Raw genomic sequence first — 57,671 nt, 5'->3', positions numbered from 1 at the left:
GGAAGCTTCGCTTCAAGCCCAGTGGAGAACGGAAACCCGGAAGCGGGAGCAGATTAGTGCGTTGGCTCACGACATCAAGATCCCCGTCACGATTATCAAAGGAAATGCCGAACTGCTGAGCCTTGATGAGCAAAGCGAGGAGCATGCAGGATATACCGAATATATCTTAAATGCGAGCAGCAGGATCGAAGAGTATGTCAGCCTGCTCATCCATATCTCAAAGACGGAACAGGACATGAACATAACGCTCAAGCCCACCTGTCTGAGGGATTTTGCAGTTGGGCTGATACAAGACTTCTCGGGTTATATCGGGCAGCGCAGGATCGAGATTGCACTCGACCTGGAAGAGACAGTGACGCTGGAGCCGGCATTTGATCATGAACTGATCCATCGTGCTGTTATGAATATTTTGACGAATGCAGCGGATCATACGCCGGACGGTGGAGAAGTTCGAATGGCGGTCTCCTCATCGGGCCAGCACGTGCAATTTCGAGTGACGGACAGCGGGCGCGGTTTTACGACTGAAGGTTTGGAGCAGGCTACCCAGCTGTTTTATATGGGAGACAAGAGCCGTTCAGCGAAAGGTCACTACGGCATCGGATTAACATTTGCCAATAATGTAGCACGGCTCCATCATGGCTCTTTACAGCTTTCCAATCGGCCTCAAGGCGGGGCTGAGGTAACGCTTGAAATCCCCGCCCGGCTTAAATAAAAGTCCCATTACCAACGGTAATATATTTCGAAGCACCATCGTTTCGACCGAGTATCTCAGTTCTACAAAGCCACTGATCAAGCATCAGTGGTTTTTTGTTTGACCTTGACACTAGTGTCAAGGTCTAGAATAAAGGACGAACGCGGCCAACAGGAGACGGTTCTATATGGTTCGATATTTCTTTCGACAAGGGAAAGGGGAAATCAAAGTGAGTACCGATCAAAGCAAGAACGAAGCTCTCTCTCCAGTGACCATCATCGGTCTTGGCGAGATGGGGCAGGCATTAGCAAATGTATTTTTGCAAAACGGATATCCTACGACGGTTTGGAACCGGACGGCAGCGAAGGCAGAAGCCTTGGTGAAGCAGGGAGCTGTGCTTGCTGCCACACCTCGTGAAGCCATACAGGCAAGCCCGGTCGTGATCCTGTGCGTTCTGGATTACGATGCCGTACATGAAATCCTTGATCCACTCGGTGATGCACTTAAGGGTCGTGTTCTGTTCAACCTAACGAACGGAACTCCTAAGCAGGCACGTGATACCGCACAATGGGCTAAGGATCGAGGTTACGATTATATCGATGCCGGTATCATGGCCGTTCCGCAAATCATCGGAACCGAGGATGCTTTTATCCTCTACAGTGGAGGAAACAAGAACTCCTTCGATTCCAATAAGGAATTGTTGGATGTAATGGGCGCGTCCACCTACTTAGGCGAAGATGCCGGTTTAGCATCCTTGCTGGATCTAGCGATGAATGGTGCGATGTATGGGATGCTCGCCGGTGCCATGCACGCTATCTCGGTAGTTGCCACAGAAGGGATCAAGGCACAGGCTTTCTCGTCAGAACTCTTGATTCCCTACCTCACTGCAATTACCGGCATCATACCTAATCTAGCCCGCCAGTTCGACACGAAAGAATTTACGGTTGGCGTCTCGGCCAAACTTGCCATGCAGCAGGTGGGTTTCAGAAATATTCGGCAAGCCAGCAAGGACCAAGGGATTAGTACAGAGCTGCTCGACCCGATCCAATCTCTTATGGACCGGCGTGTCGCTGCCGGGTTCCCCGATGACGACTTCTCCGCTGTTACCGAGCTTTTTAAACAAGCAAAGCACCAAAACACGTGAACTTGATTATTTCTGTGCATCTTTATAGGCGTTTAAGACTAAACCGTCGTAATTAGTGACAATCCCATGAAAGGAGTTATTCCAATGAAAAGTGATCATATTGAAAACATAAACAAGTCTGCCAGTCATGGAACTGAAAAAGTTGGGAGTCGTTTATCGGTTACGGTTATCGGTCTAGGCCCCATGGGGAAGGCGATCGTCGGCGCTTTCTTGGATAAGGGCTATGAGGTGACTGTGTGGAATCGCACGTTAAGTAAAGCCGATGATTTGATGGCTAAAGGTGCGATGAAGGCATCCACGGTCAGCGAAGCGATTACGTCCAATGATTTGATCGTTCTCAGCTTAACGGATTACCGTGCGATGTATGCTATTTTCGAACCGATCTCGGAGCAATTAACCGGAAAAGTTATCGTAAACCTGAGCTCGGATACCCCTGAAAAAGTACGAGAAGCGTCAGAATGGTTAGCCGAACGCAACGCCGTACAGCTCACCGGCGGAGTGTTGGCCTCGCCTCCGGGTATCGGTAATAAAGAATCCGTCACTCTATATAGCGGCCCTAGGAAAACCTTCGACGATCACCAAAATATCCTGGAGGTGCTGACCAGTACTAGCTATAAGGGCGAGGACCCGGGACTTGCCATGTTGTACTACCAGTTGCAAATCGATGTCTTCTGGACCGCTATGCTCAGCAACCTGCATGCAGTTGCGGTGGCGAGAGCAAACGGAATCACGGCTGAACAGCTCCTGGCTTATGTTTCGGACATTCTATCCACTATGCCGAAGTTACTGGAATTCTACGCTCCCAGGATTGACGCTGGGACACACAGCGGTGATGTGGAGAAACTTGCGATGGGGCTGGCGAGCGTCGAACACGTCGTTCAAACATCAAATGAAGCAGGAATCGATGCTTCGCTGCCGGCCGCTGTCCTGGATGTCTTCAAACGCGGTGTTGCTAGAGGACACGCTGGTGATAGCTTCACGAGCCTAATTGACATGTTCCAAAAACACTAGGTTAACCGTTACATGTTCGGTCCATAGGAATGAAGGCAGCTTGTCATAATCCATCTGTTGCACTTAACTTAATTAGCTCGACATCGCAGATTTGAACGATTGACAAGGCCAATGAGAACTTGGAGCAAACTCAATTGAATAAGAATTCACACAAAAACGCATTGTATGGGACAATGCGTTTTTGTGTGCTTTTGATCAGGAAGACAATGTTGAAATATCTCATGACATTGAAGAGAGGGTTCTTCATTGGTTTTGTGCACTCCTACAAAATTGTTCATTGAAGCTATCTATTTTCTAGGAAGGCACCATCTTTTCCAACACCCTAATTTTAGAGATCATAACAAAACTGTTTCTCTAGACCCACCAGTTTTTTACATTGTATGATGGGAACTGTTATGGGGAGGCGAAAGCGCAACAATCGGTAAAGGGGGATAGCTGCGCATTTTATACTGGATTGGATCCCAATCCTGATAGAGCTCAACGTTTAGTAAAAATCACACAGAAAGGAAGTTGTCCTGCTTGTTAGAACAATTCATGGACTATTCATTGCGAATTATGCCGGGGATCCTGTTGTTAATCATGGCGTATTTGTTGTTGCCAAAGCAGACAGTAGAGGCAAGGCTTTTCATTCTCGTATTGGGATTCATTTTAATCCGGGATGCCATGACCCCTCTCGGCTTTTGGAAACTGGGGGCGACAGGGCAAACCGTATGGCTTCGATTTCTTGATGATGGGTGGTTACTCGTCACGCTTGGCATGATGTCGCTCATTCTTACTTTCAGTATCGTTGTTACGAATAAACCTTTATTAAATCTCCTGTTCTGGTGCGGCAAAGGCAAGGCGGCTTCTGTTTTCGCCGGAATGCTGGGTGCTCTGATTGTCGTCCTACCGTTTGCTCTAATCTATTCCTTCATCGATCTGGAAGAGCGAGGAGGAGCGGTTCCTCCTTATGTTTTGCTTCCGTTACTTTTTATGGCATTGGCCGGCAACTTCATGGAAGAGGTGCTGTTTCGGGGGTATTTACAGGGGTACTTTGAACGAATTAGCGGACCTATGAAGGCAGCTGTAATTTCGGCAATTCTCTTTGCAACCGGGCACATCTTTTTGGCACTAACGGTAACGGATATTGGGGGACCGATTTTACTATTTACCTTGTACGAGGGAATCGTATGTGCTTATGTCCGCATGAAATATGGCATCCTTCCATCGACCTTGACGCATGGGCTCGCGATATTCACATTAGCCTCCGGGTTAATATAGCGTGGTGTTTAGGGGAATTGACAAGATGCCGGTTATAACAAGGGGAACAGCACTCACAATATATCCATAGCGTAGAAGCTACGGGCACTTTATTAGTTTTTTTATTTGTTGCCGGATAGAAAAATGTGGTACGATGTAAGTAGCGATATTGAAAATGGTAACCAAAATCAAAACAAAGGACTGGTATACTTTGAACGATGATCAAATAAAAATTGGTCTTTCAAAAAAGAACGGTCAACTAGGTTTCATGTTTACTCGCGGGGGAGCGCGCGAGGGAGCTGGAAGAAAAGGGATCGGAATGACGAGGAAGATATCTTTGACTCTAACTGAAGAAATCTGGGAAGAAATTGATCGTGAATGTGGGGAGCTGGAGATCTCTCGATCTGCATATTTAAGGAACATGATTGAATCATACTACGCTGCAAATAAGAAAGACGGGTGAATTCGTTGTTAATACACATTTCAAGGGAATTACTCGTCAAGGCCATTCAACATGTATATAAAGCGGTATCAAATAACGGTCGCGGGTCTATGATATCTGTAATAAACATATTGGTTCAGAATGAATGGATTTTTATTAGCGGTACTGGTACAAGTCTGGCAGTTCAATACAAGGTTTGCACTTCAGATAGTAAGGTCCGAATATTTAATCAAGGGAGTATTACCTGTCAAGCGAATTATTTATATGAAATTAGCCGTAAATTAGTGGATGATATTGTAATTATTGAGGTAATTGAACAGCGAATATTATATATAACATCCGGAAGTACACAGGTTCGGTTGAACGGGATGTTACATACTGACATCCCATTTTTTTCTCAAAATAAATATCAGCAAACAACCAATCAATTTATTGTACCGTGCAACTTGTTAGTACCTATGATTAAACAGGTAGCGGGGGTCGCTTCAACTACTGACGCTAAACCGGTTTTTATGGGGGTGTGCTTGGAGATTCAAGGAAGTCAACTCACGATGATTGCTACAGATGGAGTCGTGCGAATGGCTAGATGCTCAATCCCGATTGAGAACGATGCTGGGTGGACGGGAATCTCCATTATCCCTGCTACGAGTTTGATAGATATAGCTAAAATGCTGACCAATGACGGCTTTACCGATGTAGTGATAGAATTAAATCATTATGAAATAAGATTTATGACTCCTAATTTGCTTATTAAATCGGCAGTGATTGAGGGATTATATCCCTCAACCCGAAATCTAGTCCCACATATTCATGTATCCGAGGTTGTCCTAGACAATATATCATTTAGACAATTGCTAGATCGCGTGTCTGTGCTGGCTGGTTATCATCTCGTAACAATGCAAATATCAGAAGGAAGATTGACCCTCTTGTCAAATACGGCAGAGATTGGTGGTATAAGTGATGAGTTGGATTTAAAAGAGCAATCCGGAGAGAATTTTAGCATAACGATTAATGGGAAGTTTCTTATTAGTACGTTACGGTGCGTCAATGAAGATTACATCCGGATACGTTTTACCGGTTCGAGGAGTCCTATTTTATTACTTCCAGTCCGCGAAGAAAGAGATTGGCTGTTCTTGTTAACTCCCGTCTTGACCAAATCTTCTTAAAGAGAATCTTCCAGTTTTAATGTATTAATGGAAAATGCAAGAATTTAGTCAGCCATAAAATTTCCGCCGAGAACTTCAAGGCGCAAATACCACACATCAGCTAAAGCTTCAATGGCTCGATGGAGTGGTTTTTTTGTTTTTCACCGAGTTGTCGAAAAGATTCGATGCTTTCATGAACGAGACGCTTTCGTGATTCATTTGAGAGATTGCTTCGTTATAATATCGTTTAAATATCGGGTATGTATTGGTTAGGGCTTATCCCGATCAACGAGTGTGCAGGGTTTTGAAAGGAGGCAGTTTATTTTGGTTATAGATACCGTGCTTTGGAGCAAATGGCTAACCGGGCTGACGCTTGCGTTTCATGCGATCTTTGCGACGGTTGGCGTCGGGGTGCCGCTGATGATCGCCATTGCCGAATTCGTCGGAATTCGCAAGAAGGATCCGCATTACCTGCTCATGGCCAAAAGGTGGACGCGGGGCTTTGTCATTTCCGTGGCAGTGGGCGTGGTGACCGGAACGGCGATTGCATTGCAGCTTGCGCTCGTGTGGCCGAACTTTATGCGTCTGGCAGGGAATGTTATCGCGCTTCCTTTGTTTATGGAGGTTTTTGCATTCTTTTTTGAGGCCATCTTCCTCGGGATCTATATGTACACGTGGGACCGGTTTCGCAATCCGTATATCCATTGGCTGCTGACAATTCCGATTGTAGCGGGGGCCGGCATGTCCGCATTTTTCATCACGTCGGTGAATGGATTCATGAATCAGCCCGAAGGCTTTGTCATGGAGGCTGGCCACTTTACGGCCGTGGATCCCGTGCAAGCGATGCTGAATACGGCAACTCCCTCAAAAGTGTTCCACGTCCTAACCTCGGCCTATTTGACGGGAGCCGCCTTGCTGGCGGGAATTGCAGCCTACGTTATTCTGAGAAAAGGAGCATCGGCTTATTACAAAAAAGCGCTGAAGCTCATGATGGCTATTGTTCTGGTGTTCAGCGTGCTGACCACCTTAGCCGGGGACCTGTCCGCCAAATTCCTGGCGGAGCATCAACCGGAGAAGCTGGCCGCCGCGGAATGGCATTTTGAGACGGAGCGCGGTGCGGATCTGATTTTATTGGGCTGGCTGAATGCGGAGCAGAAGATCGTGGGTGCGCTCCACCTTCCGAAAGCGCTCAGCTTTCTGGCCTTTGGAGACTTTGATGCCGAAGTGAAGGGGCTGGAGGAGTTTCCGCCAGGTGAATGGCCGCCGCTGCTCGTACACTATTTGTTTGATTTCATGGCCATGATCGGTTTTGTGATGTTGGCCGTCGCATTTCTGTATTTCTTGTTCTTGTTCTGGAAGAAACGAAATTCGCTCAATAAGTGGCTGCTTCGGGCCATCGTCGCGTGCATCCCACTGGCGTTTCTGGGTGTTGAGCTGGGCTGGTTCTATGCGGAGCTCGGACGGCAGCCGTGGATTATTCGCGGATATATGCGCGTAGAGGAGGCGGCTACGACATCACCGAATGTGAGGATTCTCTTCTTCCTGTTCCTGCTGCTGTATATTGTGCTCGGCACGATGTGTGTCTTTGTCCTGAGACGCTTGTTCCGTAACAAACCGGCAGAGGCCGAGCTCGAATCGTTAAGGCAAGAGAAGTTTATTCAATCCATGGAAAAGGGTGAGCCGGTATGATCAGTTACGAGTTGATAGGCATCTCGGTGCTTTGGCTGTTTTTATACGGCTATTTAATTGTAGCCTCCATTGATTACGGCGCTGGCTTTTTTGCCTTCTATGCCCGGCTGACCAAACAGGATCATCTGATCAATCGATTGATCTCCCGCTATTTATCGCCGGTTTGGGAGATTACCAATGTGTTTTTTGTCTTTTTCTTTGTCGGCATCGTCGGTTTCTTCCCTGATACGGCCTATTATTATGGCTCTTCGCTGCTTGTTCCGGGGAGCATTGCCGTGATTTTGCTGGCCATTCGCGGTTCCTTCTACGCATTCGAGAATTACGGCTCCAAAGAAAACATCGTCTATCTGTTTCTGTACGGGGCTACAGGTTTGTTAATACCGGCATCCTTGTCGGTCGCACTGACGCTTTCCGAAGGCGGTTTTATCTCAGAGGCAAGAGGCGCGGTTACGCTGGATTATTGGGCGCTGATGACAAGCCCGCTGTCGTGGAGCATCGTGGCGCTGGCTATCGTATCGGTGCTGTTTATTAGCGGTACGTTCCTGGCCTTCTACGCTTCCCGGGCAGGCGATCAGCCAGCCCTAAAGCTGATGCGGACCTATGCCATGTTCTGGAGCACGCCGACGATTATTGCCGCGCTCACGGCATTTATTTATCTCAGTCAACATAATGAGCGGCATTTTCAGAACATGATGGACTTATGGTGGCTGCTGGCGCTGTCGGTTGGTTTCTTCATGATCGCGCTGTGGCTGCTGTACAGCGGACGCCGATACGGACTGGCCTTCATTTGCGTCATGCTGCAATTTTTCTGCGCGTTCTTCGCGTACGGCATCGGGCAGTATCCATATATATTGGATCCGTACATTACCATTCAGAGCGGCGCTACGCATGAGTCGATGGGAGCTGCGCTTGTTGCGGCCTTTATCGGCGGGCTCTGTCTGCTGATCCCGTCCCTGATTCTGGTCTTCCGGCTCTTTCTGTTTGATGCGGATTATGTCAAAGGCAAAAAATAAGGTGGGCGCTTGTCCCGCTACAATTAGGATTACCTTGGAGGGAGTGCGTAAACAGGAGGTGGAGATTACTTGAAAAAGAAAAGCAGCCTGCTGTCAGAACAAATGTCTGCACAGAGGAAACGTCTTATCCTCTTAGGGTTCACGTCGCTTGCGCTCGGTGCAGCCATCACAGTCCAGGCGGTGCTGCTCGCCGAAGCAGTCGAGAGGATTTTTGTTCAGAGATCGTCCTTGGCGTCGGTTGCTGGTATTCTTGGTGCATTGATTGGCGTGATGGCAGCGCGGACGCTGCTGTCGTATGGAAACGGGAGAATCGGCTTGCAAATGGCTTCCAGTGCCAAAACGAGCATGCGAGCAGCGGTGCTTCGTAAACTGTCCAATGCTTCGATGCCGATGTCGCTTCGCGGGCAAACGGGCGGCAAGGTGAGTGTGGCGCTGGATGCCGTGGATGAGGCGGACAGTTACTTCAGCCAGTATATGCCGCGAATGATGGAAGCAGCGGTTATTCCTGTCCTGATCTTGATTATGGTTTTTGCTCAGCATTTGAATTCCGGCTTGATAATGCTAGCGACAGCTCCTTTTATCCCGATATTTATGATTCTCGTTGGGCTGCAAACAAAGAACAAATCGGAGGAGAAATTTGCGCAGCTGGCCGAATTCTCCGGCACGTTTCTAGACTCCCTTCAAGGGCTGGTTTCGCTCAAGCTGTTCGGGCGGGCTCACCTCCAGCAGCAGGCAATTGAACGCAGCAGCTTAGGCTATCGCGATGCCACGATGGGGATTCTGCGGATTGCGTTTACCAACACCTTCATGCTGGAGTCCATCGTCATGCTGAGCATAGGCATTGTTGCGCTTGAGCTGGCCCTGCAGCTTCTCGTTTTCAAATCGCTGTCTTTTCAGACCGCGTTCTTGATCCTGCTGCTGGTGCCTGAGTTTTACAGCCTGTTAAAAAACACGGGAACGGCTTTTCACAGCGGGCGTACAAGCATGGGGGCAATTCGTAAAGTTGAGGAGCTGCTCGCGGAAAGAAGTGAAACCGAGGCTTCATTAACGAATTGGCAGGATGGCGGCGAAAATATGGACAAAACGCAACAGACCGAGCAGATGGATCCAGCGGATACTCCTGGGTTTGCCGATCGGAGCTCGATTCGGATGCCGCCAATCATCGAGCTGAGAGATGTCCGATTTCGGTATGCACCGGATTCGTTCGAGCTTGCAGTCGGCTCCATATCGTTTGGAGCGGGGGAGCAGATCGCCATCGTCGGAAAAAGCGGGTCCGGCAAAACCACCTTGCTGCATCTTCTTGCCGGGCTGCTGAAGCCGACGTCGGGGGAAGTGCTGGTGAACGGACGCCCGCGTTGGCAAATGGACGAGGCTCTATGGTTTGACCAAGTTAGTTATATTACGCAGCATCCCTATATTTTTGCCGGTACGTTAGCCGAGAACATTGCAATTGGCGCAAGCCGGGAAGTCTCCCGGGGCGAAATGGTGGAGGCGGCGAAGGCCGCCGGGCTTGCAGTTGTTGCAGACGAACTGGAGTTAGGCTATGACACCCCAGTCGGCGAAGGAGGCCGGGGGTTATCAGGGGGCGAGAAGCAAAGGCTGGCGCTGGCGCGCGCTTTTTTAAAGCGGCCCGCGGTTATTTTGTTCGACGAGCCTACGGTGGGACTGGATTTGCACACCGAACGCGTTCTGCAGCGGTCCATTGCCGAGCTGGCAGGCAGCGCAACCATGATTACCGTAGCCCACCGATTGTACACGATCCGGCATGCCGACCGGATATTGTATATGGACGACGGAGTGCTTCTGGACAGCGGGAGCCATGAGGAGCTGCTTGCACGGCTGCCCCAGTATGCCGAAATGGTCAATGCGCAGCGGAAAGGGGGATTTGCATGAGTGAGCTGGCGATTCTAACCAAAGCCATGATTCAGGAGCGGAAGGATATTGCCATCGCAATCGTTGGCGGATTCATTGCAGGCATCGCGGGGGTGAGCCTGTTTTCCGCTAGCGGATATTTGATCTCCCAGACCGTATTTGCCCCGCCGCTCTATACCTTGATCGTCCTAACCTCCCTCGTGAAGATTCTTGGATTGCTGCGGGCGGCAAGCCGCTACGCCGAGCGCTTGTATTCCCATCGGGCGACATTCTCGATGCTCAGCCGGCTGCGCACCTCATTCTTTGCCAAGCTGATTCCTTTGACCCCCGGCATTTTGGGCAGAAACCGCAGCGGAGGCCTGCTTGCACGAATCGTTGGGGATGTGGAAAGCCTGCAGCATTATTTTTTACGCGTCGCCTATCCTCCGGTCATTGTTGTCATGGTGTTTCTGGCTACGGTAATATTCACCTCCGTCTTTTCGATCTGGATTGCCTGTTTGTTCGTGCTGGGGATGTTGATTACGGCTTTTGTGGTTCCTGGAATCGTGCTGCTGGGGCAGCGTAGAAGACAGGGGCGCGTACGCGAGAAAAGGGCCGAGCTGTCCACGGAAGTGGCCGAAATGCTGTATGGTTACCGCGATCTAAAAGTATACGGGCAAATGAAAAAGCGCGAGCAGCTTCTGCAGGATGCCTCCGCCGCATTGGCGGCCGAGCAGGAGGCGGCAGCGCGCCACTTGCTGCGCGGTCAATCGCTGCATGCTTTCGTGGCCTATCTTATTTCCTGGGGAGTGCTGGTCCTTGGCGCGGTATTCATCATGAACGGTTCGCTAGCCGGCGTATTTCTCGCCATGCTGGTCATGGCTTCGCTGACTGTATTTGAAGAGGCGGCCCCAATGGCCACACTTCCTGCTTATAAGCAGGATAGCGAGCATGCGGCCAATAGGCTGGCGGAAACGGTTCTTGACGCTGATCGGCGGCAGCCCCAGCCAAGCGGTGCTTTATCCACCGATAAAGCCGTATCAGTCGAGCTGTGCGGTGTTTCGTTTCAGTATGAAGATGAATGCCGTCCTGCGCTGAAAGGCATTACCCTGTCTATTCCGCCGGGATCCAAGACCGCGATTGTCGGTCCGAGCGGCTCAGGAAAATCAACCCTCATCGATTTGCTGCTCAAGCTGCGCGTGCCAACAAGCGGCCTGATCCGATTGAACGATATATCGGTTCAAGAACTGAATGAAGCGAGCATTTGGCAGGCGTCGAATGTGGTGCTGCAGCACAGCCATTTTTTCCGGGGGACGATCCGGGACAACCTGCTGCTGGACGAGGAATCCTATACAGACGAGGAGCTGGCGGCAGTATTGGAGAAAGCGCTGCTTCCGAACAAATCGCTTGATGATCCCGTATATGAAAAAGGAGAGAATTTGTCAGATGGGGAGAAACAGCGCTTGGCCTTGGCCAGAGTGATGCTGCGCAAGGGACGTTTATGGCTTCTGGACGAACCGACGTCTTCCCTGGATTACGTGACGGAACAGCGTGTTCTCTCGCATTTGTTGACGGAAGCTGCCGATGATACCCTCCTGCTGATTTGCCATCGGCTGACCGGTTTGGAGAAAATGGACCGGATTGTTGTTTTGGACCAAGGGAGGGTTGTTGAAGCGGGAACTTATACGGAGCTGATGGAACAAAAGGGATATTTTTATGAGATGAAGCTCATTGAGCGGCAAATGATTGACGAGGCGTAAAGATAGAATACGAATCACCAATCGTACAACACTGATAGTTCAGACCTTGGCTGTCGAGAAAGTCTCGACAGCTTTTTTGTCTGGCACGCCATCTTTCCTTCAATCGAAAAATTCACAAAGGTGCCTCCATTGAAGGCTAACGTCCTTAAAACCATAGCCCGAAGGAGCCATTTAAAACGATGACCAATCGAGAGACAATGAGAAGGTTAATGCAACGGATTTAAGATGAGTTTGAAGGAGGGGCGTCATGTCAAGAAGCGGTATTAGACTCTTATTGACATTGGTGATCGTAGGATTGTTGACAGCCTGCGGCGGCCAGAAGAGCGGCGAAGGGGCGGCAAACACGGAAAGTCCGATCCCGGCTGTGTATAAACAGCGCTGCTTGTCCTGCCACGGGGATCAGCTCGAGGGAAGAGTCGGTCCGAATTTGCAAGCTGTGGGAAGCCGTCTTACCGAGGAAGAGATCGCCGCGATTATTTCGGATGGAATAGGCGGCATGCCGGCTTTCGGAAAAAGGCTGAGTGAGAAGGAGCTTGCATCCATTTCCGCATGGCTGGCCGAACATCAATAGAAGGGAGTTGACACGATAATCAATGAATAAGTCGGGAGCATGGTTATTATTCGCATGGCTGGTTGCGGCCGTCGCCACAAGCGGCAGTTTGTTTCTTAGCGAAGTATGGCATTTCACGCCATGCGTCTTATGCTGGTATCAAAGGATTTTCATGTATCCATTAGTCATTCTCTTGGGTATCGCGGCTTACAGGCAGCAGACATTTATTATTCCTTACATCCTGCCCCTGATTGTCATTGGCGGAGGCATATCAACTTATCATATCATCATTCAAAAGCTTCCGCGTTCGTCAGATGCCGCCGCATGCGGGCCGGTGTCTTGCCTGGACGACTACTTGAATTGGTTCGGGTGGCTGACCATTCCGATGCTGGCACTCGCGGCATTTCTGCTGATCGCTGCAGCACTTGGGCTGGCCGTGCGCGCGCAGAAACAAGAACAAGGCAATGAAGAAGCGGATGCGCATGTCTAGGATCCCTTGAGGAAATATCAATCCTTGGAGGAAGCTTCTCCTCATGGCGCGTGGACATGAACAGCGCGATATTGCCTGAAATGAACAAGAACAGCAGCCGGATTAGGATTTCCGCTGCTGTTCTTTTAATAAGGTCTGGATATCGGCCAAAATCTGATCATTCTCCATATCTTCACCCATTCGGTAAATACGGCGTACACGCTGCTGGCCGTCAATCAATAGCAGTGATGTGACGGAGTGCGCAAACAAGCCGTCATCCAGGCGTACGATCGAAAAATTGTACTGGGAAGCAAGCTCCTTCACCTCATGTTCTTCTCCACGAAGCAAGGTCCAGCCGCTCTGATCGATTCCCATTCGATCCGCATATTGCCGCAGCACCTCAGGCGTATCGTTATTCGGGTCGAACGTGATCGACACAAACTCAACGCCGTTCCCAAAACGTCCCTGTTCTTGAAGCTCTGCCTGAAGCGCGACCATATTCGCGGTTGTCGCAGGACAAATGTCCGGGCATCGTGTGAAGATAAATGAGGTTAGGCGGATCTTCCCGTCGAAATCCTTGTCCGTTACGGTTTCACCTTCAAGATCAGTTAATGCGAATCCAGGGGATTCCATTTTGACCGGAAGCGAATCCGAACGGAACGAGGATTGCAGCACCAAGTAACCCACAGCAGCGATACAGAGAATGATGATTGCCATAACATATCGGCGCATTGAAGATTTGCGAGCTCGTGACATTCCGTTTATCCTCCATATTCTTTGGTAAATAACGGTTTCAATTGTACTGAAAATGGTGCTGCCTTACCATGACTCCTTAGAGCCATGGAATCCCCTCTGGAATAAAGCCCTTTCCTTTCCCGACACAAATGTGTCGATGTTCAACTATGGAAATAGCTCTTATGAGTTATAGGAGCGAACGATTGAACTTGCTACAATCTGGGATATTACATCGGTACAGGAGAGGGAGGGAAGTAAGCATATGAAGCAAAGGATCGTTTCGCTCGTGTTGGTTCTATCGCTTATCGGAACGATGATAGCTTGTTCGAGCGAAGAACCTGTTGATTTGGAAGCTGTTCAAGCGGAGCTGACGACAAATCCGGAGACCGTCATCGCAGGAAGCCAGGCGGATATGAAAGTAACGGTTACCGGAATGAAGGTATCGGACACGGCACGGGCAACTTTCGATGTGCGGATTGGAGATGAGCCGGTGCTTATGGATGCGATTCATGAAGGGGATGGCGTATTCAGCGGAGCATTCACCTTCCCGGGCAAGGGCGTTTATACCGTCTATATTCACTTGTACGAGGACGATATCCATATCACGAAGAAGAAGCAGGTCGAGGTCAAATGACAAGGTCAATCAACAAATGGGCTCTTCTCGCACTATTGGTTGTATTGGCGATGATGCACGGAAGTCCGGCCCGGGCGGAGGACGAGCTGATGGGCCTTCAAGAGATCGTGGACCAGGCCAATCCGGGGGCCACGCTAGTGCTGAAGCCTGGCACATACCAGGGACCGGTTGTCGTTAACAAGCCGTTAACGATACGGACGGAGGGGGAAGGGAACGTCGAATTAATTAATAGAAGTCAGCTTCCTGCCCTATCGATCGATGCTGACGGCACAACGGTTGCCGGACTCCATATTACCGACGGAATGGTTAAGGAAACGCCAACGGTGCTCGTCAGAGGTCATCGAGCTGTCTTGAACGGCCTCTACATTCGGACTGGCGGGGATGGAATTGCGGTCCGTGACGCGGATGAAGGCTTGGTGACGAATACTACGATCGATTGGGCGGCTGAAGGCGTGCGACTGGCGGACAAAGGGAATGGCGTGGATGTGTTCAATGGGCATCGCTGGAGGTTCATGGACAATACGATTCGAGATGTTCATGACGGCATCTATATGGAAAACAGCGATGATACGCGTGTAACCGGAAACCGGATTGAACGTTCCCGGTATGGAATCCATTGCATGTACACGAATCGAACGGTCATCGAACGAAACGAAGGCAGCTTGAATGTGACCGGTGCCATGGTGATGACGGCCAGGCAAGTATCCGTTATCGGGAACTCGTTCTCCAAGCAAAGCGAAAACGTGAATTCGCAAGGGATCTTGCTGTATGACACGCATGATTCGGTTCTGGCAGACAATACGGTTGATGGTAATCGGGTCGGCCTGTATGTTGAGCTGTCGACGGGCAACCGATTGGAGAATAACGAGGTTCGTTACAATTTTGTGGGGATCCAGCTTCTGGACTCCAGCTCCAATTCCATCGCCCACAACCGGTTTACCGGCAATGTTGCGGACGCCCAGGCACGGAGCAGCGAGGACAATAGGATCATCGAAAACTATTGGGACAATTTCCGAGGCATCGATGCAAATGGAGACGGGAACAGCGATATTTCATACGCGATTAACCCGTTGTTTCAGGAACTGACGAAAAAACGCCCGGCGTTCCAATTGTTCTTCCAATCCCCGGGGATGGTGTTCCTCGAAGGGCTCTATCAAAGTGACCGGGATCGCTGGACTACGGATGCTGCTCCGTTAATGACGCCTCCTATGAGTGAAAACCAGATCGGGGATGCGGAAGGGAGAACCCTTACAGGGATAGCCGGACTCGTGTTATTAGGATGTACCGGGACACTATTTTTTTGGATGAGGAGACGAATGTCATGAGTAAAGGAATGAAATTGAATGCGATCCTCGCAGCATTGCTGCTGCTTCTATCCGCTTGCGGGGGAGAAGCTTATAAACCGCAAGCCATTAACGAGGAAACGGATGTATGCGTGATCTGCAAGATGGCGGTTAAAGATGATCAATATGCGACTCAAATCGTAACCAAAGACGGTCAATCGCTTAAATTCGATGATATCGGTTGTTTGAACACATGGAAGATCGAGAATGGGACCGATACGATCGGAGCCGCCTTCGTCCGGGATTACAACAGCAAGCAATGGCTTCGTTACGAGAAGGCTTACTATGCTTATGATCCTTCCTACAAAACGCCGATGGCTTACGGGATTTTGTCATTTGAGAAGGAAGAAGACGCCAAAGCTTATATTGAAGAACAAGGTACGGGGAAGCTGATGACGGCCGATGAGCTCCGTGATCATTCGTGGGAGGTCAATCGCGACATGATGGATATGGAAGGGATACATGATCATGGTCACCCGCCTGTTGAGGAACAAGATGAAGCTGCGGATCATGATCCTCCAGCGCATCAAGAAGGGCATTCGACACCTCCTGAACCTCCCGCATCCGGAGGCCATGGCTCATGAAAGACATGAAATACGTCGCTATACGCGAGATGAACATCGGGTTTCGCAACCCTTGGGCATATTCATTCATGGCTCTTTTCGCAGTATTCATGCTCAGTTTGCTAATCATACATACCCAAGGGGGTGTGAGCGGATTTTCCGGCACCAGCGGAACCATGTTAAACCTGGCGTTGTACTTGCTCCCCTTGATGGCCCTGATGCTGGGCTCATTCTCCTTAACCGGCGAGAAGGAAGAGGGCAACTGGGAGCTGCTATCGACGTATCCGCTTGGCACTTGGCCGTTTCTGGCAGGAAAATATATCGGGCTGTCTGCAGTGCTGCTCTCCATCGTCGCCTTCGGATTCGGGCTGTCCGGGTCGGCAGGCTGGCTTCTCGGCAGCGGTTTTGATTTTTTAACGTACAAGCAGCTGCTGGGCTTCTCAATCGGGTTATCTCTGTTTTATCTCGGCATTGCCATGTTGATCGGTACGCTCGCCCGCAACCGCTGGCAGGCTTTAACGATAGCGGTAGGCGTCTGGTTCTTCACCGTCATCGCATGGCCTTCGCTCCTCATTGCTATGCTGGGCATGATGCCATATCTCTGGATTAAGCCGGCGATAACAACACTTACTTTTCTGAATCCGGCTGAATTGACGCGTTTGTTTACCGTCGTCAAGTTAGGAGGAGGCTCGACGCTGGGACCTGAATATTACAAATGGATGATATGGATCCGTTCACCCTGGGGCACGCCCGTTTTTGCGGGTGTGATGCTCGTATGGATAGGTGCTGCTCTTGCCGCTGCTTATGGTTTATGGGAAAGGGGAAGAGGTCGTGGGTGATCAGCTCGTACGATTCGATGCGGTTCATAAGGCATTTAAGGGAAAGGTTGTCATTGAAGAATTGAATTTGAAGGTCGCTCACGGCGAAGCGGTCGCTTTGTGCGGAGGCAACGGAGCTGGAAAAAGCACCTTGCTGCGGATGCTGGCGGGAATCTTGCACCCGACGAAGGGTGTTATCACCGTCAACGGGCAGACATGCCGGGACAATCGGCGGGAATATGCCCGGCACATCGGTTATATGCCGGATGATTATCGCTTTAGTCCAGGATTAACGGCACTGGAGACCATGCTGTTCTGGGCCCGGCTTCGCGGACTCGGGCAAGCCCGTGCACGGGAAGCGTTATCGATGGTTGGTCTCTCGGATACCGGCAGCAAATCCGTGGCCTCCTTCTCTAAGGGCATGAGACAGCGGGTATTGTTCGCGCAAGCGATAATGGCACGGCCGCTGCTCGTCATTATGGATGAACCGACGAATGGCCTTGATCCTTACTGGATGGATACGTTCGTCATGCTCGTTCGCCAGGCAGTCGCCGAAGGCCAGACTATCCTCTTCTCCACGCACCAATTGGAAATTGCCGAAGCTTTGGCGGATCGGATCGTTTTTTTAAGGGATGGGAATGTGGTGCTGGACGGGAATACGGGAGAGCTTCGACAAACATATGGAGCTGAGGGGATGCGCAGAGCATTCCGGGAGTTGTTTGGGATAAACGGAGGAAGCCCGAAATAGCGAAGCAGGCAGCGAGTCCGCAGGCGGGCCGCTGTCTTGTTTCACTTTAGGTGAGGCGGTGGCCGGCGTTCAAGCCGCCCGTCAGGCTATTATTTAAGAGCTTAACGGCCAACATGTATGCCTAATTTGTGAGCAAGGAGATGAACAGGGTGATCCGCAGAATGATTCAGTATATGCTATTGATGGTTGTCCTAATCGGAGGCGTGTATGCCGTGTCACGTTTTTTGGGTGATCCGCAGGTTCTTGCTATTCCAGGAGAAGCAGCGCCGGAGTTCTCAGCCGTGGATCTGGAGGGGACAGAAATCCGTCTTGCCGATTACAAAGGGAAGGGCGTTGTCCTGAATTTCTGGGCCTCCTGGTGCAATCCGTGCGTCAACGAACTGCCGCTTCTTAACGAGGCTCATAAGTTAACAGGCGTGGACATGCTGGCGATCAACGTGGGGGAGGGCAAAGAAACGGTGCAGCATTTTGCTGACCGGTATGACCTCGAATTTCCGATCGTATTGGACTCCGAGATGAACATTAAACAAAAGTATCAATTGGTCGGAATGCCACTTACGATCATCATTGATGAAGACGGGACTTTGGTGGAACGACACGAAGGGGAGCTGACAGAGATGGAAGACATCATATTCCTGATGAATCGGATCAGGCAAGACGATTAACATTCGCTAAAGGTTCCCAATGCAATATAATGGATCCATGCATCAATCAGCTAGAGGGGAGAATGATTGTGACCTATAAACAAAACAAATGGCTGATTCTTACGATTCCTACCCTGACGATCGGGGTCTGGGAGTATGTCCGGCATGAGTTTCTGCTGCCGTATATTTCGATGGAGCTTGGAAACTGGCTTGCCCCGGTCATTGTGCTGCTCGTATCCTTGCTGTTCTTGACTAAATTATTTGCCATGATCGAACATAATCAAGAGGAGCTTAATCGTGCAAAAGCGATCCGCGCCGTGCTGGAGGAACGAGAGAAAATCGCAAGGGAGCTTCATGACGGCATCGCGCAATCCCTGTTCTTTTTGAACGCGCAGATCTCGCAAATGGACCGCATGAATCAAGCAGACGGACTTCCGCTTCATAAATTGAAGGAGAGTGTTCATCGCACCAATGATTATGTCAGACAAGCCATCGCCAATTTGAGGCATGATGCCGATGCGGATAAAAATCCGTGGCTGCAAGGCATTGAGAGCTTGATCGATGAGCTGCAGCAGGAAACCGCTCTGGAAATTGAGACGAATTGGCGCATTCCGGAAACGATGCTGTCTTCCAAAGAGCGAGTGGAGTTATTCGCAATCATCCGCGAAGCGCTGCTTAACATTCATAAGCATGCGGAGGCGAAGCAAGTCCGAATCGAAGCGCGACCAACAGAATCGGGGTGGATGTGCCAGGTCGCGGATGACGGCAAAGGCTTTAACCCAGATAATATGATGATCCGTAATCGATACGGGATCCAAATGATGCGCGACCGTGCCAAGACGATGTCCTGGCATTTCAGCCTGGAACGTAAAGATGGGGACACGCTGGTAATCGTTCGAAAGGGGGCATATTGAAATGTCAAAATTCCGGGTGTTAATTATCGATGATAACGGGATGGCCAGAGAAGGGATCCGAATGATCCTGGAAAGCGATCCTGTCTTTGAAGTCGTGGCGGAAGGAAGCAGCGGAGAAGAAGCCATTACCTTAAGTGAATATTGGATGCCGGACCTGGTGCTGATGGATATTCAAATGCCGGGAATGGGCGGCTTGGAAGCAACGAAGAAGCTTAAAGAAGCCTTCCCCTATATCAAGGTCGTTATGGTTACGGTATCCGACGATATTGCGCATTTATTCGATGCGCTTAAGAAGGGCGCCCAGGGCTATTTGTTGAAAAATATGGAGCCTGAAGCGTGGCACGAATATTTAAGAGCAGTCGCCATCGATGAAGCGCCGGTAACGCGCGAGCTGGCGTTTCGAATCCTCAAGGAAATGTCCCCGAAGCGTGCGGACGAGGTTCAAGATCATCCTTTAACTGAGCGGGAGCATGAAATTCTAGTGCTCGTTGCCGAGGGAATGAGCAATAAGGAAATTTCAGGCGATCTAAGCATTTCAGAGCATACGGTGAAAAATCACCTGAAGAACATCCTTCAAAAGCTGCACTTGGCCAATCGGGTTCAGATTGCGCGTTATGCTTATGAACAAGGCTTGGTAGGCAAGAAGCAGCAATGAAGCAGCAACGAACCAGCAATGAAGTGCAAGTTAACAATGAAGTAGCAAAGATGTAGCAGGCTTTGATGGAATAACGATTGGCGATAGGCTGCTATACTTGCGCCGCAGCTTTCTAACCTGAGACATTCTTATCCTTCAATCGGCTTCATATAATGAACAGGTATCTCCCAATTCATGCCGGCTTATCCGATCAGCGTTTAAGTCGCAATGGAGGTACCAGCAGCAATGTGAAGCATGAGGCAGTTTTCAGAAGGGAGTAATCGTCTTGGATACAGCAGGAAACAGCTTGGCGCTCGTTGCCCTTACCGGATTGATGGGTGCACCGCATTGTTTCGCGATGTGCGGAGGCATCGTGTCGTCGGTTGCACTTCGCGCACAAGGCTCGCCAATGGCTTTGATCCTCGCATATAACGCAGGGAGAGTAGCAACTTACGCGGCAATCGGCGGTTTTATGGGCTTGGTCGGCTCTTTTCTGGATACTGCAGCCGGATTCGTCGGGCTCCAATCTGCGGCCAGCATCATTGGCGGCTTGCTGATCTTGTTATGGACCTTTCGTCGGTATACGCTCCCGATGTTTCGCACGCATCCATATAAAAATTCTCGCGTTCAGTCGAAGCTGCAGCAGCTCGGACAACGTTATGAAATTGTTGCAACCTTTTTGACTGGGATTCTGCTGGGCTTTTTGCCATGCGGCTTGACTTATGCAATGCACATGAATGCTGCCGCCTCGGGAACCGCAGCAGAAGGTTCGCTGATTATGCTGGTGTTCGGCATATCGACGTTTCCGGTCTTGCTTCTGACGGCGATGTCTGCGGGAAGCCTTACGAAAAGATGGCGCAGGGCGATGCGCAGGATCGGCGGATATCTGGCCGTCTTGATGGGGTTGCTGTGCATTCTGAAAGGTCTAAGTGCGAATGGCTGGATACCTTCCGTGCACCCTTGGCTATGGTGATGGGGGGCTTTTTCTCTTTAATGAACCTTAAAAACGGTGCTGACTTTGACATACCGCTCCTTCCACTGTAATTCGGCTTCGGCTTGCCATTTCCCGCGCATGACGGGCACCACTGTCGCATGATATACCCCGGGTTGAATCTCCTCAATGGAAGCAGGAAAAACCCCGCAAAACATATCCGGCATGGTAATGTTCAAATCGAAATCCGCGCCTGTTACGGGTATTCCGGATAACTCGTCAATTTGCAGCTCAAAGGTGGTCTCCTGCATCGATACCGCTGATGAATCAACCGGTGTTATTTGCATGCGGATTTGATCATCGATATAAAGAGCCTCTGTTGATGGATGGTCTTCCACTAGACGAAACAAAATGAACAAGAGCATAAAACCAAACAACAACAGGATGATCCATCTCGCTTTCATGCTTCGCCTTCTTCCTATAATTCATAACGTTAATTACTGATGTTATATGTATCTGACATGCAGAAAATGCCGGAATTTGTGCTGGAGTGCAGATAAAGCATACATAAGATAACAGAAGCAAAAGGGACTATCTCCATTATCTATGCTCTTGTCCCTAGGCGCATGAATGAACAAGGCTTAATATTGAAAACCTATGTAAGTGGTATACATTCTCGATTTCCGAAGGAGGAAGACTGACATGGCTCACCAGAAGAGAAGGAAAGAAGCTGCCTGGAAGTCGCGTAAGCAAGCACAGCACCCCCATGGAAAAATCAGATCGCTCAAGGAATTGTCCGGCGAATAGGATGAGGAGTATACTGCTTGGAAGTAAAGGACTGTCGGTTAGGTTTTAACTTGCCGGCAGTCTCTTTTTTATGAAAACGGGCGGTCCTGCGACTATATTCATAATCGATTCATGGCCAAAAACAAAGAAATCATGAGATTTCAAAAGAAAAAAGTGGATTTTATGCTTTGATTTCAGGCGGAATGCGAGACATTATGTCCTGATCAACTTGAAGATTCAAAGAACTATTCCATAAAATACTATATTATCAGCACTCGACATTATAGAGTGCTAACAAATCAAGGGCGAAGGAGGGAAGCCGATACAATATTAGCGTCAGTGTCCAAAGCTGGCGTAAGCTTGTTTGTCGAATCATTTTTTGGGAACAGGAGGATTTCGAAGATGAATGTACTGTTACTTGCCGGTGGATTGGGAACCCGACTTAGACCGATGACGGAGAACATGCCGAAGCCGATGGCACCGATTCTGAATCGTCCGTGGCTGGAACATCTCATTCTTCATCTGAAGGAACAAGGCGTTCACCGTTTCGTTATCGCCCTTAAGCATCATCCCGAAAAAATAAAAAACCATTTCGGCGACGGCCGCCGGCTGGGCGTGTCGATCCAGTATACGCTTGAAGATAAGCTGCTGGGGACTGCCGGGGCGATCAAGAATGCCGAGGCTTTACTCGATGAACAATTTATTGCCATGAATGCGGATATCGTCCACGATATTGAACTGAAGCCGCTGCTGGATTTCCATCGATCTCACGGAGGAAAGGTAACGATCGGTCTGACGGAGGTTGAGGACCCTAGCGCGTACGGGGTCGTTGAGCAGGACGATACGGGGCGCATCTTGCGTTTTGTGGAGAAGCCCCGCTTGGACGAGGCCCCTTCGAGACAGATCAACGCAGGTATTTACATCATGGATAAAAGCGTGCTCGCAGCGATTCCGTCCGATCGGGAGGTCTCCATTGAACGCGAAACGTTTCCACATCTCATCCGCGAAAATATGGGAGTCTTCGGTACGACGATTCAAGGCTATTGGGCGGATATGGGCACCAAAGACAGATACCGCAAAATTCACTGGGATCTCTTAACGGGACAGAGCCGGATCCAAATTCCCGGACACGTCCAGGATCAAGGCATCTGGATCGGCAAGGGCTCTAAAATCGGAGCCGGCGTCCTCCTCGTTCCGCCGGTATTGATCGGAGATCACGTACGAATCGGAGCGCGGGCCGTCATCGGGCCTCATGTGGTGCTCGGCAACAAGTGCACGATCGGCCCGAACGTCCGGCTATCGGAAACGATCCTGTGGGACGGCTGCCGGGTAAACGAGGGAGCGTACTTAAACAACTGCATATTCGGTTACAATCTCGAGCTCGGCCCAAGACATATTTTGCATGAAGCCGTAATGAACCGACTGGGAGTGATGCAAGCATGACCCGGGTGGCTTATATCAGTACTTACGTTCCGAAGAAATGCGGCCTGGCCACGTTCACTTTTCATTTGCGCCAGGCGGTCCATGCAGTGAAGGAGTGGAAAGCGAAGGATCCCGTCATCGTGCTCCACGATGGGGAAACCGATGGCCTGCAGGATCCGCTGCTGTGGCTGCTGCGTCGCGATTGCGAGAACGATTATGAGAAGATGGCGTACAGAATCAACCAGTCCGAAATCGAGGTCATCTCTCTCCAGCACGAGTTCGGGATATTTGGCGGCGAGGCCGGCCGGCACATCTTGCGTTTCATACGCAATCTGAAAAAACCGCTGGTGACTACGTTTCATACGGTGTTTGAGTTGCCCCGTGAACCGTACGCAAGCATTCAGCGGGAAATCGCCGAGCGAAGCGACCGGATCGTCGTGATGAACCGCAAAGCGATATCTTATTTAAATCGCTCGTTCGGCATTCCGGAGGAGAAAATCGTCTTTATACCGCACGGTACGCCCGAGCCCGATTCGGAGCGGCGGCAGGCATTCCGGGAGCAGCTGGATTGGGCCGATCGCAAGGTGCTGATGACGTTCGGGCTGCTGAGCCGCGGAAAAGGAATTGAATTGATCCTGAGGATTTTGCCTGAAATTGTTAAAAAGGTGCCTCAAGTGTTATATGCCATCGTCGGCCAAACGCATCCGGAGGTCAAGAAATGGGAAGGAGAGAAGTACCGCGAAGAGCTGACGGCCATGATCGCTGACAGCGGGATCGGTGACAATGTCGTCATGATCGACCGTTACATGGAGGAGAACGATCTGGTGCGCCATATTACGGCATGCGATGTTTACGTGACACCGTATCCGGGCATGGAGCAGATCACCAGCGGAACGCTTGCCTATGCGGTCGGCTTGGGACGGCCAGTGGTTTCGACTCCGTACTGCTATGCACAGGATTTGCTCGCCGATGAACCCGAGCTGCTGATTCCTGCTGATGACGAGGCGTTATGGCGGGAACGGATCGTGTCGCTGCTGACCAACGACGTGATGCATCAAGATGTCGTCCGGAAAATGAAGCGGCTGGGGCAAACGATGCATTGGCCAAGCGTCGGGCATGAGTACAACCTTCTGTTTACCGAGGTGGGGAGACATGGAAAGGCGATCCGTTCGGTTTGACCATCTGATCAAGATGACCGATGATACCGGCATACTCGAGCACGGGTTCGGGACGATCCCCCGGCGCAACGAAGGATACAGCACGGACGACCAGGCCCGTGCGTTATGGGTTTGTCTCGAATGGTTCAAGCATGGGCGTCCTGAAGACCAACAACAACTTGAGCGGTTAGCCGAGATCTATATCGCCTTTTTGCTGTGGGCGCAAAAGGAAGATGGTCATTTTCATAACAATTTTGCCTATGACCGGAGCAAGGAGCCGGAAATGCCTTCCGACGATTGCCTTGGACGCTGCCTTTGGGCTTGTGCGAAGGCAATGACAGCAGCACCCGCCCCTTCGTTTGCGATGGTTGCTGAATCGATCTTTCAAAAAGCGCTGCCGCAGGTTGACCATTTGCGGTATCCGCGGGGATGGGCTTACAGCATCGCCGCACTCGGCATGCTGCAGCGTGCCGGATATGATATCGATCTGACCTCCCATATCCAAGAGCTTGCGGAACGTCTGGCTGCCCTCTATCGTCGGAATTCGGCTCCAGGCTGGTCTTGGTTTGAATCGGAGATCACTTACAGCAATGCCGTGCTGCCATGGGGGATGCTGTGGGCTCATGAAATGTTGAACCGGACGGACTTGCTTGACATCGCTTTGAGTTCCCTTGACTTCCTAATCGGTTTGTCGCAAAACGAAGCGGGACAGATCCGGCCGGTAGGCAGTCAAGGGTGGTGCCGCCAGGGGTATCGGGCTTTGTGGGACCAGCAGCCGATCGATGTCATGAAGCTGGCGTTAGCGTCTGCCAAGGCCTATGAGCTGACGAACATGCACAAATATAAATCGGCCGTCACGAAGTGCCGCAATTGGTTTTACGGCGGCAACGATCTCGGAGCCCCAATGATTAACGAGCGGGACGGCAGCTGCTGCGACGGCTTGAGCGCCGACGGACCGAATATAAACTGCGGGGCGGAAGCCGTCATCTCTTACTTGATGACCGAAGCTATTTACGAAGAATGGATAAAACATTAAGCGCAATTCGCCATTATCCAATAGACATCATACAAAAAGAGGTGGACAACGATGCCTTTGACCAAAGAACTGCAGGAGCAGGGGATGCCAACCCTTGAAGGGGGGGCTTCCATCCCCTCCCATGTATTCCGCGAATATGATATTCGCGGCAAAGCGTATGAAGACATTGACCTCCCTTTTTGCTATTGGCTGGGGAGAGCTTTCGGCGAAACCTTGAAGACGGCCGGCTTGAATAAGGCCATTGTCGGCCACGACAACCGGAAATCATCCCCGGATTTTCACCGGGCCCTGATTGCCGGCTTGCAGCAATCCGGATGCGAGGCGATTGATATCGGCGAAGTGACAACGCCGATGTTCTACTATGCCATGCACCATTATCAAGAGCCAAGCGGCATCATGATTACGGCCAGCCATAACCCCGGCGACGAAAACGGATTTAAAATCGCCATGGACTATACGACGATTTATGGAGAAGAAATCCAGAAGCTGCGCAGCCGCATGCTTGGCTTGGCAGCCGAAGGCAAGCTGCCGTCCGGTTTCGATTATGACGAAGAAGGTCTGCGATGCGAAAGCGTCGAGGAGCCTTATTTGGACATGCTGGCAGACAAAATCCGGCTGAACGGCCGGAAGCTTAAAGTCGTGGTCGATTGCGGCAACGGTACGCCGTCGCCATTTGCCCCCAAGGCGCTTCGACGCTGGGGGTGCGATGTGGTAGAGCTGTATTGCAAATCGGATCCGGATTTCCCGAATCATCATCCGGATCCGGTAGAGCCGAAAAATTTGCGGGACCTGATCGACGTCGTGAAGAAAGAAAGAGCCGACATCGGCATCGCCTTCGACGGGGACGGCGACCGCCTTGGGGTGGTGGACGAACAGGGCGGCATTTTATGGGGCGATCAGCTGATGATCCAGTTCTGGCGTGAAGTCCTGCCGAAATATCCGGGCTGCAAAGCGCTGGTGGAAGTCAAATGCTCGAAAGCGCTGGTCGAGGAGATCGAGAAGCTGGGCGGCGAGCCGGTCTTCCATCGCACAGGCCACTCCCACATTAAAGCGAGCATGCGCAAATTGGATGTGCCGTTTACCGGCGAAATGTCCGGGCATTTATTCTTCCGCGATGAATACTACGGATTTGACGACGCGCTGTATGCCGCTGGACGACTGTTGCGGATATTGAGCCGGGATTCGCGCCCGCTGTCCGAATTATTCTCCGACGTGCCAAGATATTGCGCGACCCCTGAAACGAGGGTTCCATGTGACGACGATGCGAAACAACAGATCATTCATAAAGTGAAGAACCATTTTGACGGGAAGCACGAGCTGATCGACGTAGACGGCGTACGCGTGCTGTTTCCGAACGGCTGGGGGCTGGTTCGCAGCTCGAACACCCAGCCGATCCTGGTGCTTCGGGCAGAGGCCGATACCGAGGCAGACTTACATGAAGTCAAAGCCCGCCTGGAACAAGCGCTCCGCGAGGCTGCGCCGGGATTGCAAATTCATTGGTAAGCACGAGGAAGCTTCTGCGGCGATCATGCCGCGGAGCTTCTTTTTTTGATAAGGAAGGGTTTCTATTGGGGACTAGATGGAGTATTGCAGCGCCATTTAAAGGAAGCGACATGAATTTTTTTAGTGCAGGATATCGTGTTCTTGTTGGACGTTCTTCAAAGATATGGCCGTATTTGATGATTCAATGTAAGTTTCTGCTAGTTACATCGCAAGATTCGGGAGGTACTATAGTAAGTAACCCTTTGTCAGACATCAGACAAACATAATCATTGTGTAAATATTAAAGGAGGCTACCTGCGTATGAAGTCTCATACCTCCGACCGCATTAAAATGCCGCCAGGCTTTTGGTCCGGCATTCGTCAATTAGGGCTCGCTGATCAAGACATCGTACGAAAAGCGCGGCTTCCGCTGACGATCATCAATGAATCCGAGGTAACTGCCACCCAATATTATTCAATTTGGAAGGCGTATACCGATCTTATAGGTGATCCTGCACAAGGAATCATCAAGCTAGCGACGGCTTTTGAAACGGCGAAGTACCCGCCCTCCGTCTTAGCGACTTACCATGCCCGTGACTATAGGGATGCCCTTAACCGAATGGTCCGGTACAAGCGGCTGTGCCCTCCTGGAAGATTACGCATGAGCGAGGAGGGCGGGTACTGCACGATGGACTTGGATTGGCTGGAGACGGAAGAGCCTGGTCCGCCGATTCTGCTTGGCATCACGCTTGCATGTCTACTGGAGTTTGGCCGCCGGGGAACCGGTCAGCATGTGTCGGCACATTCGCTTGAGTTATCGGAGTCCGTTGGCAATGCAGAGGCCCTCGAGGCATACTTTGGCTGCCGCATCCGGTTTGGAGGCAAGCGCAACCGCTTGACGCTGCATCAGAAGGACTTGGATCTTCCTTTTATGTCGTTCAACGAAGATTTGCTTGAGATCCTGACTCCCGCTCTGGACCAATCGCTCCATGATCGGCAGTTAGACCCGTCGATAGCCGATAAAGTCAAATGGATCATGAAAAGAAGCCTGGCAGGAGGACGACCAGATATTTTGCCTATTGCCAGGGAGCTCGGAATGAGCGGCCGTACCCTGCAGCGCAGGCTCACTGACGAGAATACAAGCTTCAAGCGGCTGCTGACAGAGGCTAGACATGAGCAAGCATGCGAATACTTGACGGATCCCTCGCTGGATACGAAAGAAATCGCTTTTCTGCTTGGATACGAAGACTTGAATTCGTTCTACCGGGCTTTCCGTCAATGGGAAGGGGATACCCCAACCAATTGGCGTTCTGTCCATTCGGCTTCCTGAGCAAAAGATTTTGGCGTGTACTGCAAGAACTTTGGCGCCTTAAACTAGTTACCAAATGCGCAAAACAAGGTATCCTAATTCTATCCTCAGTACGACCATAGTCTAGCAAACATAAGGAGAAATGTAGGATGGAAATGGGATTAACCAATAAAACGGCTTTAGTCACGGGATCCACCAAAGGGATCGGCAAAGCCATTGCCTTTGAGCTTGCCAAGGAAGGGGCTCACGTATTCATTAACGGCAGAAACGCCGAAGAAGTAGAACGGACGGTCCATGAACTCAAGTCGGCATTCCCGGAGACCTCGCCTCAAAATGCGGCAGCCGATCTGGTAGACCGGGCACAGCGCGAAGCATTATTCGAAAAGTTCCCGAACGTCGATATTTTAGTAAACAGCATGGGAATTTATGAAATCATGCAGTATGAAGATATAGATGACGCTATATGGGAAAAGTACATTTCTACGAATGTCCTTGCAGCAAATGCCCTGACGAAATTCTATATGCCCAGCATGCTGGAGAATCAGTATGGACGCATTATCTTTATTGCGAGTGAAGAGGCCGTTATGCCTTCTGGCCAAATGCCGCAGTATGGCGTGACAAAATCCATGCTGTTGTCTTTAGCCAAAAGCTTGTCGAAATTGACGAAAGGAACAGAGGTTACCGTTAACACGATCATGCCCGGACCGACGCTATCCGAAAATGTACAGCAGATCATTGAGGGCATATACAACGATGAAGATATGCCTTTCTCGGAAAAAGAGAAAGCCTTTATGGCATCAAACCTGCCCCAATCTGAAATTCAGCGGTTTATCAGACCGTTTGAAATAGGCCGGTTAACGGCTTTTATATGCAGCCCCTATGCATCCGCGTTTAAGGGTTCGCCCATACGCATGGATGGGGGAATGGTGCCGACGATCTTTTAACGTAACCTGCACTTCGATATACAAACATGACATGCAGCTGTCCCCAACTGGCGAAAATGATGTTATACTATAGGATGCATGCCCGAAAACCCTCCATCTTTTGAATGGAGGGTTTTTCATTTGGCGTATATACCTAACCAAGACAAACGCATATGCGATGCGGCGTATTCGCGGTTTTTTTTATTGTATCATGTGAATCCCGATTCAAGGTTAAATCTCGAAATCACCATATTTTACAAAAAGCTGCACTTTTATTAACATTCGACTGGTATACTACTTTAAATATCGCCCGAAAGGTGAAGATGCATGCAATTTGTTGTCAGTTTCATTATAGCCGTATTACTTACGTCCATATCCTATTTCTTCGGCAGCCGCTTGGTTACGAAGGGCATACATCTCTGGCAAGCTCTAGCCATAGGCGCATCCGTAGTTTCTTTGGGTGCTCTTGCTGAGGCAATCGGGCTGCCAATCTGGTTGATTGTGCTTATTCCATTCCCGGTCGGAATGCTGTTATTGTTTCTATTTATGAAACAGCCGTTCCGGATATGGCTCATTACGTATTTGATTATTTTAGCATTATATACGCTGATTCACGTTATGGTCAGTTTCTTCTTCCAATTCCATTCGCTGATTCCTGCCTGGAAGCTATCGTAGTAGGAGAAGTGCCGACTGAGAAGCCTAAATTACGTGAACTCCGTATCATGCGCATTGACGGCATTGCTCTTGCCTCCGGTAATAGTAGCAAATGGTTGCTGTCCCCAGAGCAATCCCCCAAACTGGCATAAGTAGAAGCGGCGTTGTGCCTCCCCAATTTTGAAAATCACCGCTCATCGTAAACTCAAGAATGACTTGAATGCCGGTAACCGTTAAGAGGATCGCCACGAATCCGGCAGGAATGACGGCTAAGGCAGGAGGGACGCGTCGACCACCCAAGATTGGGAACCAACGGGGGAAGCTCTCCCCCCAAGGCTTGATGAGTCCATGCGTGAGAAAGGCACCTCCGATCGAGACCAAGGCAAGTCCGGCACCGGCCCAATCCGCGCCTGAAGCCTGCAGGCTGTACAGCATTTCATCGGTGATTCCAAAAGGAACTCCAAACAGCCAAGCTATGCGAGTGATATCATAATATAGTGGGGCTAGAATCGCTGCATAGGTTGCCCATCTTCCCAAACGAGTCACTGCGTTCATCCGCCGTAACGTATGACCCTTGTTTCGTCCGCAATACCTGCAAGCATCGCGGGTGTGGCGCTGGTATGTCAAAGCGGTTGCGGCCCATAACAAACCGCCGATGAGACAGATATATTGGTTTACGACCGGCCATGTGAAGAAATCGAGATAGTGTAATGACTGTCCGAATACGGCTCCGATCAAAGATACTGGGGCATAAGCCATACCTATCAGGGCGCGTGGATCCGGGATCGCAAAGCACAGGACCATGGCTGCGCTCCAAGCGTATAACAGCATGATTGCTCGGGTTATCCCGCGGGCTTTCCGATTCAATAAGAGCATGGCCATGGCTCCAAGTAAACACAGGCAAGCGATGAGCAATCCGCCGTTAGCGGCTGCAGCCTGCCGGAACAGGGAGTGAGCCGCACCCGGATCATTAACCAAGCCTAGCGGAAAGCCCTGGCCTCCTGCCCACCAATATAGTCCGAGCACGCCGTAAGCGAGCGTCCAAATGATCGTCGCGTAAGGGACCCAATCCGGCCAACGCTTCCACCAATGCAGCGTAGATGCTTCCGATTGATCCGGCAAGGCTGAGGATACGTTCTTTTCATTTGCGGGATTCATAGATCACGCCTCCTTATACATCATTACCGTAAGTATAAGAAGCCTGGGTAAACATGAGGTAAACGGGAACACAACTTCACCCTAAATGTGCTCTGCCTTCAGCCTGATCAAAATGGAAGTCCCTTCGCCAAGCGAGCTTTGGACCATGATCGTTCCGCCATGCGCCTCGATGAATTTCTTAGCGATGGATAATCCAAGCCCCGCATGTTCGCTCGTTGGTTGAATCGTAACTCGCGCCGCATGCTGGTTAAATCCGACCCCGTTATCCTTGATACGAATCTCGGCAATCTGATGATCGAGCAGCTTAATTCGAGCCTCAATCCGGGTGTCCTCCGGATTATGGACGACGGCATTGACGAGCAGATTCCGAATGGCACGTGTCATGAGTTTCGGGTCGCAGCTGATCGACAATTGTTTCGGCTCCGAATCCATGACAAATGCGTACCCGGCAGCCCAAGGAGCACTGCTGACATCCGCTACCGTTCTGCGCACGAGTTCAACGATATCCGTGTTCTCGGCATTTAGAGGAATCGGACCATTAACCGTTTCATTAAGATCCTCAACCAGTTCTTGCAGGTGAGCGGCCTTCTGCTGAATGACCGAAAGAAAATCGCTTTTCTCCGTTTCGCTCCACCGATAATCAGGGTGAACTAACATCGCGGAATAACCTGAGATATAGGTTAACGGCGTTTTCAAATCGTGAGAGATCCCTCGAATCCATTCCTGCTTCGATTGTTCTGCTTCACGGAGCGCCTTCTCGTTGTTTTGGAGCGTGCTGCCAAGCATTCGCAGGTGCTCGAACACTTCTTTATAGATCGCATACGGAAATTTCAGCCTGCCTTTCTTATGGGAGCGGAGGTTGTTCCAGCCCGGCGGGGGATCGAACCGTCCACTAACCAAGCTCCTGATCCAGACGATCATGATGTAAAGAGGCTTTCCTAGATACCAACCGATCCAAAGCAAAGTAACAACAAACAGAACGCTGCACAAGGCTACCACGAAGATTTCGTAATGATTCGAAGTGTTACCCGTCCGAATCAAATCCGGCCAGAATAACCAAGCAACCCCGAGGATGATGACTTGAATACAAATCAATAGAAAAACGAAAGCCGCGAGCAATTGAAGGGCGATGCGAAGCATAAAGTTCATGGTGTTAGCCTCCCGACGGCGGAACGAACTTGTATCCGATTCCTCTTAATGTAACGATAACCTTAGGATTAGCTGGATCGACTTCCAGTTTCTTGCGTAATCTTGAAATATGAATGACGACGGTCTTCTCATCGCCATGAACCATCGTACCCCAAATTTGCTCGTATAGCTGCTGAGCCGTAAATACCCGGTTGGGGTGTTTGCAGAAATAGAGAAGAAGTTCAAATTCCTTAGCCGGACAAGGCGTATCCTTTTGATTGATAATGAGCTGGCCCGTTGACCGGTTCACGGTAAACGTCTTGAATCGATAAAGCTCTTCGGCGTATTGATGGTTGGATTCAACCATCATACTCCGTCTCAAATGTGCCTGAATCCGCGCGATCACCTCTAGAGGGTTAAATGGTTTGGTTACATAATCATCCCCGCCCAAGAACAGGCCTCGAAGTTTATCCAGGTCACTGGAACGTGCGGTCAGAAACAAAACCGGAGTCGTGATGGTTTTGCGCATTTCCGTGCACAGCGAAAATCCATCCATGTCCGGAAGCATGACGTCAAGAACGATCATATCGAAACGTCTTGTTTGCACGGCATTGAGCGCTACAGCAGCGGAACCGGCTTTTACGATATCGATAAATCCTTCTTTTCGAAGCAGATTTTCGAGCATGACCAAAATACCTTCCTCATCATCCACTAACAATATGGCCTCTCTCCGCATTTCTTAGGTCTCCTTTTGCCGTTTGATTAACAATCCGATTAATATTTAAGTACGGCAATCCAGGCTAATCTCCTGCTGGGATTGCAAAAGTGCTATGTCTCTGCGGATAATAGACCTTAACAGTTTCAATGGATCATTGTGCACGAAAATGTGTCAATGGGCATTTTTGAGGACAGTTAAAACGGAGAGATTCCCGTAATATGCATAAGCTTTGTCCATAGCTGGTTATCGTTAGTAAGAAAAATTCGGAGAGGTGGTTGAAATTATTACGATGTCGTATTAAAATAGTCGAAAGACGCAATCATGCGAAATCGCACATAAAGGAGTGACCGGTATAAAACAACTATACGATCTTTTCCTCAAGACCGGTCTGCGTCCGTTCGCTTTTATGACCGATACGCTTCAGCTTGAACAAAAAGTGACCCGCTCCGATATGTCGACGCTGCTTATTTTGCTCCTCCGCGGAGATTTAACGATGTCGGAGCTGGCCGCCGAGATGGGGGCACCATTAAGTTCGATGACCAGCATCGCTAAGCGGCTTGAACGCAAAGGCTTGATCGCACGAGCCACGTCTGCGCAAGACCAACGCGTGAAGCTCGTCACGCTGACGCAGGAAGGTCTGCAGCTGGCGAAAGAATGGGAGCAAATCATGATGGCGCTGCTTGGCAGATTGGAGGAGGCATTTACGCCGGAAGAATTGGAGCAGCTCACGGCACTTCTGTTCAAGGCAGCTAAAGTCTTCCAAGATGGAGGACCTGTTACACCGCAAGAAGTAAAGCGCCAGCCAATAAAGATTCAGATTGAGGAATAACCGGTTATCATACCGGATTTTTCCGACCAATTACTACGAAATCGTACTAAAAAGGAGCGGGTGGATTTGAGGATCATCATCTACACGGGCAAAGGCGGAGTCGGCAAGACCAGCATCGCGGCGGCGACGGCTGTGAAAATGGCGGAGCAAGGCAAACGAACGCTGATTCTCAGCACAGATGCAGCGCATAGTTTAGCGGATTCGCTGGCGGTACCGATCGGGCCCGATCCGGTGCAAATCAGCGAAAACTTGTGGGGGCAGGAAGTGAACGCGATCCGCGAGACGGAGCGCAATTGGGGAACCGTACAGGTTTGGCTCACGAAATTACTCGACAAAGCCCAGCTTAAAGACGTCACTACGGAAGAAATGCTTGTTTTTCCCGGCATGGAAGAGCTGTTCAGTTTGCTGAAAATCAAGGAGCATGCTGAAAGCGGGCAATATGATGTCATGGTGGTGGATTGCGCCCCGACCGGAGAGACGCTGCGGCTGTTAAGCTATCCGAACGTATTGAATTGGTGGCTGGAGAAAATCTTCCCGACCGAACGCAAACTGATCAAGATTGTACGGCCGGTTGCCAAAATTGTCAAGGATATCGATCTTCCTTCGGATGACGTGCTGGACAGCATCGAGCGTTTGGCACGGGGATTGGAGGAAATGCAGCGGCTCGTCCTGGATTCGGACACCACGTCGGTCAGGATCGTGCTGAATCCCGAGAAGATGGTGCTCGCCGAAGCAAAGCGCTCCTTTACCTATTTGAACCTGTTCGGATTCAACACGGATGCCATTATCGTCAATCGGTTGCTGCCGGATGAGGCGGGAGAGTGCTTCTTCGCTCAGTGGCGGGACATTCAAAAGAAATACGAGGAAGAAATCGTCTTGAACTTCCAGCCGCTTCCGATTCTGAAGGCTCCTATGATGCAAAAGGAAATCATCGGTGTTCCCGTTCTAAAAGAATTAGCGGACATCGTTTATGCCGACCGGGATCCTTCCGCCATGTTTTACCACGGCAGAACAGAGTCGATTCGCGAGGAGGACGGGGAAATGCTCTTGGAGCTTATGATTCCATTTATCGATAAGGGCGATCTGAATTTAACGCAGACGGGCGACGAATTGACGGTGGATGCCGGTGCTTATAAACGCAAGGTTATCCTGCCAAGGACGTTGATGAACCGCCAAGTGGTAGGCGCTAGATATGCAGAGGACCGGCTTGTTATCCGGTTTGGCAAACGGGAAATGGAGAGTATGCAGGATAAATAAGAAGCGGGAGCGCTTAGGAGGGAACGAGTCATGGAAAAAATGCTACGACTGGAGCAGTTGTTGGCAAATCTGGAGCGGCATCAAACGAAGGAGCATGTGAAAAACGCCGTCAAGGAATGGCTGCTTGCTTCGCGATCCGTGATTGACAGTGTCATTGACACGATCGAGGAGGAAAAAGAGGCCCCCGTTGCCCGCAAAATCAATATTTCGGACGAATAAAGATCACTCGATTATATGAAGCCCTTACTGATAAGGCCATTCTTTTTACGAGATGGCCTTTGATTTGCCTAAATGGCGCTTTGGGTTTTTTTCGCAACCTACTAAACAGAAAAAAAGGTAGGCCGGCCTGGACATTATCCTCGTTGACTCAAGTCAATGGACCTGATATATTCATATTTGAAGGCAGCCCATTAGATGATAGAAGGAGGAGGTGAACTTCCATGGCACGAAAGACGAAGCCACCAGAAGAGCGGCGAGCCGAGATCATTCAGACCGCCAAGGAACTGTTTGAGGAGAAGGGTTATGAAGGAACACAAATCAGCGATATCACGAATAAAATGGGAGTAGCGCATGGGCTTGTGTATCACTACGTAAAATCCAAATCAGAATTGCTCGATGCTGTTGTTGAGGAGTGGGCTAAAGAAATACTGGCCGATTTAATGGTTTTGATGAAAGACAATACGATCAGCGCAGCGGATCGATTAGAACGGATGTTCCAATTTACAAGCGGCATGCTTAAGAAAGATGCTATATTAATCAAAACCATACACCAGCAGGAGAATGAGGAGATTCATAAGCGAATTGGCAGCGCAGGAATACAAATGATTCTCCCCCTATTCAAAGAATTAATTGAAACAGGAAATGCCGATGGTTCATTCAACTGCTCGTATCCTGAGGAGACAGCAAAATTTTGTTTATACGGCTGGCAGTCGATTGATTCAAGTATGTCCGATGAAGAAAGAGTGGAGAAGCTTAAATATTTTTATAAACGCATACTAGGCATTGGTTAACAGCTTCTTCGGAAGTTGTATATTTTTTAATCATTAATTGACTGAAGTCAGTCAGTTGAAGGGGGTACGGATCGTGAATTATTTTAAGGATAAAGTGGCCATTATTACTGGCGGCGGCTCTGGCATTGGACGAGAGCTTTGCTTCCAATTAGCAAAATCGGGCGCGACTGTAGTTGTTGCAGACATTCGTGAAGATTATGCTGAGAGTACTGTAGATGAGATCAAGAATCGCGGAGGAACCGCACGTTATATGAAAGTCAATGTTGCCAGCGAAGCCGAGGTCCAACAATTAATCGAGGAAACCGTATCACAATATGGCAGGATTGACTATATGTTTAATAACGCCGGCATTGCGATTGGCGGGGATGTCAGGGATCTGACGATGGCCCAGTGGAAAAAAGTAATGGATATCAATTGGAATGGGGTGCTTTATGGCTCGACAATTGCCTATCGAGTGATGGCCCAGCAAGGGTTCGGGCATATCGTAAATACAGCGTCTGCCACTGGCTTAATGCCTCAGCCGGGCAACACGCCGTATTGTGCAAGCAAACACGCAGTCGTAGGTCTTTCACAATCATTAAGGTATGAGGGAGCAGATGTGGGAGTCAAGGTTAGCACGATCTGTCCCGGCCATGTTCAAACCGACATTTATAAGAATATGACGGTTGCCAATGTACCGAATGAGAAAGTTGTGGAATCGCTGCCCTCAGGGGCAATGAAAACCAGTGAGGCCGTTGATTTGATCCTAAAGGGCATTATCCAAAACAAAGATATCATTATATTTCCTGTTGCCGTTCGGTGGGCGTGGCGTATCCATCGTCTGTTTCCCGCATTGTTAAAGCAGGCATGGCTACGAAAAATCAGAAGTATACGCAAGCTTAAAGACGGGGAGGTGACTCAATAGCTCACCTCATCCATCACCAAGCCAGTGCAACCCAATAATTGAGTCTATTGATATATCGTACAAAAACATTGACGCAACGGGAGGTTTGAATGTTTAACTTATTTCAATAACAATCTTTCCCTTCGCATGATGACTTTCGCTTATGGCATGGGCTTCCCGGATCCCTTCCACAGATAATGGATATCGGTGCCCAATCAAGACCTTAAGTTTGTTTTGTTTCAAAAGCTCAGCCATCTTTGCTAATTGCGAGCCGTTCGGATTCAACCAGACATTGCCTGATTTTATGTTTTTTTGCGCGGCCTTTTCTTGATTAGGCTCAGACACTATCGATGCCATTTTGCCGCCATTTTTTAAAATAGTAAAGCTCTTCTCTTGGTTTTCGCCCCCCAACGAATCAAGGACAAAATCATAATCGCTCAGAACTTTTTCAAAGTCTTCTTTCTTATAGTCAATAACTTCATCGGCACCAAGCGACTTTAATAAATCCACATTATGTGTTCCCGCAGTAGTTGCAACATACGCTCCCGCATGCTTGGCAAGCTGGATGGCGAATGTGCCGACGCCTCCTGCTCCGGCATGAATCAACACCTTCTCGCCTTTTTGGATATTTCCAAAGTCGAATAAGCACTGCCATGCAGTTAATCCGGCCAGCGGGACACAGGCAGCCTCTTCAAAGGTTAGATTCTCAGGGATTTTGGCGAGCAAATGAGCATCCACCGCAGTATATTGCGCATAGGTTCCCCGGTTCGTTGTTTCAGGACGAGCAAAGACCCGATCCCCAACCTTAAAGCTGGTCACTTGTTCGCCAACCTCAGAAACGACACCAGCAGCGTCCCATCCTAGAATAATCGGGAAATCGAACGGCATCATGGTCTTGAGATATCCCTCACGTAGCTTCCAATCGATCGGATTGATCGAAGTGGCATGGAGCTTTACGATGACTTGTTGCTCTCCAGGAGTAGGCTTTGGAATATCCGCTTCTTTTAATTGCTCTTTTCCGCCATATTGTTCAATAATGATAGCTTTCATATCCATTCACTCCTCATATTTTACGGCAACAGGCATAAGCAAATTTCCGCGTATTTTTTATAATTATGGGCAACTGCGATCCGGTTGATACCCCAGTACGATAAGGTGAAATCCTATATTAAGTCATCGGATAACCATTCATATCCCTGGGCAGATAAACGATTTATAATTGAAGACAGACAGAGCGCGGAAGGGAGAAAACATGTTAACGACACAACAATTAATAGACATTGAGCAATTGCAAAAAGAGTGTGAAAGTCATGATCATGTACAACTGAAGCTGAATTGGGAAATGCTCAGGGAGCGCACTTCTGACCAAATGGATTATTTGCAATACGAGCATGGCGAGCTCGTCGCGTTCTTAGGTTTATATGCTTTTGGTTCTACTGTCGAGGTTTGCGGCATGGTAAAGCCAAGCGAGCGGCGTAAGGGATATTTCCAACGATTGTTCGATCATGCCATGGAACACATCAAACGAAGCGGATACAAGAAAATTTTGCTGAACGCGCCTGCAGGATCGGATGCGGCAAAATCCTTTTTGAATAAACAAGGCGTTAAGTATGCGTTCTCGGAGCATCAAATGAAGTGGCAGGAATGTCCGCTTGAGGAAACGAGCGGTCTTGTTTTGCGGAAGGCTACGATCAATGATTATGAAATGAGCGTACGGATATCCGTTCAAGCGTTCGGCATGGATGAAGAAGACGCCAGCGTGATGGAAAGCAAAACGTTCGCGGATCATACGGACATGCGCATGATTGTTGTGAATGAAGAAACCGTCGGTAAGCTGCGAATAAGCAGGGAAGAAGAGGGGCAGGCATGGATTTATGGATTCTCGATCCTGCCGGAATATCAAGGAAAGGGAATCGGGAGACAGGTGTTGCGCCAAGTCATTAAAGAACAAAGCGCTGCCGGATATTCGGTACACTTAGAAGTTGAAACGAAAAACGAGCATGCGCTTGGATTATATGAATCCGTTGGATTCAAAGTTGTGCATACGCAGGATTACTATAGCTATCCATGCCGATAAGTGCTGATTGCAACTCACAGGGGAGGAAGACCGTTAAATTGCCTGCAGAATCGTTGTTTTTGGAAGGGGTCAATGCGTATGAAGAAGGCGCTGCATTTGCAGCGCCTCTTTGTTTGGTTGGGGGCGGGCTTCCCCGGTTCATTCGCCATCCCACGCTTGAAGGACCATAATCGCTGCTCCGGTAGCGACGGCTTCATCGGTGAGGATCCCCGGGGTGAAGACCGGATTGTATTCGGGGTAATGATATGTATTTTTCTTGGCGATTTCCACCGCGTTGTCGAACACCATCCGATGCGCGGTCATCAGCGGTCCGCCCAGTATAACGTATTCGGGATGAAGCGCATTGATCAGATTGGCGAGACCGATACCCAAGTATGCGGCGGTTTCCGTAAATTGCTCGGTTACGAGCGGATCCCCGCTTACCAGAGCGTCGACCAGCGCTGAGAAATTCACATGATCCGGGGGCATGCCGGACAACATGCTGTAGCGCCCGATTTTCAGTTGGGTACGTACGCGCTCTTCCAGCGCGGGGACCGACACGAAGGCTTCCAAAGCGCCATAGTTGCCTTTATCACGGAGGCGAGGGCCGTTCGCCTGGATGATCATTTGCCCGACCGCACCCTCGGTATCGACGGCCCCGCGCAGCACTTGACCGCCCGACATCGCGGCGGACCGGATATTAACGCCGGCGTGCACGTAAAGGGCGTGCTGTATGTTATGCGCTCTAAGTGCCCAATGCTCACCAATCAAAGCGGTATTGGCACCGTTGTCGAGTAAGGCGGGGATCCCCAGTCTTGTCTCAAGCAGCTCGCAAATCGGAACGTTTATCCACGAAGGAGCCGAGAAGAATTCCGGCTCGAGAATCAAGCCTTTGCTCTGATCCAGCGGACCGACCGCTCCGATTCCAATTCCCAGGACATCGTCTGCCGAGATTCCTTGGGCGGCCAGAAACTTCCCTGCTTCACTTGCGACCAGGTCGACCAACCGCTCCGGCGTCATTTGATCGTCCATATTCCAGCGTGTCAGAGACAAAGTATTTAGGTGCATGTCATACAGACCGAGCGCGGAATGAATGCGGGATATATCGAGACCTAGCAAATACCGGTATGTCGGATTGGTCTGAAACAGGAGCGGTTTTCTGCCGCCGGTGGAGGTGCCCAGACCGGAGACGACAATCAGCCCTTGGGAGGTCATCTCTTCAAGCAGACGCGTCATGCTGCTGCTGGTGATTGAAAAATAATGCATCAAATCGACTTTCGAGGCAGTCCCAAGGTAGGAAATACGATCGTAAACCTGCTTCTTAAGCGGAGGATTGGAATGAACTACCATAAGCATCGTTCTCCATTTCCAAGTTCATTAGTCGGGTATATCAAGTATAGCGGCATCGTCGTATTATTTCCAGACAAGACATCGGATTAATCAACTTTACATCATTTTGATATTATTCACAAGAGTTTCATATGAATTTTGAATCTTTCATGATGATTGGTCAACATATTCCTCGCCAAAAATAAAACTTAATACCAAAATGGAATTAATGTGCTATAATTCTAATATGACAAACTAGAGCATAAAGGGTGAGGCCGGATGAACGATGCGCAAAGCCGGAGATTTAAGCTGTTGAGGCAATTGTTCGGCGTTTTTTTTAGAATCGGACCTTCCACGTTCGGGGGAGGTTATGCGATGATCGCGATGATCGAACAAGAAATCGTTCATAAGAAAGGGTGGATGAACGAGGAAGAGATGGCGGAGATGATGGCCATTGCCGGCTCCGCTCCGGGTGGGGTTGCCGTTAATTCCTCTGCCTTTATCGGCTATCGGCTTGCCGGGATCTTAGGGGCGGTTACGGCAGTCTTTGCAATCACGCTGCCCACGTTCATGATCGTATTTCTTCTGAGTCTCCTCAGCACGATTTTTAAGGATAACGAGAAAGTGACAGCTGCGCTCCAAGGCATTCATGCTTCGATAGTGGCTCTGATTATCGTTGCTGCGTGCAAAATGTGGAAGTCCTCCATCCTGGATGCCGCTACGCTGATGATCGCAGCGATTGCGGTGCTTCTCTTGTTGTTCACCAGTATCCATTCGCTATATCTGATCCTTGGAGGGCCGCTTGCGGGAATAGCGGTGGTCTTATGCAAGCGCAAGCTCGGAATGGCCGTTCGTACAGAGAAGCCGCCGTATGAAGAAAAGCGGGAAATGCAATATCCGGAATATTACATCTGAAGGGGGATCCACTTATGCTATGGCAGTTATTCATTGTCTTTCTAAAGGTGGGCCTCGTTTCGTTCGGCGGCGGATTTGCCGTGCTCACGCTAATCCAGCGGGAGGCGGAGGGAAGGGGATGGACGGATCTCGGGGAATTCCAGGAAGTCGTAGCTATGGCCGGCATGGCGCCGGGTTCCATTGCGACCAATGCTGCTACTTTGATCGGATATTCGGAGGCCGGTGTTTTAGGAGCCATCGTTGCCACGGTCGGCATCATCTTGCCGTCGCTCATCCTCGTCATTCTAATTTCGGCTTTCTTTCTGAAGCTGTACAACAACGATTGGATCAAATCATCGTTTTACGGCTTGCGTCCGATCGTTACCGGCCTAATCATTTACGCCGCCATCCATTTTGGACTCGGCGGGCGCGGAGAAGCGGTGCTGAGCTGGTCGATGATCGGAATGCTGTTGATCTGCGCCGGTAGTATCGTGATGGTGACGAAGTATAGAGTACATCCCTTTGCAGTGATTTTGCTGTCCGCGGTTGCAGGTATCGTAGTGTTCTAACCTTCAAATGGATGGCAAGGATAAATTTACAGAAAAAGAGGGGCAGATCGAAGGCAAAATAGCCTTATCGAACGTCCCCCCTATTTTAGTTACAAGGTTGAATCATGAAGTTATATTTAATGAAGAAGCCGTTTAGGCGTGATGAATTCTCGGCATCGGCATCGGTTCTTTCCCGAGCTCTGCCCACACATATTTGAGAAGAAGCTCCGACTTTAACCCTTCGTACCCTGGTTCGCTCCATAAGTTGCGAAGCTCCCCCGGATCCTCCTTCAGATCGAAAATTTCCCCATACGTTTGATTGTAATAGACCGTGATTTTATAGCGATCATCCACGTACGTTTTTTGATGAATCGTCGTCGGCTCGTGCCGGAATTCGCAGATTGCATGGTCCCTCGCGCTTTCCCGGGAGCCGAGCCAGACGTCCTTCTGGTTGACGCCGGCCATGGCTGGCGGTATCGGCAATCCGCAGAATGAGAGGAAGGTGGGCGCCAGATCAACCAGGGATTGGATGGCACTCGACTTTCTTCCTGCGGGAACCCGGCCGGGATACCGCACGATAAACGGAAGCTTGATCAAATCCTCATAATGAAATCCTCCCTTGGCCTGTAGGCCATGTTGGCCGAAGAAATGACCGTGATCCGTCGTAAATACGACCAGGGTATTCTCGGCTAGACCCAGTTCGTCCAGCTTATCCAGAATGCTGCCGATATATTTGTCCATCAGGCTGATCATGCCGTAATAAACGGCGACCAGCTTCTTCTTGTCATATTCCGTCAGCCGTTCTTTGCCCCCGTATTCATAATAATGATGCGAACGATAACCGTGGATGCCGAATCCCGTCTCCATCCATTCGGAGAAGTCGGGATTTTCCTCCTGGGTCATGCCGAAATGCGGTGGATTGCGATCATGCTCACCAGGCACAAGCGCGGGGATCGTAAGCTCCTCCGGATCGTACATCGTATCCCATGGCTCCGGAGCCAAATATTCCGGGTGCGGATCGAAGAAACTCGCCCATAGGAAGAATGGGTCTCCGGTTTTGTTGTGCTCCTCGAGACGGGCTTTCGTACGCTCGGCAATCCACGCGTTGTAGTGGTATCGTTCCGGAATCGGCCACTTGTACGTTTGCTTGGGATTCATTGTGCCGGTAGGAGGAAGGAAGTACTGGCGCCAGTTAGTACATCCATTCTCTTCCAGCCACAGTGCATAATGCTGTCCGACATGTGCCTCGTTCGTATGGTTGCGTGCTAGCTCGACGTGGTCGAAGCCATAGAACGGTCCATGGAACTTCCGCCAATATTCCAAGTCCTGCAAGACCGGGTATGCTTCTTTCGATTCGTACTCCGGCGTCGATTTCAAGGGCTGAAAATGCGCTTTGCCGATCAACGTGGTTTTGTATCCTGCCGCACTGAAATCTTCCCCGACCGTATGGCTGTCCTCCAGCAATTTCGTTCCCAATGTCCATGCGCCGTGTTGGCTTGGGTACATGCCAGTAATGATAGAGGCTCGACTGGGCGTACAAGTAGGATTCGGACAATAGGCCCGCTCGAACATCGTCCCTTCCCGTACCAGCCGATCCAAATTCGGAGTCGAAATTTCCGGTTGAAAGGCACCGATCGTGTTCCAATGCTGTTGATCACTTGTGATTAGTAAAATGTTAGGTTGACTAGACAAAATTTATCCCCTCCCATTATGATAATATTGAATTATCAATGGTTTAGGAATATCGTTATGTTGTCTACATATTGTCATTTTGTTATCTAGATGATTTCATCAACACTTTCAGGAGGGTGGCAATCGACGATGCAGGAATATGATCACGAGTTTGCCGAGTTTATTTATTACACGCCCGGCTACCTCGATAAGGAGGCGCAGTTATGGCCAGTCCGGGGCGGCCGAAGCATTGCTAAGGCTAATTACAAGGTCGGGCCGAAGCGGATTGAATGTTACAGCCTTCATTTGGTTCTTGAAGGAAGGGTATGCCTTGAATTCGGCGACAAAAGGGTGGAGCTCAGCAAGAACGATCTGTTTTGTCTGTTCCCGGGCAGGACCTATGATTATTACGCGCTTGCATCCGATGCGCCTCTGCAAATGAATTGGCTTGCCGTGGACGGCACCCGGGTCAAAGGGCTGCTGGGGCTTGCCGGGATCACGCCGGATCGACCATACGGGAAACAAATGCTTACTTCACCGGTCAAGGAAGCGGCAGCAAAAACGCTTGATAAGATGGCCGGCACCGAGCGCTGGCATCCGGCCGTCTCTTTGGCGCTTCAAGGGATGGTATGCGAGCTGATGGCGCTGCTTATACCCGATACAGAACCCGTCCACTCAAGCGAGCCCTCGCGGTGGATCCGGGCGTGCATGGATTTTATGGATCTTCACGCAACCGAAGGGATAACGGTGCAGCAGGTAGCAGCTTTCGCAGGGGTGCACCGCTCGTATTTCTCCAACGTGTTTGCCGCTCAAGTCGGGGTATCCCCGCAGAAATATCTTCAAAACATCCGTATGGAAAAAGCGAAGCGCCTGCTTACCGAGACAGATGCTTCCGTCACTGAAATCGCATTGTCCCTCGGCTATCCGAACCTGTACACGTTCACACGAGCTTTTAAAATTTATTACAATATGCCTCCGCTGGCCATGCGAACCGGTGCGAAAGGTTAGCCGGAGCTTGTTATTATTGCAAACGCTTACGACCCATCTTGTTTTTATCATTCCAGCCGAAAAGGAGAGCGGACAATGACGCTGGCCACGCTGCAAAAGTGGATTTCACCCAAATTAAGCATTCAGGGAAAAATGTTTGTTGCGCTCGGTTTTCTTACGCTCCTCTCGATCGTCTCCGTTACCAGCATCGTTTATGTGAATATGCGGGATACGATCAAGCGTACCGCCATTACCTCGGTTTCGGACAGCATCCGGCAGGCGGACGAATCCCTTAACGTTATGCTCCAAGAGATCGATCGGCTGAACACGGTTGCGGTTACCAACAAAAATACGGTGATCGATACGGTCCTGAGCCCAAGCGAAGAAATCAGCTATGAATGGTTTCAAGAGCAGAAGAGGATCACCGAATATCTGTCGGGATTGATCGATTACAAGCCGTATATTTCCCGAATTGCCGTCATCGGCCTGAACGGAAAGGTATTCTTCTCGGGAGGGCCTTGGATCGACCGTACGTTCCTGGAAACAAGCACGATGGATTTCATGCTGCGCAATGGGGAGCGCCACGCATATTTCAAGCATTCGGGCACAACGGAGGCAATCTCTGTTGGCCGCGTCCTCCGCTACGATCGGGAAACGATCGGCGTGGTCATGGTGGACCTGCATTATGATTTCATTCGTAAAACATACGGAGTCAAGCCGACCGCCGATAGCATGCTGTATGTGCTCGACGGGCAGAAGCAGCTTGTTTACAAGTCCGATTCGGCTCCGGCAAGCGTAACCCCCGGTATGGAAAAAGCGATTTATGATGCAGCTGAGCTGTCCAGTATCGAAGAAACCGCGGAACAAGTCATTGACGGAAAGCCTTATATCGTCGTCAGCCGGAAATCGGAGTATACGGGGTGGACGACCCGGGCGTTGATTCCGCTCGATTCGCTGCTGAGCGAATCCATAAGAATACGCAATCTCATGGTAGAGGTGTCGGTCGTGGTTTTCATCGCCGTGCTGATCGGATCGCTTCAGATGTCGTCCCGCACCACTCTGCACATCCGTCGTTTGAAAACGATGATGATGCGTGTCAAGGACGGGAATCTCGACTTTCCGAGAACGGAGATCGAGTCGAAGGACGAAATCGGCGATTTATATCACGTGTTTATCGGTATGGTGGATGAATTGAAACGCTTGATGGAAGGAATCCGGACGAGCGAGCAAGCCAAACGGGAGGCGGAGCTCACCGTACTCCAGGCACAAATCCGCCCGCATTTTCTCTACAATTCTCTGAATACGATCAAATATTTGGCCAAGCTGAACGGGGTGCCCAACATCGAAGAGGTGTCGGGAGCACTGATTGAACTGATGCGCGGCGTGCTTGGTAATTCAGGAGAGCTTCTTACATTAAGAGAGGAATTGGATTACGTCAACAGTTATGTCGCAATCGTCAAATACAAGTTTATTGAACCGATTCCGGTGCAGATTCAGGTAGAAAATGAAGATCTGCTGGAATGCCGCGTACCCAAGCTGACATTACAGCCCATTGTCGAAAATGCGCTGATGCATGGCTTCGGTCCATCAGGCCACGGGGGATTCGTGCTGATCCGAGTCTTCGGCGAGGATGGAGACCTGAAGATCGAAGTGATCGATAATGGCAAAGGCATGAGCAATGAAAGCATGGTGCGGCTAGAGGAGAGCAGCGAAGGGACTTACTCGCGCTTCAGCGGCATGGGGGTGCGTAATGTGCATGAGCGGATCCATAGGCTGTTCGGCAAGCCCTATGGGATCAAGCTCTATAGTGAAGAGGGATTGTACACGAAAGTCGAGCTCAGCTTCCCCGGAATGGGGAGCGGTAAATAGATTGATATAAAGGGGAATAAGCGATGTATCAAGTGCTGTTGGTTGACGATGAACCTTTGGTGCACCACCATCTTAGAACGATATCGGATTGGGGCATTCACGGTTTCGAGCTGTGCGGCGAGGCCTATGAGGGAGAAACGGCGCTCCGTATGATTGAACGGAATCGGCCGCATATCGTTATTTTGGATGTAAGTATGCCGGGCATAAACGGTGTGGAACTCAACCGGACGATCCGGGAACGGTATCCCTTCGCCAAAACCATTATGCTGAGCAGCTACGACGACTACGACTATGTTCGCGAATGCTTAAAGAACGGGGCAGTCGATTATTTACTCAAGCATCGTTTGGACGCAGCTCAGCTCATGGGCGTTCTGAAGAAAGCCGTACAGGAGATGGAAAAGCGTGAAGCGGAACATCGTCTGTTACCCGCCGGTCCTTCGGATATGCGTGAGCTCATCGTTCAAGCGCTGCGGGGAAAACCCGAGTCGGCGATCGAATTGGAGAACTATTCCAGACAGAACGGCTTGTATGCGGGGGCAGTATGTTTTGCAGCTGCGGCAATGCAAATTTCTTCCTTCCTGCTGCTCACAGAGTCGCGAAGCGATGTGGAGACGAACCGGCTGATGAAGCAGGCGGTAGATCTGATGCAGCAAAGCCTGGGCGGCGACATGTCGCAGCGGACGGCAGCTTATGTGGAGAACGGACGCATCGCCGTCGTGTTCGCATTCCAGGAGCGCAGCGAGCAGGCTGCCGCAAGTGAAGCCGAAAGATTGATGAGCCATCTCCGTCACTCGCTGGAGCTGTTTATGAATTTGAAATGCACGTATGCCGTCGGACACATATGCTCCAGCCTCTCCCGGCTAGAAGCCAGCTACCGGACGGCTGAGCGGGCCTTGGATGCTGCTCCGGCCCTGCAGCCGGCGGGGCTGCACAGCGAACGTGTATCCTTGACCATCGAGGAGCAGAAGCAGCTTCTTCTCACCGTGGAAAATTTGGACGGAGAAGGCGTAAAGGAAGTGATTGCTTCCGTGTTTGACGGACTTCGCAAGCAGCCGATCCATTCGCCGTCGGTCCAGCTGATCGTACGCGAGCTGTTGTCCGCCTCAGAGAAGGCGATTCGAAAATGGCTTCCCTTAGCTGATGAAGGCGAAGAGAACGGCGTCCTTCCACCGCGCGACGATGTGGGACAAATCGGGAGCGTGGATGAATTGGAGCAATGGCTTCTTTCTTATTATGCCGAGCTGTTGAACCGTTTGAAGCTTCAGCGTGCCGCCGGCCATCATTCGCGGCATGTTTCCCAGGCGATTTTGTTGATCCTGGAGAAGTATCATAGCTACATTACGCTCGAGCTTGCGGCAGGGGCGATCGGATTGAATCCATCATATCTGAGCCGGATTTTCAAAGAGGAGACAGGCATGACATTTTCGGAATACTTGAACCGGGTGCGAATCGATGCAAGCCGTAAGCTGCTGGAAAGCCGGCGCTATTCGGTTAAGCAAGTCAGCGTCCAGGTCGGCTTCAGCACCTACAATTATTTCTTTAAAGTATTCAAGGAAAGGACAGGCATGACGCCCCAAGCCTATGTGCAAAGGGTCAGGCCAGGCAACTCCGTAAAATAAGTGGAGTATGAGGTCATATTTGTGGAATTTGCCCTCTGATGGGATCGACTATAATAAATCCACATCAACGCAAACGCTTACAAGTAGTGATATTCATCGAGAAAGAGGAGGTCATTGTATGAAGCGAAAACAATGGGGCAGGTCTGCAATCAGCTTGATGATTATATCAGGCCTGATCCTTGGGGGCTGCAGCTCCGGGACCGGCGGGAAGAAGGATACCGCCCCAGAGGGAGCAGCGTCAAACGCGGTGAGCAAGGAAGGATTCCCGATCGTGCAGGAACCGATCAAGCTGAAGATGTTCACCCGGATCGCACCCGTGAACGGGCCGTTCAAAGACATGCCGGTATTTCAGGATTACGAGAAAATGAGCAATGTTCAGGTTGAGTTTATCGAAGCACCGACCGATGGCTTCCAGGAAAAGAAGAACCTGCTGTTCGCCTCGAATGAGCTTCCGGATGTGTTATACCGCTCCGGTCTTACACCGCTCGAAGCGGTTCGTTACGGGGCAGGCGGCCAGCTGATTCCGCTGGAAGACTTGATCCGGGATTACGCCCCCAACCTCACCAGGCTGATGGAGGAATATCCAGAAATCCGCGCGGCAATTACGACGCCGGAAGGTCATATTTATGCGATTCCGGGAATTGTGACGCTCGGATCGGCACGGACGGACAAGAAATGGATCAACCGGGCTTGGCTGGAGAAGCTGAAGCTGCAGGTGCCCGAGACGACGGATGAGCTGTACGACGTCTTGGTCGCTTTCCGCGATCAGGATCCGAACGGAAACGGCCAGAAGGACGAGATTCCGATGACCGCCCGTGTAGGACTACATATCGTGACGATGATGAGCGGCTCATTCGGTCTGGATCAGCAGTTTGGCTACAACATTAACATCGTCGACGACAAGGTTGAAATTTGGATGGGCAGCGAACGCAACAAAGAAATGCTGATGTACTTGAACAAGCTGTACAAAGAGAAGCTGCTTGATCCCGAGGTGTTCTCTCATACGGAAGCGCAGTATTTGGCGAAGCAAGGGTCAGGCAAAACGGGAGTATTCTTCGACCAAACGAATAACAACTTCCTGCCGATCGCGGATCAATACGAAGGGATGGCGCCTCCGGCTGGACCGCACGGAGACCGGATGCAAAGCCAGGCGTCGCCGGTGCCGAGAGATCCGGGAGCTTATGCCATCACGTCCGAGAATAAGCATCCCGAAGCATCGATTCGCTGGATCGATTATTTCTACAGCGATGAAGGCTCCACGCTCCTGCGGTTCGGTAGAGAAGGCGAGCACTACGAGCTGAAAGACGGCATCCCGTACTACAAGGAAGAATACTCGACTTCCGAAACGCAGCCGAAAATTACCCCGTATGCCGGCGGCGGAGCGCCTCATCTGATCAGCGAGCAGGTCTCCTCCTATATTAATCCGCCGCAGGTGCAGGATGCGCAGAAGAAGCTGGATCCGTTCATGCCGGAGATACGTTACGCGGCACCGATGTTTGATGAGAAAACCGCGCAAGAGGTCAATATCCTACGCAACGACATTGACAAGTATTACGAGGAGCAGAGCACGAAATTCATTGCCGGCGCCCTCAGCTTCGATAAATGGGAAGAATTCCAGTCGACCTTAAAGAAGATGAAGATGGATCAGCTGCAGCAGTTGTATCAGGATGCTTACGACAAGATGAAAAAATAAGGCTGATTGCCGCTGGTTAAGGAGTAGATATTATGAACAACATGGAGGCCCCTCCGGGGGCCAACCTGCCCCCCAGCCGTCCGAATCGCGGCAGCCGCCTCTTGGTTCAGATGGCCAAACGATATGACCTGTATCTGATGCTGCTGCTGCCGATTGCTTGGTATCTGATTTTCCACTATGGTCCCTTGTACGGACTTCAAATCGCTTTTAAAAATTTCAACCCGGCCAAAGGGATATTCGGCAGCGAATGGGTCGGCTTCGAGCATTTTACGCGATTTTTCGATTCGTATTATTTCTGGAGACTGCTGCGCAATACGCTAACCATCAATTTGATCTCACTGCTGCTCGCGTTCCCTATTCCGATCATGCTGGCACTGCTCGTGAATGAGATTCGCAGCAAAGCCTACAGTAAATGGCTGCAAAACATCACCTATATTCCGCACTTTATTTCCGTGGTTGTCATCGTGGGCATCTTGACGGTGATGCTGTCGGTTAACGGTCCTTTAAACATGCTGATCCAGACATTTGGCGGAGATCCGGTTCGGTTCATGGAATCGGCCAGCTGGTTTAAGACGATCTTCATCGGCTCGAACATTTGGCAGAACATGGGGTGGCAGTCGATTATCTACATCGCGGCGCTCAGCGGAATCAATCCGCAGCTGTACGAAGCGGCCAAGATCGATGGAGCCTCCAGGATGCGGCGCATTTGGCATGTCTCTCTGCCGGGAATCGTGCCCGTCATCGTCATTTTGCTGATTCTCGATGTCGGACAATTCATGAATATCGGGTTCGAGAAAATATTGCTGATGCAAAACAACCTGAATCTAGAGGCAAGCGACGTGATTTCCACGTTCGTGTACACGACCGGGATTCTTAAGGGCGAATACAGCTACACCGCGGCGATCGGGCTGTTTAACTCGGTGATTAACCTTACGCTGCTGCTTCTAGTGAACCGCTTCGCGAGGAAAACGTCGGAGACGAGTCTATGGTAAAGGAGGAGGGCTCCATGTCCCAACGAACCCCGGTTAATAAAACGCGCCATACCGCGAAGGATGAACGTTGCTTTGACATCGTGATCTATTCGGTCGCCGCGGTGATCATGCTGATCGTGCTGTATCCGCTGCTGTTTGTGGTCAGCGCCTCATTCAGCGATCCGGCAAAGGTGCTGGGCGGAGAGGTGTGGCTGCTGCCGAAGGGCGTGACGCTGGATGCTTACATTAATATTCTGCAAAACGATAAAATCTGGACCGGATACGGCAATTCAATTCTGTATACGGCAGTCGGAACGACGATCAATATCTTGATGACGCTGCTCGCGGCTTATCCGCTATCAAGGCCGGATCTGCCTTTGCGCAAAGGGCTGATGCTGATCGTCACGCTCACGATGTTCTTCAGCGGAGGATTGATTCCGACCTATCTGCTCGTCAAAGACCTCGGGATGGTCGACACAATGTGGGCGCTGATCATCCCTGGGGCGGTCTCTACGTACAACCTGATCGTCATGCGAACGTATTTCCAATCCAGCATTCCTTGGGAGCTTCAAGAGGCTGCCCATATTGATGGCTGCTCCAATTGGAGGCTGCTCATCAGCATCATTCTGCCGCTGTCGAAGCCGATCTTGGCGGTCATGGTGCTGTTCTATGCGGTGGGCCACTGGAATTCCTTCTTTAATGCGCTTATCTATATCCGCCGCGAAGAAATGTATCCGCTGCAGCTGGTGCTGCGCGAAATATTGCTGATCAGCCAATCGGATGCCGTGGACGGCAGCGTAGGTCTGGAAGATAAAGTGCTTCTGGCTGAAAGTATCAAGTACGCGGTCATTATTGTGTCCAGCCTGCCGGTGCTCATCATGTATCCGTTTGTGCAGCGACATTTTGTCAAAGGAGTCATGATCGGCTCTATCAAAGGTTAAACGACTAGGAGGGATTCATTTGAAACGCAAAGCGAAGATAACAATTGACGTTGGGCGGCCCGGCGGGCATACGATAAACCCTTATCTGTTCGGTCATTTTGTCGAGGATATTCGCGATCACATGGAGGCGATGCTGGCCTATCCTCTGAAGGACATGGATTTTGAGAGCGAAGCCGAAGGCAAGACAGCCGTATCCGGAAGCTGGAGGCCATTTACGAATGGACGGAACACTTCGTATGCGCTGGAAGCACCGGCTCCGAAGCATTCGGGACGGGCGCAGCGAATCCGCGTCCAGAGCGATGATGAGGCATTTGCCGGAATTGCGCAAGAAGCTGCACTCAAAGGCCCGATGGCGTACAGCGTCCGGGTGGTGGCACGGGCGTCCATCGAGCTGCAATACTTGATCGTCGAGGCGGCGGACCGGCGTACGGAGGAGTTACTCGGCCGTGCAAGGATTGAGCTGGGCAGTCATAACTGGAAGGAGTACGAGGCAGCGCTGCCGGTGTCCCGCACGTGCGAGCATGCTGAAATCCGGGTATACGTACCGATGGAGCACCCGAGATGGACTGATCATGTATCCACGGGCATGCTTTGGCTCGACCACGTTTCCTTGCTGCCCGCAGACAATATCGGCGGCGTGAAGGGCGAAGTGATGGACATGACACGAGAGCTGAACGCGGGCATGATGCGGCTGGCCGGCAATTACATCAGCGCCTACCATTTTGAACATGGAGTGGGATCTGTATTGGAACGACCGGTCATGTTCAATGAAGCCTGGGGCGGCTGGACGAGCAAATATTTCGGCACGGACGAGTTTATCCGGTTCTGCAGGGAGCTTGGGGTAGAGCCGCTCATCTGCGTTAACGATGGTTCCGGAACCCCGGAGGAAGCCGCTCGTTGGGTGGAGTATTGCAACGGAAGCGCCGAAACCCCAATGGGGGCGGTGCGTGCCGCTAACGGTTACCCGGCGCCTTACAATGTCCGGTATTGGGAGATCGGCAATGAGGTTTGGGGAGGGTGGCAGGTAGGCACCTGTTCTGCGGACCGTTTTGCCGAGCGGTGTGTCTCCTTTGCCGAAGCGATGAAGGCGGCGGACCCGTCGGTCGTGATATTGGCCTGCGGGCATAGCGACCAAGCCTGGAACCGGGCCGTGCTGGATATTGCCGGCGCACATATTGATTATCTGACGCTGCATCTGTATCACGGCCTTAACCGGTTCGGGATGAACCGGGATACGCCTGCAGAAGAACGCTACAAAGCGATTGCCGTCTTCCCGGAATGGACCCGGGATGACATTCGCCGCACAGTAGAACAGATTCAGGCTACCGAGAATCATCGTCATATCAAGCTGGCTATCACCGAATACAATACGATGTACTATCCGAACACCGTGCGTAAAGGCTTGCCGGATGAGCATACGCTGGGGGCCGCGGTCGCCAACGCCGGCAATCTTAATGAAATGCTGCGAGCAAGCGACATGGTGCATATCGGCAGCTTCTCCGATCTTGTTAATGGATGGCTCGGTGGCTGCATCCGAGTAGGGGATTATTATGCGGACCAATACCGCGGCAAATTACCAGGTTGGAGCGGCCATCCGTTGACTGTATACGGAACTCCGACCTACGAAGTGATGAAGCTGTATGCGAACCGGGACATCCATAGGCTGCTTCCTGCCGACGTGGAGTGCGGCAGCTTCTCGGTTCGGTCAAACAAGCCGGCTCCGATCGATCTTGATGCGATGCCGGATCTTGATGTCGTCGCCTGCACGAATGAAGACGGGAGCACCATGACGGTCTTTATCGTGAACCGCAGCCTGCAGGAAGTCCAGGTTGAACTGAATCTTCCCGGATATGAATCGTCCTCAGAGATACTGCTTCACGAAATTACAGGCGACTCCGTGGAAGCGATCAACTCTGTATTTGAGCCGGAATGCATTAAATCGACGGTAAGAACTGTTCCATTCGAGGCGTTGCAAAACGGTTATCCGCTGCGTCCGGCATCGGTATACGCACTGGAGATGAATGCCGCGCCAGAAACGGGGTAGGTTGGTTTACGAAACAAGGGCGAAAAGCCCATCCGAACCATCATTGCGAACAGGAAATAGGAGGAGAGGAAATGACAACCAGAGCTTATCGGAAGGATTATCCCAGGCCTCAATTCGTCCGGGAACATTGGCTGAATCTGAACGGTCTTTGGGATTTTCGTTTTGATGACGACAATGTGGGCGAAGAAGAGGGGTGGCCTAAATCCCTAGCGGGTACGCATGCGATTACCGTCCCATTTACATACGAAACGAAGGCAAGCGGGATCGGGATCGAGGAGTTTCATCCGCATGTGTGGTATGGAAAAAAGGTGCATATCCCGAAGGAAGCGTCAGGTAAACGAGCCATCCTTCACTTTCAGGCGGTGGACTATAGCGCTAAGGTATGGATCAATGGGAACTTGGCCGGCAACCACCAAGGAGGATACGCGGCTTTTAGCTTTGACATTACCCCGTATTTGGTCTTCGGAGCGGACAACCAAATCACGGTAAAGGCAGAAGACAGCAATGATTGCACCATACCGCGCGGCAAACAGCGCTGGACCAAGGACAGCTTCGAGTGCTTCTATGTTCAGACGACGGGCATTTGGCAGACTGTATGGATGGAATTCGTGGAGCAGCAGCGGCTGGACACGGTCAAAATCACTCCGGATATCGACCGGTCAACCGTTCGCTTCGATTACCGGTTAAGCGGAATCGACGCGACCTTGGATTTACGGTTGGAGGCGATCGTGACGCTGAAAGGCAAACCGGTTAAACGAGTCTCCTTGCTTGCGGATCGACCGAATCTATCGGTGGAAGTTGATTTGGTGCACGAGGCGAACGGACCGTGGAAGAAATGCCTCTGGTCGCCGCAGCATCCGAATTTGTTCGATGTGGAATTTGTCCTGTATGCGGGAGACCGGGTGGTCGATCGGGTTTTTTCCTATTTCGGAATGAGAAAGGTTTCGATCGAGAACGGTCAAATACTGCTGAACAATGCGCCGATATATCAACGGTTGATTCTGGATCAGGGCTACTGGACGGACAGCCATTTAACGCCGCCAAGCGAGGAGGCAATCATTGCCGACATCGACCTCATGCTGGAGATGGGCTACAACGGCGTACGCAAGCATATGAAAATCGAGGATGCCCGCTTTTTATATTGGTGCGACGTCAAAGGGCTGCTGGTCTGGTCCGAAATGGCGGCTACCTTCGAGTTCAATGAACGAGCGGTCGAAGCGTTCACGAAGCAATGGCTGGAAATCGTCGATCAGCAGTACAATCACCCGTCCATCATTACCTGGGTGCCGTTCAATGAGTCTTGGGGCATTCCGTCCATTCTCCGTGACGTCCTGCAGCAGAAATTTACCGAAGGCATCTATCACCTTACCAAAGCGGTTGATCCTTTCCGTCCTGTCATCACGAACGACGGGTGGGAGCACACCGTATCCGATATCTTAACGCTGCATGATTACGTCGAAACCGGCAGCGGCTTTTTGCGGCGGTACCGAGGCAACAAGGATGCCATCGTCAACAAGGACATGACCTGCAACCACTGGAAATACGCATTTGCCGAAGGGTATGAATATCGCGGCCAGCCGATCATCATCAGCGAATTTGGCGGCATCGCCTTCGAATCGGATAAAGGGTGGGGGTATGGCCGGCAGGTAGCTACGGAAGAGGATTTCATGAAGCGGTTTGAGGGCTTGGTTCAGGCGATCAAGAGCGTGGATTATATATGCGGGTATTGCTACACGCAGCTTACCGATGTGCAGCAGGAGATCAACGGCTTGTTGACGGAGGACCGCAAACCGAAAATCCCGTTGTCCACAATTAAAGAGATCAATATGGCTTAAGTTTTTTTTGGTGGAAGTGACCGTAAAAGAACGCGTTGAAAGGCTAGATATACCGGAGGACAATTTTGATCCGAAATGATGCTGCGCAAGTCAGGTCATTGCATGCGTGTGTCATTTGACGAGTCAGCTGCCAAATCAACGAGGATCCTTGAGGCTCATGATAATAAATATTTCCTTTGCTGCTTCCTGTTGCGTCAACAATATCCTCGATGAACGCTCATAAGGGTTCATAGAAGCATGATAAGAAGGCCGGTCAGTCCGCTCTGGACTGCCTGGCCTTCTTCGTCTATTCCATATTAAGTTATCCTTACGCCTGATAAACGAACAAAGCGGAGTCGAGAATCGGATAGACGCCCCCGCTCGTGAACAGCTCCTGCAGCCCCATTATAAATTCAACTGAACCAGCTTCCATTGCTGTGCGGCATTATTCAGGTCCTGCCAGATTTGCACGTTCGTCCCGTTGGCCGTGCCGCTGCCGCTTACGTCCAATGCTTTCCCGCTGTGAACGTTAATCAGTTTATAGGAACCGCCTCCTGCGTCGACGATCCGCCACAGCTGGTTCGCGCCGCCGTGATTGTCCCATATGGTCACATTGGAGCCGTTATCCGTTCCCCATGCGTCAACTTCAAGGGCTTTGCCGCTATGGACGTTGATCAGGCTGTAATTCCCCCCGGAAGTCTCCGTGATTCGCCATTGCTGGTTCGCCCCGCCGTGATCGTCCCATATGATCACATTCGAGCCGTTCTCGGTTCTCCATCCGTCAACCTCGAGCATTTTCTCGCTGTTCGGGTTCATGAGACGATAGGTTTGACCCGAGGCTATCGTGATTTGTTCCCGGATGAACTCAACCCGATCCAGATCCGCCCATTGGGATGAGGAGGAGTTCGATACGTAGAAACCGATCGTTGCCTTGCCGTTTGTCACTTGAATGTTCGAAATCGACACTGGCGTCCATGATGTTGTGACAGGGCATCCGGTTTGAAGCATGCTGCCGCCATAATCCTTCACTTCCATTACGCAGCTGTTCTGGCCACCGCTGCTTCGCATGTGGGCACGCATCGTATAGGTGCCGTTATCAAGGCCGGTAATCGTCTGACCGATATATGCAGTCGATGGCCCGGTTGTCCCCGCAAGTCCAACGAAGTAAGAGCCTTCTGCTGCGGGAAGCCCGACACCGTCATTGACGCCGTGGATATGGATCCGGTTCGGATAATCATCGCCGTACGTGGTCCAGCCGGTTACATTCGCCGTTTCAAACCCGGGATTGTTGACGAGATTCGTTTGCGCTGGCGTCACGGAATGCCCAAAGCGCAGATAGATGCCGTTAGCCGGATATGTTGCACTGGTGACGGCTGCGACGCGAGTGGAATCAATGGTCATGAGGGCGTTCCAATTGGAAGACTTCGTATCGGACACTGGAAAAACGTTGGTTTTATGCTGCCATGTCGCGCCGTTATCGGAGCTGATCATCGTATGCATCGAGGTGTAGGGATCTCCCGTATTGGCGCTGCTCTCATCGGTCTGGAATGCCGCCATGAGGCGACCGTCAGCGAGCTTTACGACGAACGGGGCACCCGCCTTTTTACCGCTGCCGATTGGCACGTACAACGTCTGGCGGGGAACCGACCAATTGAAGCCGTCCGCTGAAATCTTGTATTTGATGACAAAAGGGTGGCCGGCTACGTCTGAGGCTTCGAACACGGTTATATACCGGCCGTCGTTCATCCGCGTGATGACCGGCATGCCGTCGCGGGAGCCAGCTGCAACTCCGTCGCTGACGGTGATGCGATTGCCCCAGCTGCTGCCGTTCCATGTCTTCATGTACAGATTTTGCAAACCGGTCGTTCCGACGGCCGTCGGGCTATCGTCCGCATAGAGCACCGCAATCGTATCGTTGATCATCTCCAAATGCGGCTCCCATAAACCTTTAAAGCCGGAGGCGGTTGAACTGCCGATCAGTCCGCCTTGCAAATCGCTCCATGTATGTCCGCCGTCAACGCTCCGCCGGACGTTTAGCTGGATCTCATAGGTCGAGCCGTTCTGCACGACGAGCCGGTAAGCCAGCCATATTTCTCCGCTCGGCAGCCTCAGCATTTGACCGTTTCCCACATTGCCGGCGGTGCTTGATACAGCTGTGATCGGAGCACTCCATGTTTTGCCGCCGTCCTGTGTCCTGGAGACCACGATTCGCGTGTTGCCTCCACCGGCGTTCGTGTCGAAGGATACAAGCCATTCGCTTGGCGACAGCTTGAGGAGCCTTGGATACCATACGCCTCCAGAAGGCGGGGTATAGATGGCGATCTGCTGCGAAGCCCATGCCATGCCGGTAGAAGCTGCATGGACCGGCGACAACGGGAGTGCCGTTAAAGCAAGCGCGAAGATCATGATGAAGGCAAGCGATTTCTTCCATAAACTTTGGATCCGACTCATAGACAAACCTCCCAATCCAATTTAGAAAGCGCTCTCTAAATTGGATTGTATCGCAGTTGATATAA

Annotated in this window: 54 protein-coding genes (1 of these 54 only partly in view); 45 read left to right on the top strand and 9 right to left on the bottom strand. The window is 50.7% G+C overall.

The features are described from left to right. From NST44_RS21785 to NST44_RS21730, 12 genes are all read left to right on the top strand, one after another. A protein-coding gene (locus tag NST44_RS21785; RefSeq protein ID WP_007131313.1) for a sensor histidine kinase crosses the window boundary here: on the top strand, window positions 1-712 show its 3' portion. The gene continues 665 nt to the left of window position 1, outside the view; only the last 712 of its 1,377 coding nucleotides appear in the window; its start codon lies beyond the left edge, outside the window; it ends in the stop codon at window positions 710-712. Between the two features lie 166 nt (window positions 713-878). Then, window positions 879-1,835: an NAD(P)-dependent oxidoreductase gene (locus NST44_RS21780; protein ID WP_007131314.1), complete on the top strand. Its 957-nt coding sequence runs from the start codon at window positions 879-881 to the stop codon at window positions 1,833-1,835. An 84-nt stretch (window positions 1,836-1,919) separates the two neighbouring features. Continuing rightward, on the top strand, window positions 1,920-2,846 hold the full coding sequence (locus NST44_RS21775) for an NAD(P)-dependent oxidoreductase (RefSeq protein WP_007131315.1): 927 nt from the start codon (window positions 1,920-1,922) through the stop codon (window positions 2,844-2,846). A gap of 519 nt (window positions 2,847-3,365) precedes the next feature. Beyond that, window positions 3,366-4,106 carry a CPBP family intramembrane glutamic endopeptidase gene (locus NST44_RS21770; RefSeq protein WP_007131317.1) on the top strand — a complete coding sequence of 247 codons (741 nt, stop codon included), beginning with the start codon at window positions 3,366-3,368 and terminating at the stop codon, window positions 4,104-4,106. Between the two features lie 154 nt (window positions 4,107-4,260). After that, window positions 4,261-4,548 carry a ribbon-helix-helix domain-containing protein gene (locus tag NST44_RS21765; protein ID WP_232239236.1) on the top strand — a complete coding sequence of 96 codons (288 nt, stop codon included), beginning with the start codon at window positions 4,261-4,263 and terminating at the stop codon, window positions 4,546-4,548. Window positions 4,549-4,553: 5 nt separating this feature from the next. Next, entirely contained in the window at window positions 4,554-5,693 is a 1,140-nt protein-coding gene (gene dnaN / locus NST44_RS21760) for a DNA polymerase III subunit beta (RefSeq protein ID WP_167324119.1), read from the top strand. Between the two features lie 303 nt (window positions 5,694-5,996). Beyond that, window positions 5,997-7,361 carry a cytochrome ubiquinol oxidase subunit I gene (locus NST44_RS21755; protein ID WP_007131319.1) on the top strand — a complete coding sequence of 455 codons (1,365 nt, stop codon included), beginning with the start codon at window positions 5,997-5,999 and terminating at the stop codon, window positions 7,359-7,361. Beyond that, on the top strand, window positions 7,358-8,374 hold the full coding sequence (locus NST44_RS21750) for a cytochrome d ubiquinol oxidase subunit II (protein ID WP_007131320.1): 1,017 nt from the start codon (window positions 7,358-7,360) through the stop codon (window positions 8,372-8,374). Before NST44_RS21755 ends, NST44_RS21750 begins: the two co-directional genes overlap by 4 nt. 69 nt (window positions 8,375-8,443) lie before the next feature. Then, the gene (gene cydD, locus NST44_RS21745; RefSeq protein WP_007131321.1) at window positions 8,444-10,267 is read left to right on the top strand and encodes a thiol reductant ABC exporter subunit CydD; all 1,824 of its coding nucleotides are present in this window, start codon (window positions 8,444-8,446) and stop codon (window positions 10,265-10,267) included. Further along, complete coding sequence (gene cydC / locus NST44_RS21740) at window positions 10,264-11,985, top strand: thiol reductant ABC exporter subunit CydC (RefSeq protein ID WP_007131322.1); 1,722 nt, start codon at window positions 10,264-10,266, stop codon at window positions 11,983-11,985. Before cydD ends, cydC begins: the two co-directional genes overlap by 4 nt. Before the next feature lie 247 nt (window positions 11,986-12,232). Next, on the top strand, window positions 12,233-12,556 hold the full coding sequence (locus tag NST44_RS21735; protein ID WP_007131323.1) for a c-type cytochrome: 324 nt from the start codon (window positions 12,233-12,235) through the stop codon (window positions 12,554-12,556). A 22-nt stretch (window positions 12,557-12,578) separates the two neighbouring features. Beyond that, the gene (locus NST44_RS21730; protein ID WP_007131324.1) at window positions 12,579-13,025 is read left to right on the top strand and encodes a disulfide oxidoreductase; all 447 of its coding nucleotides are present in this window, start codon (window positions 12,579-12,581) and stop codon (window positions 13,023-13,025) included. A gap of 102 nt (window positions 13,026-13,127) precedes the next feature. Here NST44_RS21730 and NST44_RS21725 read toward each other — a convergent pair whose 3' ends face one another. Further along, window positions 13,128-13,760 carry an SCO family protein gene (locus NST44_RS21725; protein ID WP_007131325.1) on the bottom strand — a complete coding sequence of 211 codons (633 nt, stop codon included), beginning with the start codon at window positions 13,758-13,760 and terminating at the stop codon, window positions 13,128-13,130. Window positions 13,761-14,001: 241 nt separating this feature from the next. Here NST44_RS21725 and NST44_RS21720 point away from each other — a divergent pair, with 241 nt between their 5' ends. From NST44_RS21720 to NST44_RS21680, 9 genes are all read left to right on the top strand, one after another. Beyond that, on the top strand, window positions 14,002-14,373 hold the full coding sequence (locus NST44_RS21720; protein ID WP_007131326.1) for a hypothetical protein: 372 nt from the start codon (window positions 14,002-14,004) through the stop codon (window positions 14,371-14,373). Next, entirely contained in the window at window positions 14,370-15,698 is a 1,329-nt protein-coding gene (locus NST44_RS21715; RefSeq protein WP_007131327.1) for a right-handed parallel beta-helix repeat-containing protein, read from the top strand. The genes NST44_RS21720 and NST44_RS21715 overlap by 4 nt, the downstream gene beginning before the upstream one ends. Further along, window positions 15,695-16,300, top strand: coding sequence for a nitrous oxide reductase accessory protein NosL (locus NST44_RS21710; protein WP_007131328.1), 606 nt, complete (start codon window positions 15,695-15,697; stop codon window positions 16,298-16,300). The genes NST44_RS21715 and NST44_RS21710 overlap by 4 nt, the downstream gene beginning before the upstream one ends. Then, window positions 16,297-17,118 carry an ABC transporter permease gene (locus NST44_RS21705; RefSeq protein ID WP_007131329.1) on the top strand — a complete coding sequence of 274 codons (822 nt, stop codon included), beginning with the start codon at window positions 16,297-16,299 and terminating at the stop codon, window positions 17,116-17,118. The genes NST44_RS21710 and NST44_RS21705 overlap by 4 nt, the downstream gene beginning before the upstream one ends. Then, window positions 17,111-17,845: an ABC transporter ATP-binding protein gene (locus NST44_RS21700; RefSeq protein WP_028404260.1), complete on the top strand. Its 735-nt coding sequence runs from the start codon at window positions 17,111-17,113 to the stop codon at window positions 17,843-17,845. The genes NST44_RS21705 and NST44_RS21700 overlap by 8 nt, the downstream gene beginning before the upstream one ends. Before the next feature lie 149 nt (window positions 17,846-17,994). Then, the gene (locus tag NST44_RS21695) at window positions 17,995-18,510 is read left to right on the top strand and encodes a redoxin domain-containing protein (RefSeq protein WP_007131331.1); all 516 of its coding nucleotides are present in this window, start codon (window positions 17,995-17,997) and stop codon (window positions 18,508-18,510) included. Window positions 18,511-18,572: 62 nt separating this feature from the next. After that, window positions 18,573-19,403 (top strand): sensor histidine kinase, encoded by an 831-nt coding sequence (locus tag NST44_RS21690; protein ID WP_340900592.1) that lies wholly within the window; start codon window positions 18,573-18,575, stop codon window positions 19,401-19,403. 1 nt (window position 19,404) lies between these two features. Further along, complete coding sequence (locus tag NST44_RS21685) at window positions 19,405-20,058, top strand: response regulator (RefSeq protein WP_007131333.1); 654 nt, start codon at window positions 19,405-19,407, stop codon at window positions 20,056-20,058. A 313-nt stretch (window positions 20,059-20,371) separates the two neighbouring features. Beyond that, the gene (locus NST44_RS21680; protein ID WP_445670729.1) at window positions 20,372-21,010 is read left to right on the top strand and encodes a sulfite exporter TauE/SafE family protein; all 639 of its coding nucleotides are present in this window, start codon (window positions 20,372-20,374) and stop codon (window positions 21,008-21,010) included. A 17-nt stretch (window positions 21,011-21,027) separates the two neighbouring features. On the opposite strand, the gene NST44_RS21675 is transcribed toward NST44_RS21680, so the two are convergent. Next, complete coding sequence (locus tag NST44_RS21675) at window positions 21,028-21,432, bottom strand: FixH family protein (protein WP_340900587.1); 405 nt, start codon at window positions 21,430-21,432, stop codon at window positions 21,028-21,030. A 238-nt stretch (window positions 21,433-21,670) separates the two neighbouring features. Here NST44_RS21675 and NST44_RS21670 point away from each other — a divergent pair, with 238 nt between their 5' ends. The 8 genes from NST44_RS21670 to NST44_RS21635 all read left to right on the top strand — a co-directional run bounded on the left by NST44_RS21670 (window position 21,671) and on the right by NST44_RS21635 (window position 29,757). Further along, a complete protein-coding gene (locus NST44_RS21670; protein WP_222119631.1) occupies window positions 21,671-21,775 on the top strand; it encodes a DUF6254 family protein in 105 nt (34 codons plus the stop codon). A 381-nt stretch (window positions 21,776-22,156) separates the two neighbouring features. Further along, on the top strand, window positions 22,157-23,197 hold the full coding sequence (locus NST44_RS21665) for an NDP-sugar synthase (protein ID WP_340900585.1): 1,041 nt from the start codon (window positions 22,157-22,159) through the stop codon (window positions 23,195-23,197). Next, entirely contained in the window at window positions 23,194-24,354 is a 1,161-nt protein-coding gene (locus tag NST44_RS21660; protein WP_340900584.1) for a glycosyltransferase family 4 protein, read from the top strand. The genes NST44_RS21665 and NST44_RS21660 overlap by 4 nt, the downstream gene beginning before the upstream one ends. Beyond that, a complete protein-coding gene (locus NST44_RS21655; protein WP_340900582.1) occupies window positions 24,329-25,369 on the top strand; it encodes a glycosyl transferase in 1,041 nt (346 codons plus the stop codon). The genes NST44_RS21660 and NST44_RS21655 overlap by 26 nt, the downstream gene beginning before the upstream one ends. An 84-nt stretch (window positions 25,370-25,453) precedes the next feature. Beyond that, window positions 25,454-26,872, top strand: a complete 1,419-nt coding sequence (locus NST44_RS21650; protein WP_028404267.1) for a phosphomannomutase/phosphoglucomutase — start codon at window positions 25,454-25,456, stop codon at window positions 26,870-26,872. A gap of 300 nt (window positions 26,873-27,172) precedes the next feature. Then, complete coding sequence (locus NST44_RS21645; protein ID WP_340900580.1) at window positions 27,173-28,180, top strand: AraC family transcriptional regulator; 1,008 nt, start codon at window positions 27,173-27,175, stop codon at window positions 28,178-28,180. Between the two features lie 128 nt (window positions 28,181-28,308). Continuing rightward, window positions 28,309-29,103, top strand: coding sequence for an SDR family NAD(P)-dependent oxidoreductase (locus NST44_RS21640; protein WP_340900578.1), 795 nt, complete (start codon window positions 28,309-28,311; stop codon window positions 29,101-29,103). A 306-nt stretch (window positions 29,104-29,409) separates the two neighbouring features. Beyond that, window positions 29,410-29,757, top strand: a complete 348-nt coding sequence (locus NST44_RS21635; protein ID WP_144878955.1) for a hypothetical protein — start codon at window positions 29,410-29,412, stop codon at window positions 29,755-29,757. A gap of 45 nt (window positions 29,758-29,802) precedes the next feature. Here the strand turns inward: NST44_RS21635 and NST44_RS21630 are convergent, their stop codons facing one another. From NST44_RS21630 to NST44_RS21620, 3 genes are all read right to left on the bottom strand, one after another. After that, on the bottom strand, window positions 29,803-30,894 hold the full coding sequence (locus NST44_RS21630) for a hypothetical protein (protein ID WP_340900577.1): 1,092 nt from the start codon (window positions 30,892-30,894) through the stop codon (window positions 29,803-29,805). An 81-nt stretch (window positions 30,895-30,975) separates the two neighbouring features. Beyond that, a complete protein-coding gene (locus NST44_RS21625) occupies window positions 30,976-32,043 on the bottom strand; it encodes a sensor histidine kinase (RefSeq protein WP_340900575.1) in 1,068 nt (355 codons plus the stop codon). A gap of 4 nt (window positions 32,044-32,047) precedes the next feature. Further along, on the bottom strand, window positions 32,048-32,758 hold the full coding sequence (locus tag NST44_RS21620; RefSeq protein WP_340900574.1) for a response regulator transcription factor: 711 nt from the start codon (window positions 32,756-32,758) through the stop codon (window positions 32,048-32,050). 325 nt (window positions 32,759-33,083) lie between these two features. Between NST44_RS21620 and NST44_RS21615 the strand changes: the two genes are divergently transcribed. The 5 genes from NST44_RS21615 to NST44_RS21595 all read left to right on the top strand — a co-directional run bounded on the left by NST44_RS21615 (window position 33,084) and on the right by NST44_RS21595 (window position 36,740). Beyond that, a complete protein-coding gene (locus tag NST44_RS21615; protein ID WP_260842947.1) occupies window positions 33,084-33,569 on the top strand; it encodes a MarR family winged helix-turn-helix transcriptional regulator in 486 nt (161 codons plus the stop codon). A 66-nt stretch (window positions 33,570-33,635) separates the two neighbouring features. Beyond that, the gene (locus NST44_RS21610; protein ID WP_340900573.1) at window positions 33,636-34,826 is read left to right on the top strand and encodes an ArsA family ATPase; all 1,191 of its coding nucleotides are present in this window, start codon (window positions 33,636-33,638) and stop codon (window positions 34,824-34,826) included. Between the two features lie 30 nt (window positions 34,827-34,856). Further along, window positions 34,857-35,045, top strand: a complete 189-nt coding sequence (locus NST44_RS21605; protein WP_007131348.1) for a hypothetical protein — start codon at window positions 34,857-34,859, stop codon at window positions 35,043-35,045. Window positions 35,046-35,266: 221 nt separating this feature from the next. After that, window positions 35,267-35,836, top strand: a complete 570-nt coding sequence (locus NST44_RS21600) for a TetR/AcrR family transcriptional regulator (protein ID WP_007131349.1) — start codon at window positions 35,267-35,269, stop codon at window positions 35,834-35,836. Between the two features lie 73 nt (window positions 35,837-35,909). Beyond that, the gene (locus NST44_RS21595; protein WP_007131350.1) at window positions 35,910-36,740 is read left to right on the top strand and encodes an SDR family NAD(P)-dependent oxidoreductase; all 831 of its coding nucleotides are present in this window, start codon (window positions 35,910-35,912) and stop codon (window positions 36,738-36,740) included. A 93-nt stretch (window positions 36,741-36,833) separates the two neighbouring features. On the opposite strand, the gene NST44_RS21590 is transcribed toward NST44_RS21595, so the two are convergent. Next, window positions 36,834-37,769, bottom strand: coding sequence for an NADP-dependent oxidoreductase (locus tag NST44_RS21590; RefSeq protein WP_340900572.1), 936 nt, complete (start codon window positions 37,767-37,769; stop codon window positions 36,834-36,836). A 202-nt stretch (window positions 37,770-37,971) separates the two neighbouring features. Here NST44_RS21590 and NST44_RS21585 point away from each other — a divergent pair, with 202 nt between their 5' ends. Beyond that, window positions 37,972-38,796: a GNAT family N-acetyltransferase gene (locus NST44_RS21585; protein WP_340900570.1), complete on the top strand. Its 825-nt coding sequence runs from the start codon at window positions 37,972-37,974 to the stop codon at window positions 38,794-38,796. Window positions 38,797-38,934: 138 nt separating this feature from the next. Here NST44_RS21585 and NST44_RS21580 read toward each other — a convergent pair whose 3' ends face one another. Then, window positions 38,935-40,125 carry an ROK family protein gene (locus tag NST44_RS21580; RefSeq protein ID WP_340900568.1) on the bottom strand — a complete coding sequence of 397 codons (1,191 nt, stop codon included), beginning with the start codon at window positions 40,123-40,125 and terminating at the stop codon, window positions 38,935-38,937. A 258-nt stretch (window positions 40,126-40,383) separates the two neighbouring features. Between NST44_RS21580 and NST44_RS21575 the strand changes: the two genes are divergently transcribed. Continuing rightward, complete coding sequence (locus tag NST44_RS21575) at window positions 40,384-41,019, top strand: chromate transporter (protein WP_340900566.1); 636 nt, start codon at window positions 40,384-40,386, stop codon at window positions 41,017-41,019. A gap of 14 nt (window positions 41,020-41,033) precedes the next feature. Further along, window positions 41,034-41,567 (top strand): chromate transporter, encoded by a 534-nt coding sequence (locus NST44_RS21570; RefSeq protein ID WP_340900565.1) that lies wholly within the window; start codon window positions 41,034-41,036, stop codon window positions 41,565-41,567. A gap of 132 nt (window positions 41,568-41,699) precedes the next feature. On the opposite strand, the gene NST44_RS21565 is transcribed toward NST44_RS21570, so the two are convergent. Then, window positions 41,700-43,238: a sulfatase family protein gene (locus NST44_RS21565; RefSeq protein ID WP_340900564.1), complete on the bottom strand. Its 1,539-nt coding sequence runs from the start codon at window positions 43,236-43,238 to the stop codon at window positions 41,700-41,702. Window positions 43,239-43,367: 129 nt separating this feature from the next. Between NST44_RS21565 and NST44_RS21560 the strand changes: the two genes are divergently transcribed. The 8 genes from NST44_RS21560 to NST44_RS21525 all read left to right on the top strand — a co-directional run bounded on the left by NST44_RS21560 (window position 43,368) and on the right by NST44_RS21525 (window position 55,176). Beyond that, complete coding sequence (locus tag NST44_RS21560; protein WP_340900563.1) at window positions 43,368-44,225, top strand: AraC family transcriptional regulator; 858 nt, start codon at window positions 43,368-43,370, stop codon at window positions 44,223-44,225. Window positions 44,226-44,300: 75 nt separating this feature from the next. Continuing rightward, the gene (locus NST44_RS21555) at window positions 44,301-46,073 is read left to right on the top strand and encodes a sensor histidine kinase (RefSeq protein WP_340900562.1); all 1,773 of its coding nucleotides are present in this window, start codon (window positions 44,301-44,303) and stop codon (window positions 46,071-46,073) included. A 23-nt stretch (window positions 46,074-46,096) separates the two neighbouring features. Next, window positions 46,097-47,692 (top strand): response regulator transcription factor, encoded by a 1,596-nt coding sequence (locus NST44_RS21550; RefSeq protein WP_340900561.1) that lies wholly within the window; start codon window positions 46,097-46,099, stop codon window positions 47,690-47,692. Between the two features lie 118 nt (window positions 47,693-47,810). Continuing rightward, entirely contained in the window at window positions 47,811-49,385 is a 1,575-nt protein-coding gene (locus NST44_RS21545; RefSeq protein ID WP_007131360.1) for an extracellular solute-binding protein, read from the top strand. A 32-nt stretch (window positions 49,386-49,417) separates the two neighbouring features. Then, the gene (locus NST44_RS21540) at window positions 49,418-50,377 is read left to right on the top strand and encodes an ABC transporter permease (protein ID WP_007131361.1); all 960 of its coding nucleotides are present in this window, start codon (window positions 49,418-49,420) and stop codon (window positions 50,375-50,377) included. A gap of 14 nt (window positions 50,378-50,391) precedes the next feature. After that, window positions 50,392-51,297 (top strand): carbohydrate ABC transporter permease, encoded by a 906-nt coding sequence (locus NST44_RS21535; protein ID WP_007131362.1) that lies wholly within the window; start codon window positions 50,392-50,394, stop codon window positions 51,295-51,297. A gap of 19 nt (window positions 51,298-51,316) precedes the next feature. After that, window positions 51,317-53,341, top strand: coding sequence for an alpha-L-arabinofuranosidase C-terminal domain-containing protein (locus NST44_RS21530; RefSeq protein ID WP_007131363.1), 2,025 nt, complete (start codon window positions 51,317-51,319; stop codon window positions 53,339-53,341). A 71-nt stretch (window positions 53,342-53,412) separates the two neighbouring features. Further along, window positions 53,413-55,176 (top strand): glycoside hydrolase family 2 protein, encoded by a 1,764-nt coding sequence (locus tag NST44_RS21525; RefSeq protein ID WP_007131364.1) that lies wholly within the window; start codon window positions 53,413-53,415, stop codon window positions 55,174-55,176. 384 nt (window positions 55,177-55,560) lie between these two features. Here NST44_RS21525 and NST44_RS21520 read toward each other — a convergent pair whose 3' ends face one another. After that, window positions 55,561-57,606: an RICIN domain-containing protein gene (locus tag NST44_RS21520; protein ID WP_007131365.1), complete on the bottom strand. Its 2,046-nt coding sequence runs from the start codon at window positions 57,604-57,606 to the stop codon at window positions 55,561-55,563. Window positions 57,607-57,671 lie beyond the last annotated feature (65 nt).

Origin of the sequence: Paenibacillus sp. FSL W8-0919, assembly GCF_038003785.1 — a bacterium.
In the GTDB taxonomy this organism is placed as follows: domain Bacteria; phylum Bacillota; class Bacilli; order Paenibacillales; family Paenibacillaceae; genus Paenibacillus_AQ; species Paenibacillus_AQ lactis.
The sequence above is the reverse complement of the archived record's forward strand: the minus strand, read 5'-3'. Positions and strand labels throughout refer to the sequence as shown.

What these genes read in the sequence shown, in the direction of transcription:
- NST44_RS21640 (WP_340900578.1), top strand. Translation starts at nt 28,309, where the DNA reads ATGGAAATGGGATTAACCAATAAAACGGCTTTAGTCACGGGATCCACC.
- NST44_RS21535 (WP_007131362.1), top strand. Translation starts at nt 50,392, where the DNA reads ATGTCCCAACGAACCCCGGTTAATAAAACGCGCCATACCGCGAAGGAT.
- NST44_RS21550 (WP_340900561.1), top strand. Translation starts at nt 46,097, where the DNA reads ATGTATCAAGTGCTGTTGGTTGACGATGAACCTTTGGTGCACCACCAT.
- NST44_RS21650 (WP_028404267.1), top strand. Translation starts at nt 25,454, where the DNA reads ATGCCAACCCTTGAAGGGGGGGCTTCCATCCCCTCCCATGTATTCCGC.
- NST44_RS21735 (WP_007131323.1), top strand. Translation starts at nt 12,233, where the DNA reads ATGTCAAGAAGCGGTATTAGACTCTTATTGACATTGGTGATCGTAGGA.
- NST44_RS21645 (WP_340900580.1), top strand. Translation starts at nt 27,173, where the DNA reads ATGAAGTCTCATACCTCCGACCGCATTAAAATGCCGCCAGGCTTTTGG.
- NST44_RS21520 (WP_007131365.1), bottom strand. Translation starts at nt 57,606, where the DNA reads ATGAGTCGGATCCAAAGTTTATGGAAGAAATCGCTTGCCTTCATCATG.
- NST44_RS21555 (WP_340900562.1), top strand. Translation starts at nt 44,301, where the DNA reads ATGACGCTGGCCACGCTGCAAAAGTGGATTTCACCCAAATTAAGCATT.
- NST44_RS21545 (WP_007131360.1), top strand. Translation starts at nt 47,811, where the DNA reads ATGAAGCGAAAACAATGGGGCAGGTCTGCAATCAGCTTGATGATTATA.
- NST44_RS21600 (WP_007131349.1), top strand. Translation starts at nt 35,267, where the DNA reads ATGGCACGAAAGACGAAGCCACCAGAAGAGCGGCGAGCCGAGATCATT.
- NST44_RS21540 (WP_007131361.1), top strand. Translation starts at nt 49,418, where the DNA reads ATGAACAACATGGAGGCCCCTCCGGGGGCCAACCTGCCCCCCAGCCGT.
- NST44_RS21625 (WP_340900575.1), bottom strand. Translation starts at nt 32,043, where the DNA reads ATGAACTTTATGCTTCGCATCGCCCTTCAATTGCTCGCGGCTTTCGTT.
- NST44_RS21525 (WP_007131364.1), top strand. Translation starts at nt 53,413, where the DNA reads ATGACAACCAGAGCTTATCGGAAGGATTATCCCAGGCCTCAATTCGTC.
- NST44_RS21590 (WP_340900572.1), bottom strand. Translation starts at nt 37,769, where the DNA reads ATGAAAGCTATCATTATTGAACAATATGGCGGAAAAGAGCAATTAAAA.
- NST44_RS21720 (WP_007131326.1), top strand. Translation starts at nt 14,002, where the DNA reads ATGAAGCAAAGGATCGTTTCGCTCGTGTTGGTTCTATCGCTTATCGGA.
- NST44_RS21780 (WP_007131314.1), top strand. Translation starts at nt 879, where the DNA reads ATGGTTCGATATTTCTTTCGACAAGGGAAAGGGGAAATCAAAGTGAGT.
- NST44_RS21690 (WP_340900592.1), top strand. Translation starts at nt 18,573, where the DNA reads ATGATTGTGACCTATAAACAAAACAAATGGCTGATTCTTACGATTCCT.
- NST44_RS21605 (WP_007131348.1), top strand. Translation starts at nt 34,857, where the DNA reads ATGGAAAAAATGCTACGACTGGAGCAGTTGTTGGCAAATCTGGAGCGG.
- NST44_RS21725 (WP_007131325.1), bottom strand. Translation starts at nt 13,760, where the DNA reads ATGTCACGAGCTCGCAAATCTTCAATGCGCCGATATGTTATGGCAATC.
- NST44_RS21685 (WP_007131333.1), top strand. Translation starts at nt 19,405, where the DNA reads ATGTCAAAATTCCGGGTGTTAATTATCGATGATAACGGGATGGCCAGA.
- NST44_RS21750 (WP_007131320.1), top strand. Translation starts at nt 7,358, where the DNA reads ATGATCAGTTACGAGTTGATAGGCATCTCGGTGCTTTGGCTGTTTTTA.
- NST44_RS21670 (WP_222119631.1), top strand. Translation starts at nt 21,671, where the DNA reads ATGGCTCACCAGAAGAGAAGGAAAGAAGCTGCCTGGAAGTCGCGTAAG.
- NST44_RS21560 (WP_340900563.1), top strand. Translation starts at nt 43,368, where the DNA reads ATGCAGGAATATGATCACGAGTTTGCCGAGTTTATTTATTACACGCCC.
- NST44_RS21705 (WP_007131329.1), top strand. Translation starts at nt 16,297, where the DNA reads ATGAAAGACATGAAATACGTCGCTATACGCGAGATGAACATCGGGTTT.
- NST44_RS21680 (WP_445670729.1), top strand. Translation starts at nt 20,372, where the DNA reads ATGGGTGCACCGCATTGTTTCGCGATGTGCGGAGGCATCGTGTCGTCG.
- NST44_RS21580 (WP_340900568.1), bottom strand. Translation starts at nt 40,125, where the DNA reads ATGGTAGTTCATTCCAATCCTCCGCTTAAGAAGCAGGTTTACGATCGT.
- NST44_RS21585 (WP_340900570.1), top strand. Translation starts at nt 37,972, where the DNA reads ATGTTAACGACACAACAATTAATAGACATTGAGCAATTGCAAAAAGAG.
- NST44_RS21570 (WP_340900565.1), top strand. Translation starts at nt 41,034, where the DNA reads ATGCTATGGCAGTTATTCATTGTCTTTCTAAAGGTGGGCCTCGTTTCG.
- NST44_RS21575 (WP_340900566.1), top strand. Translation starts at nt 40,384, where the DNA reads ATGAACGATGCGCAAAGCCGGAGATTTAAGCTGTTGAGGCAATTGTTC.
- NST44_RS21660 (WP_340900584.1), top strand. Translation starts at nt 23,194, where the DNA reads ATGACCCGGGTGGCTTATATCAGTACTTACGTTCCGAAGAAATGCGGC.
- NST44_RS21655 (WP_340900582.1), top strand. Translation starts at nt 24,329, where the DNA reads ATGGAAAGGCGATCCGTTCGGTTTGACCATCTGATCAAGATGACCGAT.
- NST44_RS21715 (WP_007131327.1), top strand. Translation starts at nt 14,370, where the DNA reads ATGACAAGGTCAATCAACAAATGGGCTCTTCTCGCACTATTGGTTGTA.
- NST44_RS21775 (WP_007131315.1), top strand. Translation starts at nt 1,920, where the DNA reads ATGAAAAGTGATCATATTGAAAACATAAACAAGTCTGCCAGTCATGGA.
- NST44_RS21630 (WP_340900577.1), bottom strand. Translation starts at nt 30,894, where the DNA reads ATGAATCCCGCAAATGAAAAGAACGTATCCTCAGCCTTGCCGGATCAA.
- NST44_RS21665 (WP_340900585.1), top strand. Translation starts at nt 22,157, where the DNA reads ATGAATGTACTGTTACTTGCCGGTGGATTGGGAACCCGACTTAGACCG.
- NST44_RS21620 (WP_340900574.1), bottom strand. Translation starts at nt 32,758, where the DNA reads ATGCGGAGAGAGGCCATATTGTTAGTGGATGATGAGGAAGGTATTTTG.
- NST44_RS21710 (WP_007131328.1), top strand. Translation starts at nt 15,695, where the DNA reads ATGAGTAAAGGAATGAAATTGAATGCGATCCTCGCAGCATTGCTGCTG.
- NST44_RS21730 (WP_007131324.1), top strand. Translation starts at nt 12,579, where the DNA reads ATGAATAAGTCGGGAGCATGGTTATTATTCGCATGGCTGGTTGCGGCC.
- NST44_RS21675 (WP_340900587.1), bottom strand. Translation starts at nt 21,432, where the DNA reads ATGAAAGCGAGATGGATCATCCTGTTGTTGTTTGGTTTTATGCTCTTG.
- NST44_RS21765 (WP_232239236.1), top strand. Translation starts at nt 4,261, where the DNA reads ATGGTAACCAAAATCAAAACAAAGGACTGGTATACTTTGAACGATGAT.
- cydC (WP_007131322.1), top strand. Translation starts at nt 10,264, where the DNA reads ATGAGTGAGCTGGCGATTCTAACCAAAGCCATGATTCAGGAGCGGAAG.
- NST44_RS21635 (WP_144878955.1), top strand. Translation starts at nt 29,410, where the DNA reads ATGCAATTTGTTGTCAGTTTCATTATAGCCGTATTACTTACGTCCATA.